This is a genomic window from Labrenzia sp. 5N (assembly GCF_012395805.1).
GTDB classification, from domain to species: domain Bacteria; phylum Pseudomonadota; class Alphaproteobacteria; order Rhizobiales; family Stappiaceae; genus Roseibium; species Roseibium algicola.
Genome location: NZ_JAAZTM010000004.1, coordinates 509,987 through 567,657, shown reverse-complemented (window position 1 = coordinate 567,657; position 57,671 = coordinate 509,987). Strand labels below are relative to the sequence as shown.

Genomic DNA, 57,671 nt, shown 5'->3' with positions numbered 1-57,671 from the left:
GTCAGGCTGACGCGGCCCGGCACTTCACGGATGATGTCGGGCTCATGTGCCATCAGCAGCACGGGCGCATCGTCCGTGACCTGGGCAAGCGTGCCGGTCAGGTCATCCAAACCTTTCCAGCGGTGCCGTTTGATCTTGCGGTGCGGCCTCAGCGCCAACTGGTCGTCGATGCCGGCAAGCCAGAAAGCCTGGCCGCCTTTCTCGAACCGTTGAGCCCGGTTCTGGTAAAGGGGAATGCCGGCGTTCAGCAACGCCTGACCATATCTGGTCGGTCCACCGCCGGTCAGCTGTGCGTCCGCGTCGTCCCACCAGTCGTGATTGCCGAGAATGGCGTGGGTTCCGAGCGGGGCCGACAGATCACCGAAGAGATCAGCCCAGGCCTGTGGCGGGATCGGGTCGTATTGCCATTTGTGGCTGGCCACATAGTCGCCCAGCATCAGGATGATGTCGGGCTTCAGCGCGTTGGTCTGCCGGACGATGGAGCGAACCCGCTCCAGCCCCATCCAGGGATCGCAGACATGCGGGTCGGCTATCAGCGCAGCTTTCAGGTTCAGCCCACTGGGCCATCGTGGAGGCGTCAGGTGATAATGCTTCAGGCTGAGCCGAAAAGGCTCAACGCCAATCGCGTAGGCAGGAGCGGAAACGGCACCCAGCATTGCGATGCCACAGGTTTGCAGGAAACGGCGTCTGGAAATCATGAGACTGTATCAACCGGTTCTTCAGGACAGTCTCGAGTGAACCGGGCTATTGAGGCGTCGATACGGCCCGATAAAGGCAGGTTTCAGCAGATTTCGTGCAGACGGTACTCAGCTGAAAAAAAGCCCGCTGCGGAGCAGCGGGTCTTGGTCTGGAGCTTGTTTAGCGGTGAGGGTTACTCCGACACGGCTTCGCCGGTGGTCGGCTGAATAACGGTCTCGCTTACGATTGCATCGCTGAGATCGTTGGTGGCGATGGCCACATCCGAGTCGGTGTCCGGGAGGACGGGCGTTTCCGCCACTGTCATCTGTTTGGACTGGGCTGTCTTGTTCCAGCTGCATGCAGCGGCCGGTGCAATTGCAATCGCGGTTACGGCAAGGGCCGCAATGCCGGTGCTCAATAGGCGCATGTTACATCTCCGTCCGTTGGCCTGCGCTACACTTGCGCAGTCTTACGTAGGGTAAGGGAAAACGGAGGTCTGACAAGGAAAAAGCGAAAGGCGATTGTCGTCGCACTGCCCCTGGCCGGCTACTCGCGCTGGAGATTGTAGGTGGTCTCGGTTCGCGGTTCGGACAGATCGTTGACGACGTTGATCACGTGAACATCCAGAAGCTCGCCAAAGGTCCGCAATGTCAGTTGCTTGCTGCTCAAGAACCCGATCAACAGCACCTGGATGGCACCATCCGAGCGCATTTCCCCTTTGGTCCAGCCCCACTTGCAGTCACGCGGGATGCAGGAGGTGAACGCGCGTACGCGTACATGCACCGCTTCATTCTCGCAGCGACTTTCCACCTCGACGCGCGAGATCTCCTTCGGTTTGGCATTCTCATTGACCCAGACGCCGTCTTCGGGAAGTGGACAGTAGACGCGCTGCGCCAGCGAGGGCGCTGCCGACAGTAGAAGAAGACCGGCTGCGAGTAGTATCAGACGCATTCGTTATCTCCCGGCGAAACAGGCTGTTTCAGCAACCTAACCGTTTGTGGCGGAAGCGGCTACAACGGAGTTGGAACTAACATGGGAATCGATCGAAATTCCCCGCAAACAACAGAGACTTATCATGCAATCACTCGAAACGCGGCGGTTTCGTCTACGCTTGCCGGAAGAACCGGACTTCCCAGTCTACAAGGCGTTCTACGAGAACGGCGAGGCCTCGCACTTCTATGGTGGACCGTTGCGCGCGGACTCTGCCTGGCGCGTGTTGGCAAGCCACCTCGGCCACTGGCAACTGCGCGGCTATGGCATGTGGGTTATCGAACCGAAAACGGGGGCAGATATCATCGGTGGTTGCGGCTTCGTTTGGCCCGAAGGCTGGCCAAGACGGGAGCTGACCTGGTGGCTGATGCCCCAGGCACGCGGCACCGGTGCAGCCGTGGAAGTCTCGCAGGCGGCAATCCGCCATGCTTACGAAGTGTATGGCTGGCCACTGGTTGAAACGCATATGAAGGATGACAACGAGGCAGCAAGGGGACTGGTGCGCAAACTTGGCGGCGAGCCGATTGCGCGCGAGATGTTTCCTGACGGCAAGGAACGGACAGTCTACGGATTTCCGAAACCTGAGGGATCCTAACGGCGCGGATGAGCCTTGTCGTAGGCGGACAGGAGATGAGCGCTGTCGATTTCCGTATAGATCTGTGTTGAGGCAAGGCTGGCGTGGCCAAGCAGTTCCTGGATAGTTCTGAGATCACCGCCGCCAGCCAGCAGATGTGTGGCAAAGGAATGGCGCAGGGCATGCGGGGTCGCGCTGTCCGGCAGGCCCAATGCACCGCGCAGGCGTGCCATGGCCAGCTGGATCATGCGCGGGTTCAGCGGACCGCCGCGGGCACCGAGAAACAGGGGGCCATCGGGCGAAATCGCATAAGGGCAAAGTTTCAGATAGTGCTCCACCGCCTGGCAGACCGCCGGCAGGATCGGGACAATCCGTTCCTTGCCGCCTTTGCCGACGACACGAAGTGTCTTCGTCCCGGTTTTGGGGGCCATGGCACCGGTCAGCGACAACGCTTCCGAAATCCGCAGGCCGCAGCCGTAGAGCAGGGTCAGGACAGCGGCGTTGCGGGCTTCCAGCCACGGCTCGCGTTCCATCGCCAGGTCACCGCTGGTCACGTCGATGGCGTCCTTGGAGGAGACGGGTTTCGGCAGGGACCGGGCCTGCCGTGGTGGCCGCACGGCGGAAGACGCCGCAGCGTTCACTTCGCCCCGCCGCTCCAGGTACCTGAGGAAGGACCGGATCCCGGCAAGGCCGCGGGCGAGCGATCGGCTCTGGGCGCCGTCACGGCGGCGGCTTGCCAGGAAGCCTCGAAAGTCGGCCGGGCGGAGCGCCGCAATTTCCTTGAGGTCGGGTGCCCCGCCCAGATGGTTGGTCAGGAACCGCAGGAACTGGCGCAGGTCGCGTTCGTAGGCAAGCAGGGTCTTGTCGGAAAGGCGTCGCTCATCGGACAGGTGGTCAAGCCACTGGTCGATGCGGCGGTTGAGTTCCGGCCGGGCGGTGACGAGCAGCGATTCGGATTTGAAGGATGCGGCACACATGGTGCCAATGTGATGCCGGATCCCCAACGGTTCCGTTAACATCGCGCCACATGGCGGCTATTTTTCGTCAAACCGGCCGACAGGTGGTCCCACTCTCACCAGGAGGTGAACAGGACCGTCGAGATCTCCGAGCCTGATCGACTTGTCCCGCAACACGAGGCAAAAGGAATTGGAGCGTCCTGTTACCTTGGCAGGCACTGGAAACGGCAAACAAAAACGGCCCGGAAATCCGGGCCGTTCGTTCGTCTTAAAGGTCGGTGATCAGAGAATGCTCTGGCCGGTCTTGGCCCAATCGGCCAGGAAAGCTTCAAGGCCCTTGTCGGTCAGCGGATGCTTGACCAGTGCCTTCAGCGTTGCCGGCGGTACCGTCGCGACGTCGGCGCCGATGATGGCGCAATCCTTCACGTGGTTCGGCGTGCGGATCGACGCAGCCAGAATTTCCGTGTCGAAGCCGTAGTTGTCGTAGATCACGCGGATTTCGCGGATCAGCTCAAGCCCGTCGGCATGAATATCATCCAGACGGCCGATGAATGGCGAAATGTAGGTTGCACCGGCCTTGGCTGCGAGCAGGGCCTGGTTGGCCGAGAAGCACAGGGTGACGTTGGTCTTGGTGCCTTCTTCGGTCAGCTGCTTGCACGCCTTCAGGCCATCGAACGTCAGCGGCAGCTTGATGACCACGTTGTTTGCGATCGCGCCAAGGACGTGCGCTTCCTTCATGATCGTGTCGAAATCGGTTGCGGCCACTTCGGCGGAAACATCGCCCTCGGTGATGGCGCAGATTTCTGCGATGACTTCCTTGAAGTCCCTACCGGACTTTGCGATCAGCGAGGGGTTGGTGGTGACACCGTCAAGGAGGCCGGTTGCTTCCAGTTCCTTGATTTCAGCCGTGTCGGCCGTATCGACGAAGAATTTCATCTGTCTTTACTCCCTGTAGGGCTACCGGAGCGTCGCCGGAAACCTGGTCCCGGCTAGCGGGACAAAACGATTGCGTGGTCAGCTGGGCTCTCTTTACCCTAGGATGATGACAAGAAGAACCCCTGATTCTCTGGTGGACGAAATTTTTGCGGTACGTACCTCAAGAATGGCGAGGCTTGATCCCGGCGACCGGACGGGCAATGTCACGCCAGGGTTCGGGCCGTGCCTGGCGCATGGTTTCGCCGCCGTTCCCGGAGCGATGAGGACCTGACACCCAGTGCTGTTCGACGATCCAGACTTCCAGGAAACCATTGCCAGCGTGCTGGTGCCGGTCGCGGTTGCGGGGGCCTATACCTACAAGGTGCCGCCCGGCCAGTCCGTGGTTCCGGGCACCATCGTCAAGGTACCGCTCGGCCCGCGCGAGGTGATTGGCGCTGTCTGGGATATCGAGCCGGACGCGGCCATCAATCCAAAGAAACTGAAGACCATTTCCCATGTCTACGACAAGACGCCGCCGCTTGATGATGATCTGCGCCGGTTCGTCGACTGGGTAGCGAACTGGACACTTGGCGCACCGGGGATGGTGCTGCGCATGGTGTTGCGGTCCGAAGAAGCGCTGGAGCCGGAGGCACCCGTTCCCGGTGTCCGCCGTATCGAAGGTGCCGAGCCGGATCGTCTGACGCCTGCACGCGGGCGCGTTCTGGCGACCATGGAAGACGGCTTTGCCTGGACGAAAAGCGGCCTTGCCCACGCTGCCGGCGTGTCCGCTTCCGTCATCGACGGCCTGCTTCAGCAAGATGTCCTGGAAACCGTCCTTATGCCGTCGGCTCCTCCGCCGCCGAAACCGCAACTGGATTATGCGCAAAAACCGCTGACCCCGGCGCAGCAGGCCGCGGCAGACGGCCTGACGGCCTGTTTCGGCAAGGGTGGGGCCGTTGCCCTGATCGACGGTGTCACCGGCTCGGGCAAGACGGAAGTCTATTTCGAGGCGATTGCCGAAGCCTTGCGCCGGGGAAAGCAGGCGCTGGTGCTGCTGCCTGAAATCGCACTCACCGAACAGTTCCTGCGGCGCTTCGAACAACGCTTCGGGGTCTATCCGGCCGAATGGCATTCGCAGATCACGGTCAAGAACCGGTCGCGGGTCTGGCGCGGGGTGGCCTCCGGTGATGTGCGGGTGGTGATAGGGGCCCGCTCCTCGCTGTTTCTGCCGTTCAAGGAACTGGGCCTGATCATTGTGGACGAAGAACACGATGCGGCCTTCAAGCAGGATGACCGGGTGCCCTATAGCGCACGCGACATGGCTGTTGTCCGCGGCCATCTCTCCGGCTTCCCAGTTGTTCTGGCGTCGGCCACCCCATCCGTGGAAAGCATCGTCAACGCAGAGGTCGGCCGCTACAAGCTGTTCGAGCTGCCCGAACGGGCATCCGGTGCTGCCCTGCCGGACCTCATGGCCATCGATATGCGCCAGGACGGGCCGGAACGGGGACGCTGGCTGGCACCTGGCCTGGTCCACGGCATCGCCGGCACCTTCGCCGAAGGGGGGCAGTCGCTACTGTTTCTCAATCGGCGCGGTTATGCACCGCTGACCCTTTGCCGTACCTGCGGCCACAGGTTCCAATGCGCTCATTGCAGCGCCTGGCTGGTGGAGCATCGTTTTCAGAAAAAACTCGTTTGCCACCACTGCGGCCATCAGGAGCCGGTCCCCAAGGCCTGTCCGTCCTGCCAGTCGGTAGACAGTCTGGTTGCCTGCGGTCCCGGCGTGGAAAGAATCGCCGAGGAAGTGACCGAGCTCTTTCCGCAGGCCCGTGTGCTCGTGCTTTCGTCGGATATTGCCGGCGGGCCGGATCGGCTGAAGCGCGAAATGAAGATTGTCGAGGAAGGCGGAGCCGACATCGTCATCGGCACGCAGCTGGTCGCCAAGGGACATAACTTCCCGCTGATGAAACTGGTTGGCGTGGTGGATGCGGACCTTGGCCTTGCCCATGGCGATCCGAGAGCTGCGGAAAAAACCTTCCAGCTGCTCGCCCAGGTGACAGGCCGTGCGGGCCGCGTGACCGGCGGCGGCAAGGGTTTCCTGCAGACCTACAATGCCGATCACCCCGTCATCAAGGCGCTGCTTTCAAGCGACAAGAAGGCGTTCTACCAGGCCGAGATCGAGGCAAGGCGGGCAGCAGGTCTGCCGCCGTTCGGGCGTCTTGCCGCCGTCATCGTCTCCGGACCAGACAGAGGATTTGCGGAAGGCTTCTCAAGGGCCCTTGCCCGTGCCGCACCGCCGGATCAGGCCGTCACGCTCCTTGGGCCGGCGGAAGCCGCCCTTGCCATGGTGCGCGGACGCTATCGTTTCCGCCTGCTGGCAATGGCCCCCCGCCAGTACGATCTGCAAGCGTATCTGCGGCATTGGCTGAGCATCGGCCCGAAGCCCACGAAAGGGCTGCGCCTGCAAGTGGACATTGACCCGCAGCATTTTCTCTAGGTGGTTTTTGCATCCATAGGGAAAAGCGCCTGCCGTTCATACGAGTCATACGAGTTCGGCGTGGGAGAATCGGGTGGAACTGCATGGTCATTGTTTGCAATTGTGGCAACGCTGCTGACGGCAATAATCCCGCTGTCCGCGCGACTGCGGCAAAAACGCCCTCCTGGCTTGCCCCTTTCAGCCCTGCGCAAAGGCCTTTTCGCCTGCTCTGCAGAAAACCGTCTAAAGGTTTATGACGGTGCGGAGACGTTGATCTGAAACGTTTTTTATCGACCTTTGACAAAAAACACCGAGGAATCGGCAATAACAGTCTTTAGGCGAAGTTGCACACTGAGAAACCCTGTGCTAATTGAGGCGCGGCTTTGGGGGCAGCGGTTTAACCGTCATACCTTCTGACCTTGAAATCATTCATTTTTTCAATGCTTTGCGAGCGCTGGCCGTTTCGTGGGCATGAAAAACGTCAGAGAGCACGGACCTGGTGACTGACAACGTATCTCTCGTATCCGGCGTGGCACAGCGTTATGCGTCCGCCCTTCTCGACCTCGCCGAAGGCGAAGGTGTAACGGCTGACGTGGAGCGGGATCTGACAGCTTTCGAAGGCATGCTTGCCGAAAGCGAAGATCTCGTCCGTCTCGTGAAAAGCCCGGTATTCAGTGTGGAGGAGCAGCTTGCAGCGCTTACCGCACTTCTCGACAAGGCAGGCATCAAAGGCCTGGCTGCTAATTTCGTGAAGCTGGCAGCCCGTAACCGGCGCCTCTTCGTTCTTCCCGGCATGATCAAGGCATTCCGCACCCTGCTTGCGCAAAAGCGTGGTGAGGAAACGGCTGAGGTAACCTCCGCAGCTGCCCTTTCCGACGATCATGTCGCTGCCCTGAAAGAAGCTCTCTCGGCTTCCACGGGCAAATCTGTAAACATCGTGGCAAAGGTTGATCCTGCCCTGATCGGTGGCCTCGTGGTCAAGGTCGGCTCCCGCATGATCGACACATCGCTGCGTACCAAGCTCAATTCACTCAAGTTCGCGATGAAAGAGGTCGGCTGATGGATATTCGGGCCGCGGAAATCTCCGCAATCCTCAAGGACCAGATCAAGAGCTTTGGCCAGGAAGCCGAAGTTTCTGAAGTCGGTCAGGTGCTCTCCGTCGGTGACGGTATCGCCCGTGTTTATGGTCTGGACAAAGTTCAGGCTGGTGAAATGGTCGAATTCCCGGGTGGTATCAAGGGCATGGCCCTGAACCTGGAAACCGACAACGTTGGTGTCGTTATCTTCGGCTCCGACCGTGACATTAAAGAAGGCGACACCGTCAAGCGGACCGGCGCCATCGTGGAAGTGCCGGTCGGCAAGGGCCTCCTGGGCCGCGTTGTTGATCCGCTCGGCAACCCGATCGACGGCAAAGGCCCGATCGAGGCAACCGAAAAGCGCCGCGTGGACGTCAAGGCGCCAGGCATTCTGCCGCGCAAGTCCGTGCATGAGCCGATGTCTACCGGCCTGAAAGCCATCGACGCCCTGATCCCGGTTGGCCGTGGTCAGCGCGAGCTGGTCATTGGTGACCGTCAGACCGGCAAGACCGCGATCATTCTCGACACCTTCCTGAACCAGAAGCCGCTGCATGCTTCTGACGACGAAGACGCCAAGCTGTACTGCATCTACGTTGCTGTCGGCCAGAAGCGCTCCACCGTCGCTCAGTTCGTGAAGACCCTGGAAGACGCCGGCGCGCTGGAATACTCCATCGTCGTCGCCGCTACCGCTTCCGACGCTGCTCCGCTGCAGTTCCTGGCACCGTTTGCCGGCTGCGCGATGGGCGAGTTCTTCCGTGACAACTCCATGCACGCCGTGATCGGCTACGACGATCTGACCAAGCAGGCTGTGGCCTACCGTCAGATGTCCCTGCTGCTCCGTCGTCCGCCGGGACGTGAAGCTTTCCCGGGTGACGTTTTCTACCTGCACTCCCGTCTGCTGGAACGTGCTGCGAAGCTGAACGAAGACCATGGCAAGGGCTCTCTGACCGCACTGCCGGTTATTGAAACCCAAGGCAACGACGTGTCCGCGTTTATTCCGACCAACGTGATCTCGATCACCGACGGTCAGATCTTCCTGGAAACGGATCTGTTCTACCAGGGTATCCGCCCGGCCGTGAACGTTGGTCTGTCGGTGTCCCGCGTGGGTTCCTCCGCTCAGATCAAGGCGATGAAACAGGTTGCCGGCCCGATTAAGGGTGAACTGGCTCAGTACCGCGAAATGGCGGCCTTTGCACAGTTCGGCTCCGACCTCGACGCCACGACCCAGCGCCTCCTGAACCGTGGTGCACGTCTGACCGAACTTCTGAAGCAGCCGCAGTTCTCGCCGCTGAAGACCGAAGAACAGGTTGCAGTCATCTATGCCGGCGTGAACGGCTACCTGGATGCAATCCCGGTCAACCGCGTGAAGGACTTCGAAGAAGGCCTGCTTCTGTTCCTTCGTGGCGAGCACAAAGCGCTGCTCGACGCCATCTGGGAGAAGAAGGCACTCGACGACGAGCTGACTGGCAAGCTGAAAGCTGCCATCGACGCGTTCGCCAAGAACTTCGCTTAAGACCACGCCGGGATAAGGAGCAGGGGCGGCCATGCCGAGCCTGAAGGACTTACGAAACCGCATCGCTTCCGTTAAGGCGACGCAGAAAATCACCAAGGCCATGCAAATGGTGGCCGCGGCGAAGCTGCGTCGTGCTCAGGAAGCTGCGGAGGCCGCTCGCCCCTATGCGGAACGCATGGGTGCGGTGCTGGCCAACCTCGCGGTGGCCTTCGAGGGGCGCGACGACGCTCCGAAGCTCATGTCCGGCACCGGCAATGACCAGGTTCATCTCCTGCTCGTTGCCACGGCCGAACGTGGGCTGTGTGGGGGCTTCAACACCAACATTGCAAAGCTTGCGCGTGAAAAAGCGCGCAGCCTGCTGAAGCAGGGCAAGACGGTCAAGATCATCTGTGTCGGCAAGAAGGGCTACGACGCTCTGAAGCGCGAGCTCGGCCAGCACATAATCAAGACCATCGACCTGCGCAGTGTTAAGAACGTTGGCTTCAACAACGCGGACGACATCGGCCGCGAAGTGCTCTCCATGTACGACAATGGCGAGTTCGACGTTTGCACGCTGTTCTATTCGACTTTCAAATCCGTGATCGCGCAGGAACCGACTGCAACTCAGCTGATCCCGGCCCATTTCGAGGCTGGCAGCACTGATGCAGGCGCAGGTGCCAACGCGGTTTACGAATATGAACCGGAAGAGACAGAGATCCTTGCGGATCTGCTGCCGCGCAACATCTCCGTTCAGATTTTCCGGGCACTTCTGGAAAATGCTGCGTCTGAACAGGGTGCACGTATGTCCGCAATGGACAACGCGACCCGCAACGCCGGCGAGATGATCGACAAACTGACGATCAACTACAACCGCCAGCGCCAGGCTCAGATTACGACGGAACTGATTGAAATTATCTCGGGCGCGGAAGCGCTCTAACGGGATCGAGACGAGGATTAGGGATATGGCTGACAAAAAGGTCGGACGGATCACCCAGGTCATCGGCGCCGTTGTCGACGTCAAGTTCGATGACCACCTGCCGCTGATCCTGAACGCTCTTGAAGTTGACAACCAGGGCACGCGTCTTGTGCTTGAAGTTGCTCAGCACCTTGGCGAAAACACGGTACGTACCATCGCGATGGACTCCACCGAGGGTCTGGTGCGCGGTCAGGAAGTGGTCGACACCGATGCACCGATCGTGGTGCCGGTTGGCGACGGCACCCTGGGCCGTATCATGAACGTGATCGGCGAGCCGGTCGACGAAGCCGGTGAGATCCCGCACGAAAGCAAGCGTGCGATCCACCAGGACGCTCCGGAGTTCATCGAACAGTCCACCGAAGCTGAAATCCTTGTGACGGGCATCAAGGTCGTTGACCTTCTGGCTCCGTACGCAAAGGGCGGTAAGATCGGCCTGTTCGGCGGCGCCGGCGTGGGCAAGACCGTTCTCATCATGGAACTGATCAACAACGTCGCCAAGGCGCACGGCGGTTACTCCGTGTTCGCAGGTGTTGGCGAGCGTACTCGTGAAGGTAACGACCTTTACTGGGAAATGATCGAATCCGGCGTGAACAAGGAAGGCGGCGGAGAAGGCTCCAAGGCTGCTCTGGTTTACGGCCAGATGAACGAGCCCCCGGGAGCCCGTGCACGTGTTGCTCTGACCGGTCTGACCGTTGCAGAACACTTCCGTGACCAGGGCCAGGACGTGCTGTTCTTCGTGGACAACATCTTCCGCTTCACCCAGGCAGGTTCCGAAGTGTCCGCACTTCTCGGCCGTATCCCGTCCGCTGTGGGCTACCAGCCGACGCTGGCCACCGACATGGGCGGCATGCAGGAGCGCATCACCACCACGAACAAGGGCTCGATCACGTCCGTGCAGGCCGTGTACGTTCCGGCCGATGACTTGACCGACCCGGCACCGGCTTCGACCTTTGCTCACTTGGACGCAACGACGGTTCTTAACCGTTCGATCGCTGAAAAAGGCATCTACCCGGCTGTGGATCCGCTGGATTCCACTTCCCGTATGCTTGATGCCCGCATCATCGGTGAAGAGCACTACGAAACGGCTCGTGCGGTTCAGGTTACTCTGCAGCGCTACAAGGCTCTGCAGGACATCATCGCCATCCTGGGCATGGACGAACTGTCTGAAGAAGACAAACTCACCGTTGCCCGCGCACGTAAGATCGAGCGCTTCCTGTCCCAGCCGTTCTTCGTGGCTGAAGTCTTCACTGGTTCTCCGGGCAAGCTGGTTGCTCTCGAAGACACCATCAAGGGCTTCAAGGGTCTGGTTGAAGGCGAATACGACCACCTGCCGGAAGCTGCTTTCTACATGGTTGGCTCCATCGATGAAGCCATCGAGAAAGCACAGCGCCTGGCTGCTGAAGCCGCTTGATCGGCGAATTGACCGGACGCCCGTTATCGGGCGTCCGTCTTCTTCATGCTTGATGGCTTGCCATCAGAATTAGACTGACAAGGAAGACGCCAAATGGCTGAACTTTTCCAGTTTGAGTTGGTCTCGCCGGAGCGCCAGCTCCTCTCCGAACAGGTCGCAGAGGTCGTTGTACCGGGCGCCGAAGGCGAGTTTGGCGTTCTGAAGAACCATGCCCCGTTCATCTCCACCATCCTGCCGGGCATCCTGAAGGTGCGCAGCAGCGAAAATGGTGGCTGGGACGAATATTTCGTCCGCGGTGGTTTTGCCGATGTTGCAGCAGGCGGTCTCACCGTTCTGGCCGAACAGGCCGTTCCGTTTGGCGAGATCAGCCGTGAGCAGCTCGACCAGGCAATCCAGGATGCGCAGGAAGATGTTTCCGACGCCAAGGACGATGCCTCGCGGCAGAAAGCCGAAATGACACTGGCTCAGCTCAAGGACGTCGCAGAAGCCCTCACCAAGGCCTGATACGACCCCCTCAAGCTTCATTCAATGACGCGGTCCGGCAACGGGCCGCGTTTTTTGTTCTTGGGGGAAGCGATCGGTCAAGTATGCAAGAGGCACGGTTCTGACGTGTCTGGCAGGCTACCTCTCAAACAGTCGGCTCTCGATCAGAAAGCCGAACGTCAGGCCCGAGCAAACCGCGCGACGTCTTCTTCTTCGAAGAACTTGAACCCGTTACGCCCGTTATGCTTGACTTCGTATAGCGCCATATCGGCGCGCTTTATCACTGGACGAGGATCCAGTTCCGTGCCCGTTATCGGAGAAATTCCGACGCTGACGCCAACCGAAATAATGTGATCCTGGACAGCGAACGGTGCCCCGATCTTGCGGACGATACGATCGGCGATCTCGGCCGTACTGGCGTTGCCGGAACCGGTTCCGGTCAGGATGATCCCGAATTCGTCGCCACCAAGACGAGCGACCAGATCTGAGGACCGGACACACTCGCGCAGTCGCTGTGCGACTGTTTTAAGAAGTTCGTCACCGACATCATGACCGAAGCTGTCATTCACCGGTTTGAATTTGTCGAGATCAAGCAGCATCAGGTCGCCTGCAATGCCATTGGCCGATGCCGCATTCAGGGCTTCGTCCAGCTTTGCATTGAATAGCGTTCGGTTGGCGAGCCCGGTCAAGGTGTCATGGTGAGCGGCAAACTGGATCTTTTCTGCCGCCAGTTCACGGGACGTGACATCTTCATGCGTACCGATCCAGCCGCCCGCCGGCAAGGGCGCATGGACCGCGCTGACAATCCTGCCGTTGGGATGTTTGAACTTGGAACGGACCACTTCTCCTGCCGACAAGCGGATCATCAGATCCATGACGTGTTCCTGAACGTCGCCTTCGAATTCGCCGCGATCCTTCTCGGCCTGGATCAACTCGATGAGGCTGACACCCTCGTAAACATCGCCCTCAGGTTTGTTGAAGATTTCGATGTACTGCCGGTTCCACAATGACAGTCGGCCACGCGCATCGAAGACGCTGACCCCCTGGCGCATATTGGCGAGAATGGCTTCGAGTTCCTGCGAGCGATGCCGTGCCAGCCGTTCGTTCGCGGCAAGTTGTTCTTCCAGGTTCTTGCGGTCGGTGATGTCGTAAAAATTATGGATGAGACCACCTGACGGCAGTGGCGTGCTCCGGGTTTCGATGTAGGTGCCGTTCGCGGCACGTCGTTCGAACACCTGTGATTTTTTCAGGTCGTACTTCCGATACCGCTCCAGAGCGAGAGCCTCTGGGTCGCCGGGGCCATAGTCACCTCTTCGAGCGTTGAAGAGAAAGAAGTCGTAAAGATAAGGCCGATCTTCAATCAACTCATCAGAATATTCGAGAAGGTCGCGGAACTGCTGATTGCTCGACGCGAGCCGGAGCGTTTCATCGTAGTGAACGATCCCGCCCGGAAAGTTGTCGAAGATGCTTTGCAGCGTGTCGGCCTGCTGCTTGGTCTCGGTAATGTCCGTCAGGGAGACGACGACACCGTCCAGATCGAACTCCTGATCGTCGTCGATTGGCATGGCGCTCAGGCGAAGCCACTTCCTAGGCCGCCCGTTGGTGGGGGAGAGACGGGCGATGACGTCCCTCAGTGATCCCGGGTCACGCGCAGCAAGCTCCAGCGGTGCATCGCACGGACCCTTGTCTTCAAGGTCACAGCGAAGGCCAAAATCAATGTCGGTTACGTTCAACCCGACCAGCTCCCTGCCGGTCACGCCCAAGAGGTCGATCGCAGCAGGATTGGCTGACTGGATCTCGCCGGTATGTGTCAGCAGAAGAATACCTTCGCTGAGAGACTCGAGCGTTGTCCTTTGGACGGCCTCGGAATACCGTAAGATGTTCTCTGCCCGTTTGCGCTCCGAAATATCAAAGAAACTGGTGATAAGGCCGCCGCTCGGCAGAGGGATACCACGGACTTCGAGATGTGTCCCATCGGGGCTGACGCGCTCGTAAATATGCGGTTTGGGATCATTGAAATACCTGAACCGTTCTTCCAGAAGCTTGTCCGGGTCTCCCGGACCGTAGTCTCCCCGCTTTGCCAGATATGTCGCCACTTCCAGCAACGGCGCCTTGCGATCAATAAATTCCTGCGGCAATTGCAGAAGGCGCTGAAAATCCTTGTTGCAGACCGCAAGCTGTCTGTCGGGGTCATAATAGACGAGACCACCCGGCAGGTTGTCGAAAATGGCTTGCAAAGCGATGAGCTGCCGCTTGGTCGCGGTGACGTCGGTCAGGGAAAGGACAACGCCGTCGAGGCCATACGCATTGTCGTCGCCAATCGATTTCGCATTCAGCCGCAGCCAGACGGACTGGTCGGTCCCGCGGCGGGTCACGTTTGCAACGACGTTACAAACCTTGTCCGGATTGACCGCTGCCTGTTGCAGGGGATTGCAGCCGGAAACGTGGCCGTCTTCTTCGCATTCGATATCGAGGTCGAGATCCTGAAGCTTTTGACCTTTCATTTCCCCGACGGTGTAGCCGAGCAATGCAGCTGCTGCAGGATTGAAGGACTGGATCTGTCCGGCTCTGTTGACGAGGAGAATCCCTTCGCTCAGGGATTCCAGGGTGGTGCGATGGACCGCTTCGGAATGAAGCACGGCCTGTTCGGATTGCTTGCGTTCGGTAATGTCCTGGAAGGCACCGATCAAACGGGTCGCGCGACCATCTTCGATGATGGGCCTGCCCGCGGTGCGAACCCAGATCTCACGCCCCTTGGCGGTCACGAACGGGAGTTCAAGATCCCAGGCAACGCCTTCCTTGACACTTTTGATGACGGCATCCGAGATCTGGCGACGGCAATCCGGTGCGTAGAAGGAAAGCGCCATATCGACAGTTGGAACGAAGTCGTCATCCACTTCATGGATTTCGCAGGTTTTTTCCGTCCAGGTTACCGTGTCGGTATCAATATCCACTTCCCAGCCGCCAACACCGGAAACGGCCGTGATCTCTTCCAGCAGATCGCTCTTGCGCATCGCAAGCCGTTGCTGTTCTTCGGCCGCCCGAAGGGCAGATTGCGTATCACTCTGGGCGCGATGAGACTTCATCAGACCGAGGACGATCGATCCCATACGCTGCAGTTGGCGGAGCTGTGTTTCGCTTGGTTGCCGTGGTTTGGTGTCGACGACGCAGAGTGTCCCAAGGATGTGCGTGCCATCCAGGCACAACGGCAAACCTGCATAAAAGCGTGTGTAGGGTGGACCGGCAACGAGGCTCGTATCGCGGAAGCGGGGGTCTTCAAGGGCGTTGGGAACGACCATCAACTCACGCGAGAGGATCGCCTGATCGCAAAAAGTGCCTTTTCTTGGCGTGCCGTCGACGTCTATGCCGATCTTGGCCTTGAACCAGAGGTCATCCTTCCCGACGATGGAAATGAAGGCCATCGGGGCATCGAAGATCGTGGCAAGGGTCTCCACGAGATCGTCATATTCCGGCAGGCGTTCAGAATTGAGAATCTGAAGGGTCGCCAGTGCGTCCAGGCGGTCCTGTTCGCTGTCTCCCTGCACAGGGGTCATGATGCACTGTGCCTCTCTGCCGAAAGCGTCACTATCTCGGTTTTAGTTTGTTTACTCTTAGGTATAGAACTAAAACAAAGTATTAACTTTGCGAGATTGAATTAAATTGTCCATAAAGGCAGGGTTGTTTTGCGCGGTGAGGGTGATTGTATTTTAACGAAGAATCGCCTCTAGGTAATATTCAGTAAGAATATTTGCTTAGATCGAAAAAATCGCATGAAATCTTCTGTTCACGCAGAGGTTGCTCGATGTTGACATGCCTTTCGTCCAGCCTTGCAGGCTTGAAATCCAGCACGGGAAAATCCGGGCAATAAAAAACCCGGCCTGAGGGCCGGGTTTCGAGGTACGTGGTGTTCCACGGAATGTCTGCTTTTTTAGTTCAAGCAGCTTGTATTCTTATGCCGCGCGGCGGAAGGACAGGCTCATGCCACCACCGGAACGGTTGCGGCGGCGCTCTTCCGGCGGGATGTAGACGATGGCGCTATGTTCGGTGCAATAGGAGACACCTGCTTCGACGCGCGTGCTGCACGGGAAGATGTAGTTACCAGAATCACCTTCTGCCCATTTGCAGCAGCCCGGGCGCGGGAGAGACAAGTCAGCCATGACGTTTTCCTTCGTTCTTCTTTTAACCAAGCGACAAAAGCGCTCGAGCATCCTCGGGAGGGAGGATCCGAACAGCTTTCGACAGGAATCGGATGTAAGCGGCGCCCGGGACGTCATCCGTTGTCCAACCCAATTGGGTGCCCTTCAGCAAGCGCAGGCATTACATAAGCGGCATGTCACAAAATTGCAATAGAATAGCTGGCAATTCCGGCCTGCACTCAGTGCATACCGGGTTAATGTAATGTTATCGTTTGGCTTTATTGCTTCGGCTTACTTTACCAGGCCAAAGGTTTAGCCTTTTGGCTCAGGCAACTTGCCTCCAGCCTGCCGAAGCGCATCGGGTGTATCAAGATCCAGTCTTGCGGCGGATCCGATCTCGACTTCGGCCACGAACCCGGGGTTTTCGCCAATGATGTGACGCGCTCCAACGTCGCCGCTCAAGGATTTCAGGGCTTCGAAGAAGCGTCGGTCCCACAAAACCGGATTGCCCCGTTTCCCATCCGCCGTTGCGGTGACGATCAGACTGTTGTCGTTTTCGCGGTAAGTGCCGATCAGCCTCTTCAGAACATCGCTGCCGATACGTGGCATGTCGCCCAGAAGAACGATCACCGCATCGGTATCTGCGGCGAGAGCATTCATGCCTGTGCGGATAGACCCGGCCATGCCGTCTGCAAAATCCGGGTTGTGCACCAGCGTAACGTCCAGATCTTCCACCTGTGCGCCGACTTCTTCAGCCAGATGCCCGGTTACCAGAACGGTCTGTGACAGACCGGCGCCGGCGGCAGCTTCCGCGGCATGCCGGATCAGGGTCTTGTCGTCCAGCGTCGCAAGCAGCTTGTTCGGACCGCCCATGCGGGATGACTTGCCTGCGCCAAGGATCAGCGCCGCGATCCTGGCAGCTTCGCCCTTGCGTTTGCCTTCGCGGGGCTGCGGCCGTGTCCCGATTTCCATCAAGAGGCCTCCAACACCCATTGCGGTAATGTCGTCGGGGAGTACTTCCAGTCCGGCAAGCAGGCGGTCCAGAACCCAGTCGAAACCGTTCTCCTTCGGGCTTCGGGCGCAGCCCGGTGCGCCCAGCACGGGAATGCCGTCGAGACTTCCGAGCATCAGCAGGTTGCCGGGGTCCACCGGCATGCCCAGGTGGTGCACCGTCCCGCCGGCAAGATCCAGACCCGCAGGCAGCACGTCCTGCCTGTCGACAACGGCAGAAGCCCCGAACAGGATCAGTAAATCAGCGCCTTCTTCCTTCAGCGACCGCAAGGCTTCGGCGACGGCCTCCCTGCTGTGGGCGACCCTGTGCTCGTTCAGGACGGTTGATCCGCTCGGCAACAGCCTGTCTTCCAGCACGCGGCGGGTCTTGTCCATGGTCGAGGGCTTGAGATGCGGCAGTTGCGTTGCGACAAGGCCAACCTTGCGCGGACTGAAGCCGGCAACGCGGACTGCACCCCTGAGAGCGTTTGCGGCGGCTCCCAGTTGTTCTTCTGGAACGGCAAAGGAAATGATCTTCGCGGTTGCAACCATTCGGTCGGCCAGAACCTTGCTGTAGTTCGGCAGGGTCGCAAAGGTGATGGCCGGATCAATCCGGTTGGCCGCGGTAACCGCATCCGCATCGACCACCAGGACGCCGTTGGTGGCGGCATAGAGGTTCATGCGCCCCGTAAAGGCGGTGTCGGTCTCAAGACCCGCACCTGCAGCAGCCGTGGCGAGCTGCTCGGCCGCGGCATCCTCTCCGGTGTCGCCGGGTTCTATCCGGGCAACCATGAGGCTGTCGATACCGGCGGCGGCAATCTCGGCGCAGTCTTGTCCCGTCAGGCGGCGGCCTTTTTTCAGCACACGCTTCGGCAGGGCTGTCCGGTGCGCGAGAATACAGCCTTCGGCATCTTCCGGCGGACAAGGGCCGAATATCATGCGGCAGCTCCCGGAGCGGTCCGTAACGCCTTGATGATGGCGCCCAGCACGGCCACCGCAATTTCCTCCGGCGAAGCTGCTCCGATATCGAGACCGATCGGAGCATCGATCCGGTCAAACAGCTCAGGTGCCAGGCCGGCTTCGGTAAAGCGTTCCAGACGTTTGCCGTGGGTCTTGCGGCTGCCGAGCGCCCCGACATAGAAACATCCGGTCTTCAGCGCTTCCATCAGGGGGTAGTCGTCGATCTTCGGATCATGAGTGACAGCGGCAACGGCCGTGAAGGCATCAAGGGGCGCATCCTTCAAGACCTCTTCAGGCCAGTCCGCCTTGAGTGTGCTTCCGGGAAAGCGGTCTTCGGTGGCAAAGGCCGTGCGCGGATCAATGACGGTCACATCAAGCCCCGCAATCTCCGCCATCGGAACAAGCGCCTGGCTGATGTGCACTGCGCCGATGATGACCAGGCGCGGCGCAGGCAAGGATACGTTCAGGAAGACTTCGCCACTTTCTGCGGTGATCATGCCGGATTTACCTGAGCGGAAACGCCTTGCAAGTTCCTCAGCCAGGGGATCGCCGGAAAAATCGTCGGATTTGCGGACGAGGCGTTGCCGCCCGTCCACCATGTCGGTCACCAGGATCGCCGCACGGCGCGCGGTACGGTCCTTGTTGAGGTCACTTAGCAGGGAAAAGTCCATGGTCTATGCGCGGTCCGTTGCCAGTTTCAGTCCAAGTCCCACCAGAAGAGATCCTCCAAGCCAGCGTGTGAGGCTCTGGAACTTCGATGTCCTGGTCAACCGCTTTTTCACTTGGCTTGCAAAAAGAACGGTGACGATATCTGCCGAGGTGAAAGCGAAGTTGACGAACGTTCCCAGGATCAGGAACTGCGCCCAGATTGGCAGGCTTGCGTCAGGGGTGACGAACTGCGGCAGGAAGGCGATGAAGAAGATGGCGACCTTGGGATTGAGAACCTCCACCAGCACGCTGTCTGCAAAGGCTCGCTTTTCGGATTTTTGGGGCAGATTGGGTGTCGGTCCGGCCACAACGCGGGTCCGGATCATCTGGATGCCGAGAAAGATCAGGTAAAGCCCGCCAACCAGCTTCAGCGCAAAATAGAGTGTCGGCACGACACTGAAGATCGCCGACAGGCCAAAGGCTGCGGCAAAGACATGCACATAACAGCCCAGGTGAATACCCGCGGCAGCCATGAAACCGGCCCGCTGTCCGCGGGCGATCGTCTGTGCGGCGGTATAAAGCAGGGCCGGGCCAGGCATATAGGCAAAAAGAGCCGTGGCGGCGACGAAGGCAAGCAGGGTTTCCGTGGTCATCGAAATCAGGTCCGGGATCAGGTGACGGGTTCGACGTAGACGCGAATGCGGCCGCCGCACGAAAGGCCTACACGCCAGGCTGTCTCATCGGCAACGCCAAATTCCAGCGTGGTCGGCTTGCCGGTCTCGATGACGTCGATTGCCTCGGACACCACCGCCCCTTCGACACAGCCGCCGGAGACGGAGCCTTCGAAGTTGCCTTCGGCATCAATGACAAGATGGGACCCGACCGGTCGTGGCGCGGAACCCCAGGTCTCGACCACGGTCGCCAGTGCAACGGAACGTCCCACACTGCGCCAGCTTTCGGCGGTCTTCAAAACGTCGGGAATGGAAGTCGTCTCTGTGGCCGTCATGAGGTCGCCCCTTCTAGGTAGGACCTTCAATATAGATCTTTCTGAATTTGATGAAAGAGAGCAGGCGAGGGAAAGCAAGCGCAGCATCACCCTGTGCTCCTCGCGCCGCCGCCGGACTTTCTCAGCGATCATCCATCCGGCGGGACGTCGTGATCGGGAAGTGCAAGAGCGTTGTCTACCCACGAAAAAACGGCTCCTCGAGGGAGAGGAGCCGTTCAGGTTTTGCGGGGTATTATTGTCGGGCTTATTCGGCAGCCATACGCACGGCGGGAGCGGCATTCAGCACGGCACCGTCGACATGGGCTTCAAAGGTCGCGAAGTTCTTGACGAACATTTGCACCAGCTTGGCGGCCTGAACGTCATAGGCATCCTTGTCCGTCCAGGTTTCGCGCGGGGTCAGGATCGTATCGTCGACACCTTCGACGGAAACCGGCACATCGAACCCGAAGTTCGCATCGGTGCGGAACTCGGCGTCCTTCAGGCTGCCGTTCAGTGCGGAAGTGAGCAGCGTACGGGTGGCCTTGATCGGCATGCGCTGCCCGGTACCGTATGCACCGCCGGTCCAGCCGGTGTTGACCAGCCAGCAATCCACATTGTGCTTGGCAATGAGGTCCTTCAACAGGTTGCCGTATTCGGACGGATGCCGCGGCAGGAACGGCGCACCGAAGCAGGTCGAGAAGGTCGCCTGCGGCTCGGTAACACCCTTTTCGGTGCCGGCCACCTTGGCGGTGTACCCGGACAGGAAGTGATACATTGCCTGGGCTGGTGTCAGACGCGCGATCGGCGGCATGACGCCGAAGGCATCGGCCGTCAGCATGATGATGGTCTTCGGCATCGGCGCGCAGCCGGTGTCGCTGGCATTGGAGATGAAGTGGATCGGGTAGGCAGCGCGGGTGTTCTCGGTTTTCGAACCGTCGTCGAAATCCGGCACCCGGTTCTCGTCCAGAACCACATTTTCCAGAACAGTGCCGAAGCGCTGGGTGGTGGAGTAGATCTCCGGCTCGGCTTCCGCGGAAAGCTTGATGGTCTTGGCGTAGCAGCCACCTTCGAAGTTGAAGACGCCGCTTTCACCCCAGCCGTGTTCGTCGTCGCCGATCAGCGTGCGGGACGGGTCGGCGGAGAGCGTGGTCTTGCCGGTGCCGGACAGGCCGAAGAACACTGCGGTATCGCCTGCATCACCCAAGTTCGCCGAGCAGTGCATGGACATGACGCCCTTTGCCGGCAGCAGGTGGTTCAGCATGGTGAATACGGACTTCTTCATTTCGCCTGCATAGGAGGTTCCGCCGATCAGGACGATCTTGCGGGTCAGGTCGCAGGCGATCACGGTCTCTGTCCGGCAGCCGTAGCGTTCCGGATCCGCCTTGAAGCTTGGCAGATCGATGATTGTCATGTCCGGCGCAAAGCCTTCCAGCTCGGAACTCTCGGGCCGGAGAAGGAGGTTGCGGATGAACAGCGAATGCCAGGCATATTCCGTGTAGACGCGCACTGGCAGGCGATGGGTCTTGTCAGCGCCGCCGTAAAGGTCCTGTGCGAACAGCTCCATGCCCTCTGCGTGGGCGAGGAAATCGGACAGCAGAAGGTCGAAATTGGCTTTCGACATCTGGGCGTTGTTGTCCCACCACACGGTGTCGCGGGTCTCGTCGTCCAGAACCACGAACTTGTCTTTCGGCGAGCGGCCGGTGTGAACGCCGGTTTCAGCAACAATCGCGCCGCCGGCAGCTAGCTGCGCTTCGCCGCGGGAGAGGGAATATTCATAAAGAGCAGGCTCGTTCTGGTTCCAATAGAGCGCTTTCAGGCCTTTGAAGCCGAAAGTTTCGCAACCAATTGAGGGATTCCTGACACCTACTTCTTGCATGTTCCCGCAGTCCTCGTGATGGGGGCTAGTTTTGTCACGGCCGGAGAAAGTTAAGAAAAGCTAAATCTGGCTGTGAGGGCTGCGAACGTAGTGGAATGACTAAACGGCAGCAAGACTACCAAAGGTGCTATGTAATTGTTTAATCGATTAAAAATCACCATTAAATTGCCAATGATTAATTTGGACATCGAACTAAAATTCGAAACTTTCGGAATGTTCGAAATGTTGATTGAATCGAAAGAAAGTGCGTTCATTTCGCACTTGTAGTAGAGACTCGACTGAGCCCCGCCACCAATGTACGAGACTTGACGTTAAGTTGGTCTCTTGAAATCTTTTACAGTGATCCCCACCAATGCAGCCGGCTGGGCGGTCTTTGTGTCATGCAAGCATATCCGGAGGCGGATTGCCTTAATTTATGCGCATTTAGCAGGCCAAAGGCTGTGTGTTACATTAATGCCGATGCGCGCCATCGGTGCGTTGCCGGAAATGGAAAAACAAAGCATGCCGACAATTGCCCTGGTCGATGACGACCGCAACATTTTGACTTCGGTCTCTATCGCATTGGAAGCGGAAGGCTATCGCGTTCAAACCTACACCGACGGTACATCGGCGCTCGACGGCCTGCAGAGCGACCCGCCGGAACTCGCGATTTTCGATATCAAGATGCCACGTATGGACGGCATGGAACTGCTGCGCCGCCTGCGCCAGAACTCCGATCTGCCGGTAATCTTCCTGACCTCCAAGGATGACGAGATCGACGAACTCTTCGGCCTGAAGATGGGCGCCGACGATTTCATCCGCAAACCCTTTTCGCAGCGGCTTCTGGTCGAGCGTGTGCGCGCGGTGCTGCGCCGGGCGCAACCGCGTGACGCATCCACGCCGCGCGACGATGCCGACAAACTGCTGGAACGTGGCCAGCTTGTGATGGACCAGGAGCGTCACACCTGCACCTGGAACGGCAAACCTGTCACGCTGACCGTGACCGAATTCCTGATCCTGTCCGCGCTCGCGCAGCGGCCCGGTGTCGTCAAGAGCCGTAACGCGCTCATGGACGCGGCCTATGACGATCAGGTCTATGTGGATGACCGCACCATCGATAGCCACATCAAGCGGCTGCGCAAGAAGTTCAAGGTTGTTGATGACGACTTCGACATGATCGAAACCCTCTACGGCGTCGGGTATCGTTTCCGGGAAGTCTGATACGGACCGGTAGAGCGACTGTCCCGGTAAAACCTGGAAACGATCTGCTTTTGGCTGTTCAGTCGGTTTCGATTGAACAGCCTTTGATCTAATGTGAGCCTGAATGGCGGTGGAAAGCGAGAGCGCGGAAGAGATTGGTGCCTCTGAACCTCAGAACGGTTCGGATCGCTCCCGTCTGCGCCGGCTTGGCAACAAGCGGATCCGTCGCCGTCTGCTCAGCCAGTTGGGCCGTATCTTCGGAACCTATGTTCTCTCGTCGCTGACGCGCCGGATCATCGCCATCAACCTCGTGGGTCTGCTGGCACTGGTGATCGGTATCCTGTACCTCAACCAGTTTCGCGCGGGTCTGATCGATGCACGGGTGCAGAGCCTTCTGACCCAGGGCGAAATCATTGCCGGCGCCATTGCCGCTTCCGCCACCGTCGATACGGGCACGATCACCGTCGACCCCGAACGCCTGTTGCAGTTGCAGGCGGGCGAAAGCATCACCCCGACCCAGGAAGATCTCGACAGTCTCGACTTTCCGATCAACCCGGAACGGGTCGGTCCCGTGCTGCGCCGCCTGATTTCGCCGACCAAGACCCGGGCGCGGATCTATGATCCGGAAGGCATTCTCATCCTCGACAGCCGCCACCTTTATACCAGCGCCCAGATCCTGCGCTTCGATCTGCCGCCTCCGACGGCGGAGGAGGAAGGCTTCTGGGATTCGACCTGGCAATGGGTCAAGCGCTGGCTGCGCCAGGGTGACCTGCCGATCTATCAGGACGTAGGCGGCGGTGATGGCCGCGCCTATCCGGAAGTGGAGGCGGCGCTTGCCGGATCCCCAGCCAGCGTGACGCGGATCTCGCAACGGGGCGAGCTGATCGTTTCCGTGGCCGTGCCGATACAGCGGTTCCGTGCGGTCCTTGGGGCCTTGCTCCTGTCGACACAGGGCGGTGACATCGACGCCATCGTGCGGGCCGAACGTATCGCCATCATTCGCGTGTTCCTGTTTGCCGCCACAGTGACCATCCTTCTGTCGATCCTGCTGGCCGGGACGATTGCCGGCCCGGTCAGGCGCCTAGCGGCTGCCGCAGACCGGGTGCGGCGAGGCTCGACCTCTCGCGAGGAGATACCGGACTTTTCGGATCGGCAGGACGAGATCGGCCATCTGGCGCGTTCGTTCCGGGAAATGACCCACGCGCTCTACAACAAGATCGATGCGATCGAGCAGTTTGCCGCCGATGTCGCGCACGAATTGAAGAACCCGCTGACATCGCTGCGCAGCGCCGTGGAAACCCTGCCCCTGGCCAAGTCCAAGAATTCGCAGGACCGGTTGATGGAAGTGATCCAGCATGACGTGCGCCGCCTCGATCGTCTGATCAGCGACATCTCCGATGCTTCCCGCCTTGATGCGGAACTGGCCCGGATCCAGGCCGAGCCGATCGACCTGGCCGAACTGCTGCGCAACATGGCCGATGCCGCCAACCAGCGGTCCGGAGCGGAGGAGGCAAGTGTCAAGCTGGCCGTTGCAGATGCTCAGGGCAGCAAGCCTTATCAGATGCAAGGCCATGATATTCGTCTCGGACAGGTCGTCAGCAACCTTCTGGACAACGCCAGGTCCTTCTCGCCCGCCGGCGGAACGGTTCGGGTGGATCTCAGCCGGGACGGCCGGATGATCAAGATCATCGTGGATGATGACGGTCCCGGCATCCGTGCTGAAAACACCGAACGCATTTTTGAACGCTTCTATACCGACAGGCCGGAAGGCGAAGGCTTCGGCAACAATTCCGGTCTGGGTCTGTCGATCTCCCGGCAGATCATCGAAGCCCATGGCGGGACCATAGTTGCCACCAACCGGCTGGTGCCCGGTCGGGACGGCAAGCAGAAGATTGCAGGTGCTCGTTTCACCATCTATCTGCCGGCAGGGCGGAGCAAGTGACGCCTCCGGCGGTTCATGCCAACTGCGTGGTGGTGGGCACTGCCGGCCTTCTGATCCGGGGTGGTGCCGGAAGTGGCAAGACAACCCTTTCGGATATTCTCATCGAGGCGGCACGGGCCAAAGGCAATCTCGGCCTTCTGGTGGCTGACGACTACACGCATGTTGCTGCAGCCGATGGACGGCTCGAGGCGCATGCGCCGCGGACGATAGAAGGCCGCATGGAAGTACGCGGCTTCGGTGTTGTCGAAACGCGTTTTCTGCCGCATGCGCAAGTGCATCTGTTGGTCGAACTGAAGCAGGCCGACGCCATCGAGAGGATGCCAGAGCAGGCTCTTGCGACAACCTGCCTTGAAGGCGTGCATTTACCGGTGGTTATGTGCCCGCAAAACGACCCTGAGCACAGCCTGCGCCTGATCCGTTGGGCGTTACGGCACCTTTTCCCCAAAGGTCCGGATTATATTTGAGGCAGCAGGGGCGTTTTTTGCTTGCAACTGACGAAGCGGTTGAAGAGAGTGCATCAGACTGATAAACGCCCGGCTCTTTCCGGATCTCTTTTGGGATCCTGAGCTTAACGCACTCGATAATCAGGCTAACTGACGCATGATCGGACTTGTACTTGTTACGCACGGGCGCCTTGCTGAGGAATTCAAAGCGGCGCTGGAACATGTTGTCGGTCCACAGGAACAGGTTGAAACCATCTCCATTGGTCCGGATGACGACATGGAGCAGCGGCGCCAGGACATTCTGGCCGCTGTGGAAGCTGCCAATTCCGGCAAGGGTGTGGTGCTTCTGACGGACATGTTCGGTGGCACACCTTCCAACCTCGCAATTTCCGTGATGGACAGCAAATCCGTTGAAGTGGTGGCCGGTGTCAATCTGCCGATGCTGATCAAGCTTGCCAGCGTGCGCGCAGATCGCGAGCTGGCCGATGCTGTCGACGAAGCCCGTCAGGCCGGCCAGAAATACATCTCGGTTGCCAGCCAGGTGCTGTCGGGACAGAACTAAAACAACAATGACAGCGCAGACCGTGTTGGAAAAAGACCTGACAATCGTCAACCGCCGTGGCCTGCATGCCAGGGCTTCCGCAAAGCTGGTGAAGCTGGTGGAGACGTTTGACGCAGACGTCCAGGTTTCCAAGGACGGCCAGACCGTCGGCGGAACGTCGATCATGGGTCTAATGATGCTCGCCGCCAGCCCGGGCTGCTTTATCACTGTCAGCGTCACCGGCTCTGATGCGGGAGACGCCATGGCGGCGATTGCCGAACTCGTCGAAAGCGGCTTTGGCGAAGAAGATTGATTTTGACATTTCGTGCCGCCACCCTGCGGTGCACATTCCTGCTGCGGTCGATCGAGTGAATTCCGGGCATCGGCCACACCCTTCCAAACCGAACCGGGGGCCGACATGGCGAGCCACACTCAGGACCGACTGATTTCCGCCGCGCGCACTGCACTTACCCATGTCCATGAGGCGTTGGAACTTCAATTCGCGTTCGAACTCTGGGACGGATCCCGGGTACCTGCCGATGCACCGGCAGACGGTCTGCGGCTTGCTCTTTCCGAAACGGCGCTGACGCGTCTTCTTCGCCGTCCCGGCATCAAGACGCTGATCGATCTCTATGCAAATGGCGACGTCGACCCGCGCGGTGGCAGCATTTTCGACTTTGCCGAAAAGCGGCCGACACTCAAAAGCCGGGAAATTCGCAAACGCCTCAACAAGACCCTGCTTCTGAAAACCGGATTTTCGCTCTGGCGCGGTTCTGGTCGCAAGGCTGAAGCCAACCCGGACGGGCTTGATGCCGGTCAGTCAGCGGACCGAAGCTCCGGCAGCCGCAAGGACGACATCGCGTTCCATTACGACGTTTCCAACGACTTCTATCGGCTCTTTCTCGACCCGGAGATGGTCTACACCTGCGCCTATTTCTCCGACTGGTCGAACGATCTGGCAACGGCGCAGAAAGACAAGCTCGACATGATCTGCCGCAAGCTGCGGCTGAAGCCGGGCGACCGGATGCTCGATATCGGTTGCGGCTGGGGCGCCCTGATTTGCCACGCCGCCGAACATTATGGCGTGACAGCCGTTGGGGTCACACTGGCGGAAGAACAGCTGAAGCTTGCCGAGGAGCGGATCAAGGCGCGTGGCCTTGAAGACAAGGTCTCGGTCAAGCTGATCGACTATCGCGACATGGACGGCAAGTTCGACAAGATTTCCTCCATCGGCATGTTCGAGGCGGTTGGGCTGGACAATTACGACAATTACTTCCAGAGCGTGCACCGCCTGCTGAAACCGCGGGGTGTCTACCTGCACCATGCGATCACCCGCCGCGGAAAAAAGGATCTGAAGGCGTTCCGCCGCAAGAAGCCGGAATACCAGGCGCTGGTACGCTACATCTTCCCGGGAGGGGAGGTCGACCACATTGGCTGGACGCTGACCAATCTGGAAGCGCACGGCTTTGAGGTTCACGACGTCGAAGCCTGGCGCGAGCACTATGCCCGCACGACACGGCTGTGGGCGGAAAACCTGATGAAGGTAAAGGAGGCGGCTGTCGCGGAAATAGGCGAGCACAAATATCGTCTGTGGCTGGCCTATCTCATTGGCGTCTCGCTTGGCTTCGAACGCGGCTCCATCGGCATCTTCCAGACGGTCGCGACGCGTCGCACCAAGGGTCCGTCAGGCATGCCGCCATCACGCGCGGATCTCTACCGGACGTGATTGGGATATATGATATAAAGAATTCTTTATATCTTTATTGCGTGATGACCCTGCTGGCGCTATAACCCCTTCCAACGATTTCCGGAGCCTTCCGGATTTCGGCTGTCGCCCGCCCCTGGTGCCGTTTTGGCACTGGTTCACGAGATGGCGGCGACACTCAAGGGGCCTTGCGCCTGAAGCTGGCTCAAAACAGCAGGACTTATTCATGACCGACTACATCGTTAAAGACATCGGGCTCGCAGACTGGGGCCGCACCGAAATCGAGATCGCCGAGCACGAAATGCCGGGCCTGATGGCCTGCCGCGCCGAATTCGGTGACTCCAAGCCGCTCAAGGGCGCCCGCATTGCCGGTTCCCTGCACATGACCATTCAGACCGCCGTTCTGATCGAAACGCTGGTTGCACTGGGTGCGGAAGTCCGTTGGGCGTCCTGCAACATCTATTCCACGCAGGATCAGGCAGCCGCTGCGATTGCAGCTGCAGGCATTCCGGTTTTCGCAACCAAGGGCGAAACCCTGGAAGAATACTGGGATTATGCCGACAAGATCTTCGACTTCCCCGAAGGTGCGAACATGATCCTGGACGATGGCGGCGACGCCACGCTCTACATCCTGCTCGGTGCACGGGTCGAAGCCGGTGAAACCGGTCTGATCGATAACCCGAAGTCGGACGAGGAAGTGTGCCTGTTCGCGCAGATCAAGAAGCGCATGGCCGCCAACCCGGGCTGGTTCACCAAGCAGAAAGAGCTGATCCAGGGCGTTTCGGAAGAAACCACCACTGGCGTTCTGCGTCTTTATGAAATGCAGAAGAAGGGCGACCTGCCGTTCCCGGCGATCAACGTCAACGACAGCGTCACCAAGTCCAAGTTCGACAACCGTTATGGCTGCCGTGAGTCCCTGGTCGACGGTATCCGCCGCGGCACCGACGTGATGATGTCCGGCAAGGTTGCCGTTGTCTGTGGTTACGGCGACGTCGGCAAAGGCTCCGCACAGTCCCTGGCTGGTGCCGGTGCCCGCGTGATCGTCACCGAAATCGACCCGATCTGCGCCCTGCAGGCTTCCATGGACGGTTTCGAGGTCAAGACCATTGAACAGGCTCTTCCGGAAGGCGATATCTATGTCACCGCGACCGGCAACAAGGACATCATCACCTTCGACCACATGCGTGGCATGAAGGACATGGCGATCGTCTGTAACATCGGCCACTTCGACAACGAGATCCAGGTTGCTGCCCTCAAGAACACCAAGTGCCGCCCGGTCAAGGACCAGGTCGACATGTATGTGTTCCCGGATGGCAAGCGCATGATCCTGCTCTCGCAGGGCCGTCTGGTGAACCTCGGCAATGCCACCGGCCACCCGAGCTTCGTCATGTCCGCAAGCTTCACCAACCAGGTTCTGGCGCAGATCGAACTCTTCACCAAGGGCGATCAGTACAAGAACGAAGTCTACGTGCTGCCGAAGCATCTGGACGAGAAGGTTGCCCGCCTTCACCTGGAGAAGCTGGGCGTCACGTTAACCGAATTGTCGGACGAGCAATCTCAATATCTGGGGATTAATAAGGCTGGTCCGTTCAAGTCGGAGCACTACAAATACTGATTCCGGCGAGGCGGCCCACTAGATGTGGTGATCGCCTCGATTCGGGTCTGTGAACAAAAAAATGCAGGACCCTTTAATTTTAAGGGTCCTGTTAACTTTTCAATAACGGACTCTTCTGCGTGATTCTCAAAAAGGTTATGGTTTAGGCGAATCAAAGGCCACGAGGCGGATGTCTTTGATTTGCTCCCAGAAACCGGGAGCTGCGGCCCGCAAGAACAGGGCAAGGCGGCACAAGGGGATCACAATATGCCGATAAGCGGCAGGAACGACGCGCGGCCACGCGCGGCGTGGCGAGATTGGAGTCTGAAATCGGTGAAGCTCGGCGGAACGGCGCTGGCAGGCTGGAGCCTGTCTTGCGGTTCAGCGGCAGCCGACATGCTCGCCGACACGACTGCTGCCATTTCCCCCGATAACATGATTCTTTTTGGTGCGTTAGGCGGAATGTGCGCCTTTGCCGTCACCGCATCTGTCGCTCTCGTGCGTCATCGCAAACAATCCGGATTGCTGACCGACGCGCTGGAAAAGGAAAAGAGCGATCTCAAATTCCGGGTCGACCGCCTGGAGGCGATGCTCAATACCGACGAGCAACGCGTCATCGTCTGGACCGGTAACGGCGCCATGCCGCAGATCTGGGGCATTCTTCCCGAAAAATCTGGCGTGCCGCGGCCCCCGGCGCAACTGCTTGCGTTTGGCAGCTGGCTGACGGCGAAATGCGCCGGCGACCTGGAACGTCATCTGGACATGCTGTTCCGCACCGGCGAAGCCTTCACCACCACCTTGAAGACCCGCACCGGAACCTATGTGGAAGCGCTGGGGCGCACCACCGGCGGTGCTGTGGTCCTGCGTCTGCGCGATCTGACCGGCGAACGTCAGATGCAGGCGGAACTTGCTGCCCGCAATGCCAAGATCTCCGGCGAACTGCATATGCTGCACGCGCTGCTGGATGCGATGCCGGCACCGGCCTGGCAGCGCGATGCGGAAGGAAATCTCATCTGGGCCAACCAGGCCTATGCAGAAGCGGTCGACATGACCGACGCTGATCTTGCGATCAAGGAAGGGGCAACCTTCCTCGACGCTGCTGCGCGCACCGCCATGGCCGTCCAGCGTAACGAAGACGGCTGTTTCAACGCACGTATTCCCATCGTCGCCTCCGGTGAACGCCGGGTGTTCGAAGTGACCGATGTCAATGCCAATGTCGGCGGAGCCGGCATTGCCGTGGACATCAGCGAACTGGAACAGGCCCAGAAGGAACTCGGCCGCGCCGAGGACTTCCACGGCCGCACGCTGGACCAGCTGGCAGCTGCGGTTGCCATCTACAGCGCCGATCGCAAACTACAATTCTACAACGCGGCTTTCCGCCAGTTGTGGGATCTCGATCCCGCTTTCCTGGAAAGCCGGCCGGAAGACAGCGCGGTTCTGGATGCCTTGCGCGCGGCGCGCAAGATCCCGGAACAGGCGGACTATCGTGTCTGGCGCAACAAGATGATGGAGAGCTACCAGTCTCTGGAAGCTCGCGAAAGCTGGTGGCATCTTCCCGATGGCCGCACCCTGCGCGTCATTGCCAATCCGCATCCGCAAGGCGGCGTCACCTATATCTATGAAAACGTCACCGAGCAGCTCGATCTGGAAAGCCGTTACAACGCGCTGACCCGCGTCCAGGGGGAAACCCTCGACAATCTGTCGGAAGCCGTTGCCGTGTTCGGGTCAGACGGGCGCCTGCGCCTTTGGAACCCGGCTTTCGGTCGTATCTGGGGTCTGGAAGAGGATCAGCTTTCAGAACTGCCGCACGTCAAGGAAGTCGTCTCCGCCTGTACACTCAATGAAACCGAGCGCGATGCCTGGGAACAGCTTGCGGGCAATGTAACGGGACTTCTCGACAACCGCACCCAGAAGGTCAGCCGTCTGGAACGCCACAACGGCGATGTCGTCGACTATGCCACTGTTCCGCTGCCCGACGGCGGTACGCTGGTGACCTTTGTCGACGTAACGGACAGCGTCAACGTCGAGCGGGCGCTTCTGGAAAAGAACGAGGCACTGGAACAGGCCGACCAGATCAAGAACGCCTTCATCCAGCATGTTTCCTACGAGCTGCGCTCGCCGCTGACCAACATCATCGGCTTCGCCCAGTTGCTGGCAGATCCGAAATTCGGAGAGCTCTCCGACAAGCAGAGCGAATATGCGGACTACATCCAGTCGTCCTCCTCGGCGTTGCTTGCCATCATCAACGACATTCTGGATCTGGCAACGTTGGATGCGGGCATCATGGAACTGGACCTGGGTGAAGTTGACGTCGCGCCGACTGTTGCGGCCGCCGTCGAAGGCCTGAAGGACCGGATCGCCGAAGCACGCATCAACCTGCGGACCCATGTGCCGGGTGATGTCGGCATGATGGTTGCCGACGAAAAACGCCTGCGTCAGGTCCTGTTCAACCTCATCTCCAATGCCGTGCGCTATTCCGAGCCCGACGGCGTGGTCGATGTCAGCTGCAGCCGCGAAGACGACAAGGTGACCTTCGTCGTTCAGGATCATGGCTATGGCATTCCCGCTGAAATCCTCACCCAGGTCTTCAACCGCTTTGTCGGGCATGACACAGGATCGCGCCGTCAGGGCGCAGGCCTCGGCCTTGCCATCGTCAAGAGCTTTGTCGAACTGCATGGCGGCACGGTCGACATTCAGTCCGCCGAAGGCAAGGGCACGACGGTGACCTGCGTTTTCCCCGCACGGCCCGAACTGGCGGACCAGGCGGCGGCCGAGTAGGACGCCGGATGGCAGATCACCAGCTGCAAGCCCTGTCGGGCGCCTTTCAGACAATCGAAATTGCCGACGAACAGGGCACGCGGCGACTTGCCAACGACATCGCGATGGTCCTGAAGCCCGGCGATGTCATTTGCCTGTCGGGCGATCTGGGCGCCGGGAAGTCCACGTTCACCAGGGCACTGATCCGGGCCTTTGCAGGTGAGCCGGAGCTGGAAGTGCCGAGCCCGACCTTCACGCTCGTGCAGACCTACGATTTGCCGCGTTTCGACCTGTCCCACTTCGATCTTTACCGGCTTGAAGAGCCCGAAGAACTGGAAGAGCTCGGGCTGGATGACCTCCTGGAAACGGGCGCCGCGCTGATCGAATGGCCGGAGAAGGCGAACGAGCTGCTGCCCGGCAATGCCCTCTGGATCCAGATCACCCAGCCGACTGACAGCGATGACCATCGCCGGTTCAGCCTCTATTCGGACGCCCCTCACTGGCAGAACCGGATCGGGCAATCGCTGGCAACGCGGTCCTTTCTGGGGACCGCTGGTCTGCCGGACGCAGAGCGCCGTTTCCTGGCAGGTGATGCCTCCCTGCGAACGTTCGAGACGGTTGCAACAGGGTCTTCGACAGCTGTTCTGATGCGCTGGCCTTTCCAGGGGGACGCGGTGCCGGAAGCTGTCCGCGCCTACATGGAAAAGGTGCATCTGGCGCGTGACTGCCGGGCGATTGTCGCGGTGGGAACGGAACTCAGGAACCATGGTCTTCGCGCGCCCGATCTTATGGCGAGCGACCTGGAAAACGGACTGATCCTCTCGTCCGATCTTGGCCGGGATACCATCGTGGTAGACGGCAGACCGGTGCGCGAAAGATATTTTGCCGCCGTCGATGTCCTGGCGAAGATGCATGGTGAGGCCTGGCCAAAAACGGTCTCGCTCGCCGATGGTGGGCTGTATCAGGTCCCCGACTATTCAGCGGACGCGCTTGTTGCCGAAGCGGCGCTGTTTCTGGACTGGTATGTCCCGAAGGTTTCCGGAAAGCCGACCGACGAGAGCACGCGCTCGGAATTCGAACGGCTATGGCGCGAAGCACTTGAAGACATAAGCGAGGCCCAGACAGGTTGGGTGCTGCGCGATTTTCATTCGCCGAACCTCCTTTGGCAGGCGGGTGCTGAAGGAACCGACAGGATCGGCTTGATCGATTTCCAGGACACGGTCTATGGCCCGGTTGCCTATGATGTTGCTTCCCTGCTGCTGGACGCCCGCACGGACATGGACGAAGCTCTGGAAACGGCGCTCTACGATGCTTATCTCTCGGCAAGAAAAATGCAGTCCGCAGAGTTCGATGAAGTTGGTTTTTCGAAAGCCTACGCGGTCATGGCGGCGCAGCGGATCTCCAAGATCCTCGGCATCTTCGTCCGTCTGGCCGAGCGCGATGGTAAGCCGGCTTACTTGAGCCATTTGCCGCGCATGCTAGGCTATCTCGACCGGGTGCTTGACAGGCCGTTCCTGTCGGATTTGAAAGACTGGTACGCACGCTACCGGCACTGAACGCGCCGCGTTCAACTGGTCGCACATTTGAGACAGATGATGACAGACAAGCGGTTTCGCCCTTCCAAAGCTATGATCCTGGCCGCAGGCCTCGGCAAGCGCATGCGCCCGCTGACGGCAACGACGCCCAAGCCCCTGATCGAGGTCAACGGTCAGGCCCTGATCGACCATGGCATGGACCGGCTCGCAGCAGCCGGCGTGAAGACCTGTGTGGTCAACGTGCATTACCTTGCCGATCTGGTGGAGGTTCATGTCCGCCGCCGCCCTGATATGGAAATCCTGATTTCCGACGAACGCGATCAGCTTCTGGAAACCGGGGGCGGTATCAAGAAAGCGCTGCCGCTATTGGGCGAAGAGCCATTCTTCCAGCTCAACGCCGATACCTGCTACTGGATCGAAGGCGTCAAACCCAACCTGGAACACATGATCGAAGCCTGGGACGAGAGCCGCATGGACGCCCTGCTTCTGGTTGCCGAAACCGTGAAAGCGGTCGGTTATTCCGGCCGTGGTGATTTCGACATGGCAAAGGACGGCGCGTTGACCCGGCGGCAGGAAAAGGGCGTGACGCCCTTTGCCTATGCAGGTGCAACCATTTTGCACCCGCGCCTGTTCGAAGATGCCCCGGACGGGCCGTTCTCCATGAACAAGCTTTTCGACAGGGCGATTGAAGCCGGGCGTCTCTACGGCGTTCAGATGGAAGGCCTGTGGCTGCATATCGGAACGCCGGAGGCCATTCGTGCCGCCGAATATGCCGTTCGTGAGAGTGCCGCCTGAGGATGGCCCGCAGCGCGCGCCTCTGGTCTGTCCCGCCGTCCGTCCCTTTCCTGAAAACGCTGGTCGACACACTGGTCGACGGCAGCCTGATCCCTGGCTTTCGCCCGCTGGACGATCCACTGCTGCTGCCGTCGGTCACGCTGTATCTGCCGACGCGCCGCGCCGCGCGCCTGCTGCCGGAGCTTTTCCAGCAGCGGTTTGGTGGCCGGCCGGTTCTCCTGCCTGCCATCCGCCCGGTGGGCGATGCCGACGAGGATGCGCAGAGCCTGACCGCCAATGCGGATCTGGAACCTCTGCCGCCGGCAATGCCCCTTCTGGAACGTCATCTTGCGATGACGCGGCTGGTGAAGGCCTGGAAAGGCATGCTGCGCCGGGAAGCGCTCAGTCTCAGGTCCGACGAACCTCTCGGCCTTCCGGCGTCGACGGCCGATGCAGCCTGGTTGGCGGCAGACCTGCTGACGCTGATGGACGAGGTCGAGACGGAAGAAGCCGACTGGACGGAACTGTCCGGTCTGGTGCCGGAGGACCATGCCCGGTACTGGCAGATCACGCTCGATTTCCTGCAGATCGTGCGGGAGGCCTGGCCCGCGCATCTGGCCGAACTGAAAATGATGGACCCGAAGGCCCGCCGCTCGGCCCTTATCCGGCGCGAGGCCGAGCGCCTGGAACGGACACCTCCTCGTGGCCCGGTCATTGTTGCGGGTGTCACCGGCTCGGTTCCGGCCACCGCCGAATTGCTGAAGGTTGTCTCCCGGCTTGAAACCGGCGTCGTCGTGCTGCCTGGGCTGGACCGTTATCTGGACAGCCGCTCCTGGGCGGTATTGGGAGAAAAGACGGGCAAGGCCTCGACCCGCAAGGGTGTGATGCAGAAAGACGCGGCAACCCTGCCTTCACATCCGCAGTATTCGCTGAAGCAGTTGCTTGATCGGCTGGGTGCTGGGCGGGAAGAGGTCGTAACACTCGGGCCGGACCCGGACCGGGGGCTCCTGCTGCGTGAGGAACTTGTCTCCGAAGCTCTGCGTCCCGCCGATACCTCCGATGGCTGGACAGCCTATCTGGACGCCCGTCCAGAAACGGACAGGGCGGAGGCATTGGATGGTGTCTCGATCATGACTGCCCGCAACGAGGCGGATGAAGCCTTGAGTGTGGCGATTGCCTTGCGCGAAGCGATCGAGCGGCAGGAAAGTGCGGCCCTCATTTCGCCGGACCGCATGTTGACGCGCCGGGTTGCGGCAGAGCTTGCCCGCTGGAACATACAGGTGGACGACAGTGCCGGCCGCCCGCTCGACCAGACCGCACCGGCCATTCTGGCGATCCTGGCTGCGAAACTCGCCCTTGGTGGCTGCGAGCCGATCGATCTTCTGGCGCTGCTGAAGCATCCGCTGACACGGTTGGGCCTGCCGGTGAAGGACATCCGGTCTGCCGCCCGCGCGCTGGAGCGTGGCGTGGTTCGCGGACCGCGTGCTCGGCCGGGAACGGCAGGTTTGCAGCTGGCTGTCGAGGCGAGCCGGGAAGATGCGGACAAGGCACATACGCCACGCTGGAAAAAGATCCACGAAGAAGACTGGGATGTGATTGCAAACCTGGTCGACCGTCTGGCGAACGCACTGAAACCGCTGGAAGAACTTGCCGCAGAAGGCGGCACGATCCTTCTGACCGACCTCGCACGGCGTCATGTCGATGTGATCGAGGCGATCTCGATCGATCACGAAGGTTCGGTGGCAGAACTTTACGCCGGTGAGGCGGGCGAGGCGCTGGCCCAGTTCCTGACCGGTCTTCTGGAAGCAAGCTCCAGCGGACTGGAAATTCCCGCCGGCGAATGGCCGTCGGTACTACCCGCGCTGATGTCCGGTCAGGCCGTACGGCGCAGGTTGCCGGGCGACCAGCGGGTGCAGATCCTCGGCCCCATGGAAGCACGGCTTCAGGCATTTGATTTCGCGATCCTGGGTGGCCTCAATGAGGGCGTCTGGCCTCAACGCACGCGCAATGATCCGTGGCTGAACCGGCCGATGAAGCGCGACATGGGGCTGGAACCCCCGGAGCGCCGGCTCGGTGCGGCCGCACATGACTTTGCGCAAGGCATGGGTGCACGGCGGGTCCTTCTGTCGCGTGCCGCACGCTCCGACGGCGCTCCCACTGTCGCATCGCGCTGGCTGCAACGCCTGACCACGCTTGCCGGGCCTGACCTGACGAAGAAACTGGAAGCGCAAGGGGCGGTATATTCCGCCCTTGCAGCACAGCTCGACCGGCCTGAAGGCGCGGTGCGGCCCGCGTCCCGGCCTCACCCTCGTCCGCCCTTGGCAGCGCGCCCGAAATCGCTCTCCATCACCGAAATCGAACGCCTGATCCGCGATCCCTACGCGATCTTTGCCCGTCACGTGCTCGAGCTGCAGCCGGTCGACCCGATCGGCGGCGAACCCGGTGCGGCCGACAAGGGCAACCTCATTCACGATGCACTGGCCGATTTCCTGCTGACCTGGACCGGCGCATTCGACGACAGTGCAGTAAAGGCCCTGACAGAGATCGGCGAGGAGCTGTTTGAGCCTCTTGATGCGTTTCCGGCGATCCGGGCGCTCTGGTGGCCGCGTTTCCAGAAGATCGCGGCTGGCTTCGTTGCCTACGAAGCGAGGCGGTCGCAACACGTCAGTCAGCGGTTCCTGGAAATCGGGGGCGGTGTCGAATTGAAGTTGCCCGGCTTCGATTTCCGCCTGCGCGGCCGGGCAGACCGGATCGACCTTCTAAGTGGCGGCGGGCTGTCCGTGGTCGATTACAAGACAGGGCAGGTGCCCTCGCAAAAGCAGGTCGACGCGCTCCTGTCGCCGCAATTGCCGCTGGAGGCCGCGATGGTCCGGCGGTTCGGGTTCAAGGATGTGCCGGCTGACGCGCCCATATCCGAGCTTTTGTATCTGCAGCTGAAGGGCGGCAGCGAACCTGTGATCGAAGCGCCGCGAAACCCGAAGGACACGCCGCTGGAAGATCTGGTGGAAGACGCCTGGACGCGGCTGGAACAATTGATCGCCCACTATGTCAGGGAAGACATTGGTTACCTGTCCCGTGCCCGCGTCATGCGCGAACGTCAGATGGGCGGTGACTATGATCATCTTGCCAGAACGCAGGAATGGGCACTTGGATCGGAGGAGCCTTCATGAGCTTTCAGATCCCTGAAGTGACCAGGCAACGGCAGGACCTTGCCTCCCGCCCACGGGCCTCGGCCTGGGTGAGTGCCAATGCCGGATCGGGCAAGACCTTCGTTCTGTCCCGCAGGGTGGTGCGACTGCTGCTGGATGGCACCGATCCCTCTCGTATTCTTGCGCTGACCTTCACCAAGGCCGCCGCTGCCGAAATGGCGACCCGCGTTTTCAAGATCCTCGGCGAATGGGTCACCAAGGATGATGCCGCACTCGCGGCCGAATTGCAGGATATTGAAGGCCGCAAACCAGATGCCGCGCGCCTGGCGATGGCGCGTCGCCTCTTTGCCCGGGCACTGGAAACACCGGGCGGGTTGAAGATCCAGACCATTCACGGTTTCTGCGAATCCCTGCTGCACCAGTTTCCGCTGGAAGCAAACGTCGCGGGCCATTTTGCCGTACTCGACGACCGGGTGGCGGCGGAACTCATGGCGGCCTCGCGCGCGACCGTGCTTCATGTTGCCGAAACCGAGCCGGAAAGCGCCTTTGGCAGGGCGCTGGCATCTGTCATTGATCTGATGAGCGATGGCGGCGCCCAGAAGGCGCTGGACGAGTTGATCCAGAGCCGTGACGCTTTCCGCCGCTGGACGGTTGATGCCGGCGATCTGGAAACCGCGCTTGCCGAGCTTGCCGGTCTTCTGGAAACCGACCCGGTTCTGAGGCTGGCGGATTTCGACGAGCAGTTTCGGTCCGCATGCCCGTTTGATCTGAACACCTGTCTTGCCTATGCCGAGGCACTGCGAACCGGCACCAAGACCGATCAGGCGCGTGCGGACGATCTGGTTACCGCCGCGAGGCTCACGGACATAACCGCTTTCCGCGAGGCCTGGCAGGCGATTTTCCTGACAGCCAAGCTCGAGCCGCGAAAGTCGCTCGCCACCAAGAAGGTCGCTGAAACGTTTCCCCAGATGCTCGAGGCACTGGAGGCGGAACAACAACGCCTGTTGGAATTGCTGGACCAGCGCCGGAAGGTAGCGACCTATGAGGGAACCACAGCCCTGCTGCGTCTCGCCGACGCGGTGATCGGTCATTATGAGCGCGCCAAGACCGCCCGCGGGTATCTCGATTTCGAGGATCTGGTGGTCAAGACGGCAACACTGCTGCAGAAGTCGGACGCCGCGCTCTGGGTGCAATACAAGCTCGACCAGGGGCTCGACCATATCCTCGTTGACGAGGCCCAGGACACCAGCCCGCGCCAATGGGAAGTGGTGACTTCGCTAGCCTCTGAATTTTTCGCCGGGACCGGAGCAAGGGACCGGGTGCGCACGCTGTTTGCGGTGGGCGACGAAAAACAGTCGATCTACTCGTTCCAGGGCGCTGTTCCGGCCTATTTCGATGCCATGCGCCGGGCCTTTTCCGGAAAGGCCGAGGCGGCCGAGCTTGAGTTTCATTCCGTCAATCTGCAGCTCTCCTTCCGCTCCACGCCGGATGTTCTTGGAGCGGTCGACAAGGTGTTTCACGACGAAAGTGCCCACAAGGGCCTGTCGCAGGACGTGAAAGCGCCGGTCCATGAAGCCATCCGGCGCGATCCGGGGATCGTTGATCTGTGGCCACTGGAAGCCGAGGCGGAGATCGAGGAGCCGGACGACTGGCGCCAGCCGATCGACCACGTCGGTTCGGGCAGCCCGATGCTGAAGGTGGCCAGGCGTATTGCTGCCGAAATTGCCCAGTGGATGCGCGATGGCACGGCAAATCCCGGCGACGTGATGATCCTCGTGCGCAAGCGCGGGCCTTTTGTCGAAGCGCTCAACCGGGAACTGAAGGAGCTGGACATCCCGGCTGCCGGCAGTGACCGCCTTGTTCTGACGGACCATATCGCTGTTCAGGATCTTGCTGCTCTCGGCAGGTTCCTGTTGCTGCCGGAAGACGACCTGTCGCTTGCCTGCGTGCTGAAGAGCCCGCTGTTCGACCTGACGGACGACGACCTGCTGGAGGTTGCCCGGGAAACGCCGGAAAAGGTGCGCCCCGGAACGCTGTGGCAGATGCTGGTGAAACGGTCGGACAGTTCGGACAAATGGAAGGCCGTGCGCGCAAGGCTGGAAGACTGGCGCGCACGCGCCGACTTCGTGCCGCCTTACGAATTCTATGCCCGGCTGCTGGGGGCTGATGGTGGCCGGAAAGCTTTTCGCGCTCGCCTCGGCGTGGAAGTCGATGACGTTCTGGACGAGTTCCTGGCGCTCACCATTGCCTATGAGCAATCCGGCACGCCGGGCCTGGAAGGGTTCCTTGCCTGGATGGCAGCGGCACCGACCGAGATCAAGCGTGAGTTGACCAATACCAAGGGCATGGTCCGCATCATGACCGTGCATGGTTCCAAGGGGCTGGAAGCGCGGATCGTCGTTCTGGTCGATCCGGGGGCAGCACCTGTCAGCGCAATCCACGATCCGGCCTTCCTGCCGCGCAAGCGTCTGGAAAACGATCTTCTGCCACCGGCGCTGGTCTGGCTGCCGCCCAAGGCGGACCGGACGCCCTGGCACGACGCGGCAGTGGAAGCCCTGCGGGACGCGCAGGAGGAAGAATACCGGCGCCTGTTGTATGTGGCTCTGACCCGCGCCGAAGACCGGCTGATCGTCTGCGGCTGGGAACCGAAACGCGGTGCCCACGAGAACTGCTGGTATTCGATGGTCTCGCGGGCGTTGAAGCCCGAGGCGCGTGAACTGACAGCACCGGATGGATCCGTCTCCGCCTGGCGCTGGCAGAAGGATGGCGTCATCGCCGAGCCCGGGGCAGGCGCGGCGTCGCATACCTCCGCAGAGCCGCGCAGCGAAGAACCGCCGTTGCCGGACTGGCTCTCCAGTCCCGTCCGTCCGCTTGCCAGGAAGAAACGCCTTCAGCCCTCACGGGCATTCGAGGCGATGGAGGAAAAGGAAGGCATCGAACCGGTGCCTGCGGTGTCTCGCCTGCAGGCGGGCAGGGATCTTGCGTCCTGGCCCCTGGAACGCGGTCGCCTGATCCACCGGCTTCTGGAGCTGTTGCCGGACTTGGCTGAAGACGCCCGCGTGGCAGCTTCGGAAGCCTACCTCAAGCAGGCCCTCAAGCCGGAATTTGCCGAGCGCATGCCTCACCTTCTGCGCGAAGTGGCTGCGATTCTCGAGATGCCGGAATTCGAGACGTTGTTTTGCGGTCATGCCCGAGCCGAAGTTCCGCTGGTCGGGACGATTCGGGCAAGCGACGGCACGGAAGTCGAGATATCCGGACAGATCGACCGGCTGGTGGTTGAGGATAACCGGGTGGTGATTGTGGATTACAAGACCAATTTCCATCCGCCGGCATCAGTTGCCGAAATCCCGCTCGAGTACCGCGCACAGCTTTGTGTTTACAGGGAAATGCTGAAGCAGATTTATCCGGACAGGGAGATTTCCGCCCAGCTTCTGTGGACCGCGGTGCCGAGCCTGATGGAAATCCCCGAAAAGGTGCTGGAAGAAACCTTCGCCGGACTGCGTCCTGACGGCACATCGGCTTGACGGCAGGCCCTCGGCTTCCTACGTTCTTGCCAACTGACGCGCTTACATCGGGTAGGCGCGATCCTGAGACCTACGAGATCTAGTTATGGCTACCACACAAGTTACCGACTCTTCGTTTGAAGCCGAAGTCCTGAAATCCGACGGCCCGGTCGTGGTCGACTTCTGGGCCGAATGGTGCGGTCCGTGTAAGATGATCGCTCCGGCTCTTGAAGAAATCTCCGAAGAGATGAACGGCCAGGTGAAGATCACCAAGCTCAACATCGACGAGAACCAGGACATGGCGATGAAATACGGCGTTCGGTCCATTCCGATGCTGATCCTGTTCAAGGACGGCGAGCCGATGGCAACCCAGATCGGTGCAGCGCCGAAGGGCAAACTCTCCGACTGGATCAAGAGCGCCCTTTAATTCCGAAATATATCTGCGGCTGACCGGCTGCGATTCATATGAGCGCATCCGGCGGGTAAGCGAAAGCCTATCCGCCGATGCTCTTTGAAAAAACGCCAACCGGTCGTATAAGCACCCGCAAACAGTCTGAGCAAACGGATCATTCATGAGCGACGAAAACAAAACCCCGGAAGAGCAGCCGGCAGAAGCAACGCCGGAAACCGCAGCAGTGGAACAGCCGGAAGCTGTCGAGGCGGCCGGTGTCGATCCGATCGAAGTTCTGAAAGCCGAAAACGCGGATCTGAAGGATCGCGCGCTTCGCGTCATGGCGGAAATGGAAAACCTGCGCCGCCGCACGGAAAAGGAAGTCAAGGACGCCCGCCAGTACGCCGTGTCAGGTTTTGCCCGTGACATGCTGACGGTTTCCGACAACCTGCGCCGCGCACTTGAGGCGTTGCCGGAAGATGACCGCAAGAACGCCGATGCGGGGGTTGCTTCGCTGATCGAAGGCGTCGAGATGATCGAGCGCGATCTGCTCAACCAGCTTGAAAAGAATGGCGTCAAGAAACTGGACCCGGAAGGCCAGAAGTTCGACCCGAACTTCCACCAGGCCATGTTCGAGGTGCCGAACACCGCAGTGCCGAACAACACGGTTGTACAGGTCATGCAGGCCGGCTACGTCATTGGCGACCGCGTGCTGCGCCCGGCCATGGTCGGCGTTTCCAAGGGTGGCCCGAAGGATGTTGCGGCGTCGGCTGAAGCCGGACAGACGGTCGACAAGAACGCCTGAGCTCAACCGACCCCAGAGCTTTGAAGGGGCTGCTCCGCATCCAGCGGAGTGGCCCCTTTTCTTTGGGGCAACCCTTTCGTCAACACAGCTGACCGGAGCCAGTCCTGCCGTCGATGCGACGCGAGAGGACGACAGTCTGGAACGATCGGTGTTTTTCCAGAAAGCGGTCTGGTCGGACTTCCCTAAACCCTTGAGCGAGATATGCAGGCCTTCAGACGTAGGGCCGAGCGCCGGCGTGGCATGCTACGGGATGACAAAGACCCGGACCTCAGGTACTGCCTTCGGAAAGAAAGTGGCCATGGGGGACGGAATGCTGCTGCAAATGCTGGACTATCTCGGGGTGGCGGTATTCGCCATTACCGGCGGCATCGTCGCTTCGCGCAAGCAGCTGGATATCGTTGCCCTGCTGTTCTTTGCCACGCTGACGGGGATCGGTGGTGGTACCCTGCGTGACCTTTTGCTGGGTGTACCGGTCTTCTGGGTGGAGAACGAATGGTATCTTCTGGTGTGCTTCGTCGTCAGCGCGCTGGTCTGGTATTTTGCCGAGTGGATCGAAAAGCTCAGCAAACCCTTGAGATGGGCCGATGCTATCGGTATTGCGGCCTATTCTGTCATGGGAGCTGCCAAGGCCCTGACTGTCGGTGACACGATCCTGGTGGCGATCCTGATGGGTGTCTCGACGGCAACTTTCGGCGGCATCCTGCGGGACACCATCGCCCGTGAACCTTCCTCCATCGTGAAGCCGGAAATCTATGTCGGTGCGGCTTTTGCCGGTGCGGGTGGATTTGTTGTGCTGGTGCAATTGGGTGCGCCGCAAATCCTTGCCGCGATCCTTGCCGCAAGCTGTGCGCTGATCTTGCGCGGCGGAGCGATCCTGCGTGGCTGGACCTTGCCCGGACACCGTTTTGGAACAGGTTCAGATCCCAGCTAAGCCGGGATGGCTTTCCGTTCCGTGGCCTCAGCGGACAGTCCAGGAACGACAAAAGCCGGCCCACGGGGAACCGGCTTCACGATTATCGTATAATGGGTTTGGCGCGATCGGCCGAACGTGCCAAACCCTTGGAGGCAGCCGGTCTCGCCCGTAGGGTCGAACGGCCAGAGTGCCATCAAGGCACTAGTAGACAAGCCCCGAGCAGGCTGACACATAGTACATCAGCCCAATTGCGATTGCCGGAAGGCTTGCCGAATAGGCAAGCGTCGTCAGCATGATTTGCTCCTTCAAGATACCAACGAGAAACCCATGGCGGCCAAGCCGTCATCCGGGCGACCCTTCTCGGGCGCTCGCTTTCATGGATTCCCCCTGCTGTTCCGGGATATGGTGTGCGCAGGCACGAGTTCCAGAGGTCACGTCCTCAAAAAAACGTGTGCAGCCAGTGCGTAGTCTGCGAGCCCGGTGCGCGGGGCCGGCAAAAACAGCGTGCGCTGGCCGTAGTAACGCCGGCCGGCTTTCGTGCCCTGTGTGAGGTCCTTCAGGTCGGCAGCCCATTCAAGATCCGGCCGCGGCGGTTCGCTCAGGTCGGTGGTGAACAGCCGTGCTTCCTGCAGCAGTTCTGTCGGCAATTGTGCTTCCGGATCCAGCACATCTACGTGACAGCCCGCAGGAGGATCCAGGTAGGTGAGGGCGTGATGGGTGCCTGTTTCGTTTTCCGGACCGGCAATGCAGATCATGTCCGCGCCTTCTTGCGCGGCATAGATCTCGTTCGTGATGCCGACATTGACCCCCTTGAGCGCGGGCAAGGCGGCGATCCTTTTCTGGATTTCCGGCGACACGCCGGCCAGAAGGATCGACGTCAGGTTGCGCACGGCCGCATAACCGCACACAAGCCGGGGCAATCTCGGGTCGTCGCCGATGATCAGCAGGCGGGACGTGTCTTCGCGGGACAGGTAACTTGCCCCGAGCGCATGGAGACCAGCCGTGCGCCAGACTGTAAGGCGCATGCCATCCAGAAGGGCGATCGGTTGTCCGCCGGAACCGGAAAACAATAGGTAGAGACTTGAGGACAGGCCCGTTTGTTCGGGTAGATCCAGCGCCAGGGAGCAGCCGATATAGCCGCGCTTGACGTCGCCTTGTTGGGTAAAGTCAGTCCAGGCCGGCTGTACGGTGAGCGCGCCTTGCTGCTGATTCAGCCGGCCGATGGGCAAGGGGGAAGCCTTGGGCGCGACTGTGCTGGAGCGATAGGCTCGGCGCAGCGTTTCAAGAACGGCCCTGTCTTCCAGGCAGGCATCGATCTCGTCGCTGGAGATAATACGCATGGTAATGTCGGCCGGTCAGGCGGCGTTGCGGTTGCCCGGTCCTGCCAGTCCCTTGAGATTGGATGCCGGCTGACCTGCGGTGTTCATTTCCCGCAGCTGGTCGGCTTCCTTGTGCCATTTCGCGGCTTCCCGGCGCTTCACGCGTGCTTCCTTGCGCCAGCGGCCCTGTTTGGCCCATGCGCCAAGTCCACCGACGATGATGCCGACGCCCAGACTTGCGAAGATAATCCAGAACAGCGGAATGTCCGGGATCGTCAGGCGCGGGTCCTGCGGGTCGAGGGGATTGAGCGACAGGGAGACCGTGTGCCGGTTCGCCACCGACAACGGGATCAGGACAACCGCGATAACGAACAAGATCACGTTCTTGAGGAAACGGGTCACTGGGTTCTCCCGGTTTTGGCCAGATCAGAAGTCGATTTTAAATGGCGTGCCGTGGCAAACGCAATCAGTCGTCGCCGTGGTCCACACCATCGTTCAACCGTATACGCATTTCCTTGCCGGTTTTGAAGAAGGGCACGAACTTTTCGTCCACTTCCACCTTTTGACCGGTTCGCGGATTGCGGCCGACGCGAGCGGGGCGGTTCTTGACGGAAAACGCGCCGAAGCCGCGCAACTCCACTCGGTCGCCGCGCATGAGCGCTTCGGTAACCTCATCCAAGATGGCGTTGACGATGTTCTCAACGTCCCGCTGATAGAGATGCGGATTTTGTTCGGCGATATGCTGAACCAGCTCAGATTTGATCATGAAGTGCCCCCTCGCTTACGGATTATTGTCTGCCGCGTCAGAAGCCTGCCAAACGGATACGAGCCCGTCAAGCGTAAGCCCTCGTGGAATCAGCCCCTTAGCTTCACTAACCGGCTCCAGAAGGGCCGATCCGATGCCTTTTCCGAACTCTCGCGAGACCCGGGAGGAAAACGGCAGCTCTTCCAGATTTTCGTTGGCGCTCCAGGTGACGACTGGAAGATCTTTCGGAACGCCCTTCTCGCTTACGAGCCAGTCGATTGCGACATCTTCGCCGCCAATGGCATCGATCAGCTTTTCCGTCTGGGCATCGTGGCCCGTCAGAATGCGGCCGTCTGCAAGTTCCTTGGCCCTGGGCATGTCGAGAGATCGCCGCTCGGCGACCAGTGAAACGAACCAGTCGTAGGAATTGTCGACGAGCTTTTGCAGCATGGCGCGTGCCTCGGGGCTCGTCTGGGAATAGAAGTCGGGCTCGGCCTTCAGCGGAGCACTCTTGACCGCATCCATTTCCACGCCGACCGTTTCCATCAGTTTGCTGATATTGCCGAACTGGAACAGCACGCCGATGGAGCCGGTGATGGAATTGTATCTCGCGACGATGTGATCGGAAGCAAGGGCGATCATGTAGCCCGCAGAGGTTCCGATGGTGCGGATTTCGGCGACCACCGGCTTCTTTTCGGAAAGCTTGCGCAGCGCTTCATACAGCGCTTCGCCGCCGGTTGTGCTGCCACCTGGAGAGTTGATGGAGATCACCACGCCCTTGACCGCATCGGACTTGCCGATCTTCTCGATCATCTGCAGGGTCTTGCGGCTTTCGAGGATGACGCCTTCGATCGGGATGCGCGCGATATGCGCCGTCCGCTTGGACAATTCCGAAGCCCCGGAGACGTAGATAAGCCCCCCGATCAGTGCCGCGGCGATGACGACAAAAGTCGCGATCCGCCAGAAGGTCACTTTGCGTCTGAGGCGCCGTCTGTCTACCAGCGCGTCAACATCTACCGACATGAATACGATGTCCCCGACAAGAGCTTATGAAAACCAATAACATACATAGGGTGACCGTTGTAAGAAATGCAATCGGCTTCTCTCAGTTTCACATCAGATTGCGGCGGTTTCTGGCAAGCCGTCGCAGTTTCGTGTGTTCATGAGGCTTAATCGCCCAGAGGTTGAGGTCCGGTACGGCCATGGAAGGCGGTCAGGGAAGAGCGGATCCGGCGCAGGTTTTCGCTTGTAGTGGCGGCCCGGACCTGCGCGACAGTCATGGCGATGGCGTCGACAATCACCAGGTGCGCATATCGCGAGGCGGTGGGCTTGAAGATGTCCGGGTCCTCGGGAAGATCGACCAGGATGGGGATCTTGGAAATCATTGCAAGGCGGGAGCCTTTCGGTGCGATCGCGATCGTGGTGGCCCCATATCCGCCGGCAATCTCGGCCGCGCTGACCAGTTCATCCGCTTCGCCACTGGCGGAGACACACAGCAGAACGTCGTCGGGCCCGAGCGTCGCCGCGCGCATCTGCAGAAGGTAGCTGTCGTGCAGGGCGACAGACGGGATGCCAAGGCGGAAAAAGCGGCTCGCCGCTTCACCGGCCACCATCGTCGACCCACCGCCGATCCCGGCGGTGAGAAGCTGCCGGCATTTGGCGATCTTTTCGACGGCCCGCTCGATAACGGCCGGATCGACCTGCTGCCGCATGACATTGGCGGTCGCATAAAGCGCGCCCAGAACGCGGTCGATCGCCGTTTCGCTGGCAACTTGCTCGGTGGTCGATGGCGCGGAAATATACTGCAGGCTGACGGCCAGGTTTTGCGCCAGACGCAGCTTGAATTCCCGGAAACCGTCACAGCCGAGTGTCCTGCAAAAGCGAACGACGGTCGGTGTGCTGACGCCGCAGGCTTTTGCCAGTTCGGCGATCGTCATGTCCGAAATCGCGGACAGATGCTTTTGCACGTAGTCCGCAACCTTTTGTTCCCGCGCCGGAAACTGGCCGGCGTGATCGCGGAGTGCGGAAATGAGATCGATAGCGGCATGGCCGTTTGTATTGTCGCCGGTCGGGGTTCGGATCTTTGCCTGCACACATGTCTCCCTGGTTGCGGGATTTGTAATTTGATTACACAAAATCGTCAATCAGCGCCTGATCATAGCCTCATTTTCGCGAGAAATGTAATTTAAAAACAAAATACGCTTGACGAAACGCAATTTCTGCTCTGAAAATGTAATTAAGGTACATTTCGGTGGAGGGATTATGCGCGAGTGGGCTGCCAGAACCAGTGCCAGGCTGAATACGGGCGTCGAGGCTGTAATAGCCTTGCTGATGGCACTGCTTGTGCTTGATGTCTGGCTCGGCGTGGTTGATCGCTACTTCTTTCATTGGCAGTTGCCCTGGCCGGAGATCCTTGCGCGCTACCTGATGATCTGGGCAGCCATGCTGGCCGTCTCGTCCGGCATCGCCAGACGGGACCATATCGGACTGACGGCCGCCATCATGCGCGTGCCGGTGTCGTTGCGCCGCATTGTGCTGATGGCGATTGATCTCTGCGTCCTGGCGCTGTTTCTCTACGTGCTGTGGTACGGGCTCGGTTTCGCGCAAAGCGGCGCCAAGCGGCAGGCCATGATCTTCGGTATCAGTCTGCAGCCGTTCTATGCGGCAATCCCGGCTGCCGCAGCCCTTGCCTCGATCCAGACCGTTCTGGCGATGATCCGGGACAACGGCACCCATCTCGACAATCCTCCGTTTGCGGAGGCCGCAGCATGATCGTTGCCGCTGTCTTCATCGGATTTGTCCTGCTCGGCATGCCTATCGGCTTTGCCATTGGCGCGGCCGGCGTCATCGGCCTCATTCATATGGGCGGTGACCAGTTCCTGGCCATCGGGCCGAGCCGTATCTTCAACGGGTTGAACATCTTCCCCTTTCTGGCGATGCCGTTCTTCATTCTGGCCGGCGAAATCATGAACCAGACGGGTATTACCGACCGGTTGGTGAAGCTGGCCCAGGTGCTGGTCGGCCATTTCCGGGGTGGGCTGGCCCATACAAATATGCTCGCCTCCGTTTTCTTTGCGGGGCTAACGGGTTCGGCAACGGCGGATGCGGCGGCCTTCGGGCGCACATTGGTGCCCGCCATGGTCAAGGAAGGCTACAAGCGCGATTACGCGTGCGCCGTAACGGCGGCCGGTTCGATCATCGGACCGACCATCCCGCCGTCCGGTCTGATGGTTGTCTACGGCTCGCTCATGGGCGTTTCCATTGGTGGGTTGTTCGCCGCAGGTATTCTGCCGGGTCTCGTCATCTGCGGTGTCTGCATGGCCGTCATTACCCTTGGTGCGGCCCGCAACAGCCTGCCCAAGGCGGAGCGCCGGGCCAACCTGAAGGAAATCTGGCAGGTCTTCGTTTCCTCAATTACCGCACTGCTGATGCCGGTGATCATCCTGGGAGGTATTCTCGGCGGCGTCGTCACGCCGACGGAAGCTGCTTCCATTGCAGTCGCCTATGCACTCTTCATCGGTGCATTCGTCTACCGCACGCTGACCTTGCCCGCATTTTACCAGATGCTCGTGCGCACAGCGCGCATCACCGGCGTGATCTTCGTCATCATCGCCTTTGCCGGCATCCTCGGCTGGTGGATGAGCTTTGAAAAAATCCCCCAGATGCTGGCCGAGACCATCCTGGGTCTGGCCGACAACCGCTATGCGGTCATCGCCATCATCATCGGACTTCTGCTGATCGTCGGCATGGTCATGGATATCACCGCCATCCTGATCATCCTGGCACCGGTTCTTGTTCCGCTCACCGCTCAGGTGGGTCTGGAGCCGATCCATGCGGGGATCATCTTCGTTCTGGCACTCAACATCTCGCTGATGACGCCGCCTGTCGGCGCGTGCCTGTTCGTTCTCTCATCGGTCACCGGTGAGAAACTGGAACGGATTGCCATCAAGCTGGGGCCGTTCCTGGTCGCAGAGGTGGCTGTGCTGTTCCTGTTCGCCTTCTGGGAAAGCGCGGCGATGATGCTGCCGCGTGCTCTCGGGTTTGCCCAATAACAAAAAAACAACCTGACAGAGGAATGGAGAAAATCATGAAGAAGTTCGCAAAGGGACTGGCGGTCGGGCTGACCGCTGCGCTTATGGCCGGCAGCGCGCTGGCAGATGGAAAGGTGTTGAAGTTCGGACACGACAACAAGACCGATCCATTTGAAAATCCGGCTCATGCCTGCACCGCGGTGTTCTCCAACATCGTCAACGCAGACACCAACGGTGCCGTCGAAGTGGAGGTCTTCGGTTCCAACCAGCTCGGTTCGGCTGCCGAGCATGTGCAGCATGTGCGCGACGGCATCATCCAGGCAACACTGACGTCCACCGGCGCGCTGGCCAGCTACTACCCACGCATCGACGTTTTGAACCTGCCGTTCGCCTTCGCCGACAACGCCGCCACCTACGCGGTTTTCGACGGTGATTTCGGCAAGGCTCTGGCTGCCGATATCGAAGAAGCCCTTGGAGATGTTGTGGTGCTCGGTTTCCCGGACACGGGCGGGTTCTTCGCTGTTACCAATTCCAAGCACCCGATCGCGTCGCTCGACGATTTTGACGGCATCCGCATCCGCACCATGACGCTGCCGTCTCATCAGACCATCATTCAGGCGCTTGGCGCGCAGGCCTATCCGCTATCCTGGGGCGAGGTCTATTCCGGCCTGCAGACCGGCGTCATCGACGGTCAGATGAACCCGGTGCCGATCATTTCCTTCGCGAACTTCTCTGAAGTTCAGAAGTACATGACGCTGACCAACCACCTGTTCTCGCCCTACACGTTCATGGTCAACCGGGACTTCTTCGAAGGATTGAGCGAAGAGCAGCAGAAGACCCTGCGCTATGCCGCGGAAAGCTGCGTAACCGCCAGCCGTGGCCTGTCGCGCATCATCGAAGCCTCCGACAGGGGACTGGCGGGCCTGATGGACAAGATGGAAGTGACCGCTCTTACCGCCGACCAGCGCGCGTCCATGGCTGCAGCGGCCCAGCCGGCTTTCGAAACGCACGTGGCTGAAAACCTCGACCCGAAAGCCAACGAACTGCTTGGCCTGTTCAAGACCGAGGTCCAGAAAGCCAACGACAGCGTCTATATGGACTGAAGCATGGTCTGACATTTTCGCGCGCCGGCTTGCAGCGCCGGTGCGTGAAAAAAGAAGCCCCGCGGCGAACCGCGGGGCTTTTGTCTTTTCAGCGTGCAGACCTCATCAGGGAGCCGAAATCGGCTTCTGACTTTGCCACCGCCAGCTAAACCGGAACCGGTGGGCCTCAGTTGATCCCTGTCAGCTGGATCTCGAACGTCAGCACCTTGCCGGCCAACGGGTGGTTGGCGTCCAGAATGACTTCGTTTTCGGAAATCTCGATCACGGTCACGGTCATCATCTGGCCGTTCTCTGTCTGCGCCTGCAGCTGCATGCCGACTTCCAGCGGGATGTTGGCCGGAATGTTGGTCCGCGGAACAGCTTGGCGTGCGGCCGGATTGTGGGGACCGTAGGCGCTGTCGGGCTCGATGCGGACCGTCTTCTCGTCGCCAACCTTCATGCCGGGAATGGCCTGGTCGAGACCCGGAATGATCTGGCCGGATCCAACGGTGAATTCCAGCGGGTCGCGTCCTTCGGAGCTGTCGAAGACGGAGCCGTCGTCCAGCGTGCCCTTATAATGAAGACGAACCGTGTCGCCGCTTTTGGCTTCGGTCATGGAGCGTTTCGCAATTCTGTCTGTTGGGTGAGTTTTGAGGCCGCGTTTCGTTGGCGGGTGCTCGTCGTGAAACCAAGCCTAAAGGACGGGCAGCAAAAGTAAAGTCTGCCGGATCGTCAGCTTCTGGATAGTTTCGCGGACAAATCATGGCTGAAATGGTGCAGCCACGGCGCCGATCGTTTCAAACGATGGTCCCGGCGCCGTGGTTCTACTTTGTCGGATGGCGATTGCGCCGCTATTTCTTGCCGAAATTCGCACCTAGCCGCATCTGGATATAGTCATGCGCCGTCATCGGCTCATACTTGCCTTCCGGCCCTGCAAGCACCGTATCCATGTTGGCCTGGGCGAAATAGGCCATGGAGTAGCGAGGACCGAGATATTCCTCCGGCTTCGGCATCCGCACCCGGTGAAGGTTTGACAGAAGCTTGTCGTCCGACCAGCGCATCAGCATGTCGCCGATGTTGCAGGTGATAACGCCTTCCAGCGGGGGCACGTCGGTCCAGGCAATCGCCCGGCCCTGGCTGTCCTTGCCCGGGCAAAGCTGCAGCCCGCCCTGGCCTGCCTTCTGGTGCAGCAGTGTCAGGCAGTCGAAGTCGGTGTGAGCGCCGGCCCGCCAGAACTTGAAGTCCTCTGGCTTGGCATCTTCCATGCCCAGATAATGGATCAGCCGGAGGGTCGACTGGTATTCCGGTGTCAGCGGATCGTGCCCTTCGGTGAAGAAGTCCGGAGGAAACTTCAGCTTGTCGGCGAAGCAGGACAGAACCTTCATCGCCAGTGCCCAGTTGTGCCGCTCGAATGCCAGCATGGTCGCCTTGAAGCCGGACAGTTCTTCGCCGGTCGGCCAGAGACCTGTCATGCGCGGCAGGGTGATCTGGTAGCTTTCCTTCTGGTCGGCTGTACCGGTTGAAGGGCGGACCTGCGCCTTGAACTCCCAGCCTGCATTGGTTCCGGGCCGAAGCGGATATTGTTCTTTCGTCTCTGCCGGCAGGTCGAAGAAGCCGGCCGACAGTCGAAAAGCCTCGTCGATCAGTTCCTGCGGGATGCCGTGGTTGCTCAGCTGGAAAAAGCCGATGTCCGTCGCGGCAGCCCACAGATCCTCGGTGATCTCTGCCTTGCGCGAAAAGAAATCCGACATGTCGACCTGGGGAATTGACCGGTCGACCGTCTCACCGACGCCGCCGAAGCCTTTTTCCTTTTCCAGTTCAACGAGACCATAAGATGCAGAGGTGCTCATATTTCCGTTCTCCTTGAGAAAGAGGTCCGGGAGCAATGACCCGTGCTCATGGGCACTGACAGCTTCTACTCCACATAAGAATGTGCCTGCCCGACGCAGGCGATTTGCCATCAGGCCTGGGCGGCGCGGGCCCGGTGAGGCGCCGTCATTTCCTTTCTGCGTTCGATCAGTTGCCGGGTAATACGCCTTGCGTCCGAGCCGAGCCCGGCCAGGTCCAGTCCGGGGATGGAACCGTCCCGGACGATCTGCCACCCGCCGACAAAGCTGTGGCGCAGGCTTGCGGCACCCGTCAGCACGGGAGCAAGAGCCGGATCGTGAAGACCCATGTTGCGAGGGGCCGAAATGTCGAAAACGGCAATGTCGGCGATCATGCCGGGACGCAGCACGCCGATCTCCTCAAAGCCGAGCACATTGGCACCGCCTTCGGTTGCCCAGTTGAGGAGGCTTTCGGCTTGCAATGCCTGCACGCCCTTTGTCGCTCGGTGCAGCGCGAAGGCACTGTAGAGGGCAGCGCCCATGTCGGCGGCCTCGTTCGCCCCTGCGCCATCTACCGCCAGCGAAACTCGGCCGCCGAGGTCATGCAGGGCGTCAGCTGGAGCAATGCCTGAGCCAAGCCTTGCATTTGCTTGCGGACAGTGCGCCATTCCGGTTCCGGTTTCCGCGAGCATGCGCACCTCGTCCCGGTCGCATTCCACCAGATGGGCAAACCAGACATCCGGCCCGAGCCACTGCTGCTCGGCAAGCCAATCAACCGGTCGCTTGCCGTATTTCGCCAGGGTGAAGTCCACGTAGGTCCGGTTTTCCGAAAGATGCGAATGAAGGCGCAGGCCCTTGCCGCGGGCAAAGCGGGCGATGTCGGCAAGCTCTCCCGCATCGACGTTGAACGTCGGCGTGGTCGGTGCGACGGCTACCCGCATGCTGGAACCTGGGGAGGGGTCATGCCAGCGGTTTGCAGTCCGCTCGATGCTTGCCAGAAATTTGTCCAGTGGCTCGCTTGGTGACGGCGGCAGGCTCGGATCGGGAAAAGACCGGCCTTTCGTTCCACCACCCCGGGCCAGGACGAAACGGATGCCAAGCGCTTCCGCCTCTTCAAAAAGCACGTCCGCCGGATCGTAGTCATAATGGTCGGAATAGACGTAGTGATGATCGCAGACCGTTGTCGTTCCGGTGAGAAGCAGTTCTGCCAGTCCGATCCTGGCCGATACGCGAAGGGTTTCCTCGTCGATCAGCGGCCAGTAGCTGTAGGGAACGTTCATGAGCCAGTCGTCAAGTGGCGCATTCATGCCTTCCGGCACGGCCTTCAGGACAGACTGGAATAGATGGTGATGGGTATTCACCAGTCCCGGTGTGACCACGCATCCGCTCGCATCGACAATCCGTTCGCCTTGCCGGGGTTGCAGGTGGCCGATTTCCGCAATCCTGCCGTCGTGAACGCGGATTGCACCGCTGAGGCGGTCTCCTTCCCGGTTGCCGGTGAGGCCGTAGTCAATGTTGTTGATCAGGAAGCTTGTCATTTCTGTCCCTTCGGCAGCGACCAGGGAAAGAAGATCCGCTGTGCGAGGCTGACCAACTGGAACAGGACAAGAGACATCACGACGAGGATGACAAGCCCGGCCCAGGCCTGGGGCAGTTTGAACATCGACGTGGAGAACTGGATGAAGTAGCCGATGCCTTTTTCGGCGGCGACGAATTCGGACACGACAGCGCCGATGACCGAAAGCGTGATCGAAATCTTCATGCCCGAGAAGATGTAAGGCGTCGCATAGGGCAGGCGGATCTGCGTGATCTCTCGGAAGGACGGCGCGCGCAGCGACCTGGACAATTCGATCAGTTCAGGCGGCGTGGCGGCCAGACCTGTCGTCATGGAAACGACCAGCGGAAAGAACGAGATCATGAAGGTGATGACGACGCGTGGAGCATCACCGGTGCCCAGCACCACGATGATGATCGGGGCAACGGCGACGACGGGGACAGACTGGATGACCACCAGCAACGGGTAGAACGCACCGGAGAGCAGACGCGACTTTGCCAGACCGACGGCAATCGGAAGCGAGATGACAAACGAAACGGCATAGCCGATGAGGGCGACCCGAAGCGTTGCCCAGATATGCTCCATCCAGCGTCCGGCTGTAACGCTCTCAAATCCGCCCAGAATGCGGGAAGGGGCGGGCAGCACGAAAGAGGGAACGGAAAACAGCTGTGTCCCGGCCTCCCAGACAATCAGGATCAGGACAAAGGTGATCAGGGGAAGTACGACAGGCATCCGGAGCAGCTTTTCGGAAACCGGCAAAGGCCGCTCCAGACGCTCGGGCTTTGGGGTGGTCTTCGCCACGGCGGAGTCCTGTGTTTCGCTGACAGTCATCAGGCGGCCTCCTTTCTGATCAGCAGCGAGCGGAGTTCGGCCGAGAAATCCTGCAACTCCGGCGTTCTCAGCGCGCTTTCGTCTCTCGGACGGGCAGTCGGCACCTGCAGGTCCGCGATGATGCGGCCGGGGCGCTCGCTGAGCACAAGGATCCTGTCGGCCAGCAGCGCGGCTTCCGGAATCGAGTGGGTGATGAAAAGGACTGTCTTCGGACTTGCCTGCCACAACCGAAGAAGTTCAAAGCCCATGGCATCGCGGGTCAGTGCATCAAGCGCTGAAAACGGTTCGTCCATCAGAAGAATGTCCGGATTGAGAAACAGAGCCCGGGCAATGCCGACCCGTTGCTGCATGCCGCCGGAAAGCTCCGACGGCAGCCGCTTTTCAAATCCTTTCAGGCCGACGGTCTCGATGATGGTGCGGGCCTGTTCGCGGTCCTCCGTCGTCACCCGTCCGTATTTGTGGCGAACCGGAAAGACGACGTTGTCCTCTACGTTCGCCCAGGGCAGCAATGTCGGCTTCTGGAAGACGATGCCGACATCGTCCCTCGGCATCGTCACCTCTTTGCCGAAGACACTCACCGTTCCCTTTGAAGGTTTCATCAGTCCGGCGGTCAGCCTCAGCAAGGTTGATTTTCCGCATCCGGATGGACCGAGCACTGCTACAAACTCATGCTGAGCAATGGTCACGGTGACCCCGTCCAGGGCGGTGACGGATCCCGAGCCGGTCAGAAATGTCTGACCGACCGAGGAAAAGCTGATCGCATTGTTGGTGAGTGCCACTTGAGGGTTACTCCGCTGTCGGCAGGAACGCGCGGTTGACAGCGTCTTCAGGTTTCAGAGATGCAGGGTCCAGATCCTGCGCCGCTGCAACGCGGGTCCATGTCGCCGCCAACCTGTCGGCATCGATTGTGCCGAGCGGGAATTTTTCAGTGACATCGTTGAAGGCAAGCTTGGACGCATCCAGCCAGGATCCCTTGACGTCTTCCGCCGAAAGCTCCGGCACCTGTGCAGAAACTGCCGCGGCTGCCTTGTCCGGGTTTTCATAGGCAAATTCGAGGGACTTCTTGAAGGCCGCAACGAAGCGCTTGGCGACGTCCGGGCGCTCCTCAAGGAACGTGTCACCCGCAACTAGCGATGCGGAATAAAGCTCAAGACCTGCGTCAGCCCAGGGCAGCACGACCAGTTCCTTGCCGGCCTCCGCCGCCTGGCCGGAATAGCGCGAGACGTCGGTCAGCCAGGCGATGATCGCGTCCGACTGGCCGGTCATCAGCAGCGGGCCCAACGCGCCGGGGTCGGATTTGGTCAGGGTGATATCTTCTTCCGACAGTCCGTTGTCGGCCAGAACCAGCGGCAGGAACACGTTGGAAGAGGTGAAAGGCGAGGTCGCGATCTTCTTGCCTTTGACATCCTTGATCGAGGCGATGCCGCTGTCCTTGGTGGTGTAGAAGGCGTGCGGTCCCATGTTGAAGATGGTCATGACCGCGGTCACCGGCACGCCTTCGGTCGCCTTGGCTGCCATCAGGGCGCCCATGCCCGCGGAACCGATGTCCGATGCCCCCGTGGCGATCTTGGTGATGGCCTCGGAAGACCCGCGCCCCGGTTCGATCTTGATTTCGAGACCGGCTTCTTCGCAGAAGCCTTCCTGAATGCAGACATAGATCGGCGCCTTGTCACCGCCGGGCAACCAGTCGAGCTGATAGGTCACGAGATCGGCCGCAGCCGCCGGAAACGACCCAACCATTGCCGCCATGGCAACAACCAACGACTTACCGTCAAACATGCGCATCGGCACACCCTTTCGCTGTACTTTCTCTGGAAGGTTTTCGAGTGGCGGGAGCGTTTTGTTGTCTTCGGCCGGCATTCTCATCTCCTGGTCTTGGATGCGGGCGCGTTCGTGCCGGGCATCGTCGATCAACTGAAAGATGAGCAATGTCGGAACCGTTGGGCTCCACCGCTTCTACTCGACCTCTACGGGAAACCGGTGCGCGATTTTTGTCAAGAAAGCCTCAAGATGAAACCGCGAGAATAGTGATCAAGAGGCCAATATTTCAGCAGTTGCCTTTTAAATCGCCAGTCTTTTGATCTGTTTCTGTTCAACGTGACTGACTGTTTGCAAAGTCTTGCGGGGTGAGCGTGTTCATGCTCCCTTCAGGGGGAAGAAATCAAAGGAGCCTTGCGTGACCGATACTCATGACGACAAAGATATCGCGCTGTTGCGCCGGGCATTCGAAATCGCGCGGCAGGCGCGGGAAACGGGCGATCATCCATTTGGCTGCCTGCTGGCAGGCCCGGACGGAGAGGTTCTGATGGAGCAGGGTAACGGTTATTCCGCTGAAGGGCAGGACATGACCGCACACGCTGAAAGGCTGCTGGCGACACGGGCAAGCAAGCGCTGGCGCCCGGATTTTCTGGAAAGCTGCACCATGTACACGTCGGCAGAGCCGTGCGCCATGTGCTCCGGCGCTGTCTACTGGGCGGGCATTGGTCGGGTCGTCTTTGGCCAGACCGAAAAGTCCCTGAAGGAACAGACGGGCGATCACGAGGAAAATCCGACACTCGATCTGCCCTGCAGGACGGTGTTTGCGGCGGGGCAACGCAAGGTGGAGGTTGTCGGTCCGCTTCTGGAAGAGGAAGCGGCCGGCCTGCAGGCGGATTTCTGGGTAGGGAAATAGTCACCGCTTGTTGCGGTCTTGATGCTGAACCTTCGCAGGCCAGTCAGTCTTTTTCCGCAGCCTTTGAACCGGAACGCAGTGGCGCGCGGCTGAGGTCGTTGACCGCCTCTGTTGCCTTTTGCAAGAGACGCATGAAATCGTCAGCCTCTTGGCGGTCGAGCCCGCTGAGCATCACCTGTTGCGCCTTTTCCACCGCAGGGCCAAGCCGCGACAGCGCATCGGTTCCGGCGTCCGTCATGTGAAGCACCTTCGCGCGCCTGTCCTTTTCGCTCACGGCGCGTGACAGGAAGCCCTTCTGCACCAGCCGGTCGACAACGCCGGCTATCGTGGTCCGGTCATAGGCAATCAGGCCTGCCAGCGTTATCTGGTCGATGCCCGGGTTTTCCGCCACCCGGACCAGCGCTGCGAATTGCACCGGCGTCATGTCGAATCCGACGGCATCCACTTCCGTATGAAACACTGCCACTGCGATCTGCTGCAAACGGCGGATCAGGTGTCCGGGCATCTGTTCAAGGTTTCGCATCGCCGCCTCCAGGGAGCTCAAAAAAGGAAGTATGCTGATTATATTTGACAGCATGCTGATAATCAGTATGCTCTCTAATTAATCCGTTGTCGATGTTTGTTTGGACATCGCGGCGGAATTGTCAAACGTGAAAGACCCGCAATGCGGCAAGGAAGTCCGGGCTTGAACACCGGCAGCTTTCGCGTGGCCCCATCATGCTGGCACCGGCCTTTCCCAGACGGAAGGCCGGTTGCCAAAC

50 protein-coding genes (1 of these 50 cut by a window edge) are annotated in these 57,671 nt (G+C 60.1%); 26 read left to right on the top strand and 24 right to left on the bottom strand.

Annotation, left to right across the window (positions count from 1 at the left end):
* The 3 genes from HEP89_RS05695 to HEP89_RS05685 all read right to left on the bottom strand — a co-directional run.
* A protein-coding gene (locus HEP89_RS05695; RefSeq protein WP_168691517.1) for a metallophosphoesterase crosses the window boundary here: on the bottom strand, positions 1-698 show its 5' portion. 256 nt of this gene lie to the left of the window's left edge; only the first 698 of its 954 coding nucleotides appear in the window; it begins with the start codon at positions 696-698; its stop codon lies beyond the left edge, outside the window.
* A gap of 173 nt (positions 699-871) precedes the next feature.
* On the bottom strand, positions 872-1,105 hold the full coding sequence (locus HEP89_RS05690) for a hypothetical protein (RefSeq protein ID WP_168691516.1): 234 nt from the start codon (positions 1,103-1,105) through the stop codon (positions 872-874).
* A 119-nt stretch (positions 1,106-1,224) separates the two neighbouring features.
* A complete protein-coding gene (locus HEP89_RS05685) occupies positions 1,225-1,629 on the bottom strand; it encodes a serine/threonine protein kinase (protein ID WP_168691515.1) in 405 nt (134 codons plus the stop codon).
* A gap of 124 nt (positions 1,630-1,753) precedes the next feature.
* On the opposite strand from HEP89_RS05685, the gene HEP89_RS05680 reads away from it, so the two are divergent.
* Positions 1,754-2,263, top strand: coding sequence for a GNAT family N-acetyltransferase (locus HEP89_RS05680; protein WP_168691514.1), 510 nt, complete (start codon positions 1,754-1,756; stop codon positions 2,261-2,263).
* Here HEP89_RS05680 and HEP89_RS05675 read toward each other — a convergent pair.
* Positions 2,260-3,219, bottom strand: a complete 960-nt coding sequence (locus tag HEP89_RS05675) for a tyrosine recombinase XerC (protein WP_152511806.1) — start codon at positions 3,217-3,219, stop codon at positions 2,260-2,262. The two genes, HEP89_RS05680 and HEP89_RS05675, sit on opposite strands and share 4 nt — an antisense overlap.
* A 261-nt stretch (positions 3,220-3,480) precedes the next feature.
* Positions 3,481-4,134 (bottom strand): fructose-6-phosphate aldolase, encoded by a 654-nt coding sequence (gene fsa, locus HEP89_RS05670; RefSeq protein ID WP_022999000.1) that lies wholly within the window; start codon positions 4,132-4,134, stop codon positions 3,481-3,483.
* Positions 4,135-4,411: 277 nt separating this feature from the next.
* On the opposite strand from fsa, the gene HEP89_RS05665 reads away from it, so the two are divergent.
* The 6 genes from HEP89_RS05665 to HEP89_RS05640 all read left to right on the top strand — a co-directional run bounded on the left by HEP89_RS05665 (position 4,412) and on the right by HEP89_RS05640 (position 12,045).
* Positions 4,412-6,607 (top strand): primosomal protein N', encoded by a 2,196-nt coding sequence (locus tag HEP89_RS05665; protein ID WP_168691513.1) that lies wholly within the window; start codon positions 4,412-4,414, stop codon positions 6,605-6,607.
* 478 nt (positions 6,608-7,085) lie between these two features.
* A complete protein-coding gene (locus HEP89_RS05660) occupies positions 7,086-7,646 on the top strand; it encodes a F0F1 ATP synthase subunit delta (RefSeq protein ID WP_022998997.1) in 561 nt (186 codons plus the stop codon).
* Positions 7,646-9,175 (top strand): F0F1 ATP synthase subunit alpha, encoded by a 1,530-nt coding sequence (gene atpA / locus HEP89_RS05655; RefSeq protein ID WP_022998996.1) that lies wholly within the window; start codon positions 7,646-7,648, stop codon positions 9,173-9,175. Before HEP89_RS05660 ends, atpA begins: the two co-directional genes overlap by 1 nt.
* Before the next feature lie 31 nt (positions 9,176-9,206).
* Positions 9,207-10,091 carry a F0F1 ATP synthase subunit gamma gene (locus tag HEP89_RS05650; RefSeq protein ID WP_023014438.1) on the top strand — a complete coding sequence of 295 codons (885 nt, stop codon included), beginning with the start codon at positions 9,207-9,209 and terminating at the stop codon, positions 10,089-10,091.
* 16 nt (positions 10,092-10,107) lie between these two features.
* On the top strand, positions 10,108-11,541 hold the full coding sequence (gene atpD / locus HEP89_RS05645) for a F0F1 ATP synthase subunit beta (protein ID WP_173013971.1): 1,434 nt from the start codon (positions 10,108-10,110) through the stop codon (positions 11,539-11,541).
* Positions 11,542-11,634: 93 nt separating this feature from the next.
* On the top strand, positions 11,635-12,045 hold the full coding sequence (locus HEP89_RS05640) for a F0F1 ATP synthase subunit epsilon (RefSeq protein ID WP_168691512.1): 411 nt from the start codon (positions 11,635-11,637) through the stop codon (positions 12,043-12,045).
* A gap of 158 nt (positions 12,046-12,203) precedes the next feature.
* Here the strand turns inward: HEP89_RS05640 and HEP89_RS05635 are convergent, their stop codons facing one another.
* From HEP89_RS05635 to HEP89_RS05605, 7 genes are all read right to left on the bottom strand, one after another.
* Positions 12,204-15,578 (bottom strand): PAS-domain containing protein, encoded by a 3,375-nt coding sequence (locus tag HEP89_RS05635; RefSeq protein WP_168691511.1) that lies wholly within the window; start codon positions 15,576-15,578, stop codon positions 12,204-12,206.
* A gap of 396 nt (positions 15,579-15,974) precedes the next feature.
* The gene (locus HEP89_RS05630; protein ID WP_022998990.1) at positions 15,975-16,181 is read right to left on the bottom strand and encodes a hypothetical protein; all 207 of its coding nucleotides are present in this window, start codon (positions 16,179-16,181) and stop codon (positions 15,975-15,977) included.
* Between the two features lie 291 nt (positions 16,182-16,472).
* On the bottom strand, positions 16,473-18,089 hold the full coding sequence (locus HEP89_RS05625) for a molybdopterin-binding/glycosyltransferase family 2 protein (RefSeq protein ID WP_168691510.1): 1,617 nt from the start codon (positions 18,087-18,089) through the stop codon (positions 16,473-16,475).
* On the bottom strand, positions 18,086-18,781 hold the full coding sequence (locus tag HEP89_RS05620; RefSeq protein WP_168691509.1) for an XdhC family protein: 696 nt from the start codon (positions 18,779-18,781) through the stop codon (positions 18,086-18,088). The genes HEP89_RS05625 and HEP89_RS05620 overlap by 4 nt, the downstream gene beginning before the upstream one ends.
* A 3-nt stretch (positions 18,782-18,784) precedes the next feature.
* The gene (locus tag HEP89_RS05615; protein ID WP_055657213.1) at positions 18,785-19,411 is read right to left on the bottom strand and encodes a LysE family translocator; all 627 of its coding nucleotides are present in this window, start codon (positions 19,409-19,411) and stop codon (positions 18,785-18,787) included.
* Positions 19,412-19,428: 17 nt separating this feature from the next.
* The gene (locus tag HEP89_RS05610) at positions 19,429-19,764 is read right to left on the bottom strand and encodes an XdhC family protein (protein WP_168691508.1); all 336 of its coding nucleotides are present in this window, start codon (positions 19,762-19,764) and stop codon (positions 19,429-19,431) included.
* Between the two features lie 244 nt (positions 19,765-20,008).
* Complete coding sequence (locus HEP89_RS05605; protein ID WP_168691507.1) at positions 20,009-21,619, bottom strand: phosphoenolpyruvate carboxykinase; 1,611 nt, start codon at positions 21,617-21,619, stop codon at positions 20,009-20,011.
* 501 nt (positions 21,620-22,120) lie between these two features.
* Between HEP89_RS05605 and HEP89_RS05600 the strand changes: the two genes are divergently transcribed.
* From HEP89_RS05600 to HEP89_RS05530, 15 genes are all read left to right on the top strand, one after another.
* Complete coding sequence (locus tag HEP89_RS05600) at positions 22,121-22,819, top strand: response regulator transcription factor (RefSeq protein ID WP_031268674.1); 699 nt, start codon at positions 22,121-22,123, stop codon at positions 22,817-22,819.
* 103 nt (positions 22,820-22,922) lie between these two features.
* Positions 22,923-24,740, top strand: coding sequence for a sensor histidine kinase (locus tag HEP89_RS05595; protein WP_022998982.1), 1,818 nt, complete (start codon positions 22,923-22,925; stop codon positions 24,738-24,740).
* Positions 24,737-25,204, top strand: a complete 468-nt coding sequence (locus HEP89_RS05590) for an aldolase (RefSeq protein WP_075281671.1) — start codon at positions 24,737-24,739, stop codon at positions 25,202-25,204. Before HEP89_RS05595 ends, HEP89_RS05590 begins: the two co-directional genes overlap by 4 nt.
* A gap of 136 nt (positions 25,205-25,340) precedes the next feature.
* Positions 25,341-25,745: a PTS sugar transporter subunit IIA gene (locus tag HEP89_RS05585; protein WP_022998980.1), complete on the top strand. Its 405-nt coding sequence runs from the start codon at positions 25,341-25,343 to the stop codon at positions 25,743-25,745.
* Positions 25,746-25,752: 7 nt separating this feature from the next.
* Positions 25,753-26,037: an HPr family phosphocarrier protein gene (locus tag HEP89_RS05580; protein WP_022998979.1), complete on the top strand. Its 285-nt coding sequence runs from the start codon at positions 25,753-25,755 to the stop codon at positions 26,035-26,037.
* Between the two features lie 105 nt (positions 26,038-26,142).
* Positions 26,143-27,450 (top strand): cyclopropane-fatty-acyl-phospholipid synthase family protein, encoded by a 1,308-nt coding sequence (locus HEP89_RS05575; protein WP_197923146.1) that lies wholly within the window; start codon positions 26,143-26,145, stop codon positions 27,448-27,450.
* Positions 27,451-27,655: 205 nt separating this feature from the next.
* Complete coding sequence (gene ahcY, locus HEP89_RS05570) at positions 27,656-29,044, top strand: adenosylhomocysteinase (RefSeq protein ID WP_022998977.1); 1,389 nt, start codon at positions 27,656-27,658, stop codon at positions 29,042-29,044.
* 312 nt (positions 29,045-29,356) lie between these two features.
* Positions 29,357-31,801, top strand: a complete 2,445-nt coding sequence (locus HEP89_RS05565) for a PAS domain-containing sensor histidine kinase (protein ID WP_022998976.1) — start codon at positions 29,357-29,359, stop codon at positions 31,799-31,801.
* Between the two features lie 8 nt (positions 31,802-31,809).
* Positions 31,810-33,336 (top strand): tRNA (adenosine(37)-N6)-threonylcarbamoyltransferase complex ATPase subunit type 1 TsaE, encoded by a 1,527-nt coding sequence (gene tsaE / locus HEP89_RS05560; protein WP_168691506.1) that lies wholly within the window; start codon positions 31,810-31,812, stop codon positions 33,334-33,336.
* A 39-nt stretch (positions 33,337-33,375) separates the two neighbouring features.
* Positions 33,376-34,110 carry a nucleotidyltransferase family protein gene (locus HEP89_RS05555; protein WP_168691679.1) on the top strand — a complete coding sequence of 245 codons (735 nt, stop codon included), beginning with the start codon at positions 33,376-33,378 and terminating at the stop codon, positions 34,108-34,110.
* 2 nt (positions 34,111-34,112) lie between these two features.
* Positions 34,113-37,259: a double-strand break repair protein AddB gene (gene addB, locus HEP89_RS05550; RefSeq protein WP_168691505.1), complete on the top strand. Its 3,147-nt coding sequence runs from the start codon at positions 34,113-34,115 to the stop codon at positions 37,257-37,259.
* The gene (gene addA / locus HEP89_RS05545; RefSeq protein ID WP_209014460.1) at positions 37,256-40,762 is read left to right on the top strand and encodes a double-strand break repair helicase AddA; all 3,507 of its coding nucleotides are present in this window, start codon (positions 37,256-37,258) and stop codon (positions 40,760-40,762) included. Before addB ends, addA begins: the two co-directional genes overlap by 4 nt.
* Before the next feature lie 85 nt (positions 40,763-40,847).
* The gene (gene trxA, locus HEP89_RS05540; RefSeq protein ID WP_022998971.1) at positions 40,848-41,168 is read left to right on the top strand and encodes a thioredoxin; all 321 of its coding nucleotides are present in this window, start codon (positions 40,848-40,850) and stop codon (positions 41,166-41,168) included.
* Positions 41,169-41,313: 145 nt separating this feature from the next.
* Positions 41,314-41,937 carry a nucleotide exchange factor GrpE gene (grpE, locus tag HEP89_RS05535; protein WP_168691504.1) on the top strand — a complete coding sequence of 208 codons (624 nt, stop codon included), beginning with the start codon at positions 41,314-41,316 and terminating at the stop codon, positions 41,935-41,937.
* A gap of 310 nt (positions 41,938-42,247) precedes the next feature.
* Entirely contained in the window at positions 42,248-42,868 is a 621-nt protein-coding gene (locus tag HEP89_RS05530) for a trimeric intracellular cation channel family protein (protein ID WP_062490769.1), read from the top strand.
* 413 nt (positions 42,869-43,281) lie between these two features.
* On the opposite strand, the gene HEP89_RS05525 is transcribed toward HEP89_RS05530, so the two are convergent.
* The 5 genes from HEP89_RS05525 to HEP89_RS05505 form a co-directional block, all read right to left on the bottom strand.
* Positions 43,282-44,190, bottom strand: coding sequence for an ornithine cyclodeaminase (locus tag HEP89_RS05525; protein ID WP_077290979.1), 909 nt, complete (start codon positions 44,188-44,190; stop codon positions 43,282-43,284).
* Positions 44,191-44,205: 15 nt separating this feature from the next.
* Positions 44,206-44,571: a lipopolysaccharide assembly protein LapA domain-containing protein gene (locus HEP89_RS05520; RefSeq protein WP_022998966.1), complete on the bottom strand. Its 366-nt coding sequence runs from the start codon at positions 44,569-44,571 to the stop codon at positions 44,206-44,208.
* A 64-nt stretch (positions 44,572-44,635) separates the two neighbouring features.
* The gene (gene ihfB, locus HEP89_RS05515) at positions 44,636-44,935 is read right to left on the bottom strand and encodes an integration host factor subunit beta (RefSeq protein WP_006940254.1); all 300 of its coding nucleotides are present in this window, start codon (positions 44,933-44,935) and stop codon (positions 44,636-44,638) included.
* 15 nt (positions 44,936-44,950) lie between these two features.
* Positions 44,951-45,937, bottom strand: a complete 987-nt coding sequence (gene sppA, locus HEP89_RS05510; protein WP_062490767.1) for a signal peptide peptidase SppA — start codon at positions 45,935-45,937, stop codon at positions 44,951-44,953.
* A gap of 146 nt (positions 45,938-46,083) precedes the next feature.
* Positions 46,084-47,007 (bottom strand): MurR/RpiR family transcriptional regulator, encoded by a 924-nt coding sequence (locus HEP89_RS05505; RefSeq protein ID WP_062490766.1) that lies wholly within the window; start codon positions 47,005-47,007, stop codon positions 46,084-46,086.
* Between the two features lie 169 nt (positions 47,008-47,176).
* On the opposite strand from HEP89_RS05505, the gene HEP89_RS05500 reads away from it, so the two are divergent.
* From HEP89_RS05500 to HEP89_RS05490, 3 genes are read left to right on the top strand one after another with little or no spacing between them, the layout of a single operon-like run.
* Positions 47,177-47,686 (top strand): TRAP transporter small permease subunit, encoded by a 510-nt coding sequence (locus tag HEP89_RS05500; RefSeq protein ID WP_022998963.1) that lies wholly within the window; start codon positions 47,177-47,179, stop codon positions 47,684-47,686.
* Positions 47,683-48,966: a TRAP transporter large permease gene (locus tag HEP89_RS05495; protein ID WP_168691503.1), complete on the top strand. Its 1,284-nt coding sequence runs from the start codon at positions 47,683-47,685 to the stop codon at positions 48,964-48,966. Before HEP89_RS05500 ends, HEP89_RS05495 begins: the two co-directional genes overlap by 4 nt.
* A 35-nt stretch (positions 48,967-49,001) precedes the next feature.
* Complete coding sequence (locus tag HEP89_RS05490; RefSeq protein WP_031268661.1) at positions 49,002-50,048, top strand: DctP family TRAP transporter solute-binding subunit; 1,047 nt, start codon at positions 49,002-49,004, stop codon at positions 50,046-50,048.
* Between the two features lie 166 nt (positions 50,049-50,214).
* Here HEP89_RS05490 and HEP89_RS05485 read toward each other — a convergent pair whose 3' ends face one another.
* The 6 genes from HEP89_RS05485 to HEP89_RS05460 all read right to left on the bottom strand — a co-directional run bounded on the left by HEP89_RS05485 (position 50,215) and on the right by HEP89_RS05460 (position 55,988).
* Complete coding sequence (locus HEP89_RS05485; protein ID WP_022998960.1) at positions 50,215-50,643, bottom strand: peptidylprolyl isomerase; 429 nt, start codon at positions 50,641-50,643, stop codon at positions 50,215-50,217.
* A gap of 235 nt (positions 50,644-50,878) precedes the next feature.
* Entirely contained in the window at positions 50,879-51,877 is a 999-nt protein-coding gene (locus HEP89_RS05480) for a 2-oxoglutarate and iron-dependent oxygenase domain-containing protein (protein ID WP_152508662.1), read from the bottom strand.
* Positions 51,878-51,987: 110 nt separating this feature from the next.
* Complete coding sequence (locus HEP89_RS05475) at positions 51,988-53,391, bottom strand: amidohydrolase family protein (RefSeq protein ID WP_168691502.1); 1,404 nt, start codon at positions 53,389-53,391, stop codon at positions 51,988-51,990.
* The gene (locus HEP89_RS05470; RefSeq protein ID WP_197923144.1) at positions 53,388-54,239 is read right to left on the bottom strand and encodes an ABC transporter permease; all 852 of its coding nucleotides are present in this window, start codon (positions 54,237-54,239) and stop codon (positions 53,388-53,390) included. The genes HEP89_RS05475 and HEP89_RS05470 overlap by 4 nt, the downstream gene beginning before the upstream one ends.
* Positions 54,239-55,018 carry an ABC transporter ATP-binding protein gene (locus tag HEP89_RS05465; RefSeq protein ID WP_168691501.1) on the bottom strand — a complete coding sequence of 260 codons (780 nt, stop codon included), beginning with the start codon at positions 55,016-55,018 and terminating at the stop codon, positions 54,239-54,241. Before HEP89_RS05465 ends, HEP89_RS05470 begins: the two co-directional genes overlap by 1 nt.
* A gap of 7 nt (positions 55,019-55,025) precedes the next feature.
* The gene (locus HEP89_RS05460) at positions 55,026-55,988 is read right to left on the bottom strand and encodes an ABC transporter substrate-binding protein (protein WP_286201029.1); all 963 of its coding nucleotides are present in this window, start codon (positions 55,986-55,988) and stop codon (positions 55,026-55,028) included.
* A gap of 427 nt (positions 55,989-56,415) precedes the next feature.
* On the opposite strand from HEP89_RS05460, the gene HEP89_RS05455 reads away from it, so the two are divergent.
* Positions 56,416-56,910, top strand: coding sequence for a nucleoside deaminase (locus tag HEP89_RS05455; RefSeq protein WP_168691500.1), 495 nt, complete (start codon positions 56,416-56,418; stop codon positions 56,908-56,910).
* Positions 56,911-56,953: 43 nt separating this feature from the next.
* Here HEP89_RS05455 and HEP89_RS05450 read toward each other — a convergent pair whose 3' ends face one another.
* Positions 56,954-57,433: a MarR family transcriptional regulator gene (locus tag HEP89_RS05450; protein WP_023014439.1), complete on the bottom strand. Its 480-nt coding sequence runs from the start codon at positions 57,431-57,433 to the stop codon at positions 56,954-56,956.
* Positions 57,434-57,671: the final 238 nt, after the last annotated feature.

Excerpts from the sequence above, each read along its gene's own strand:
- HEP89_RS05690 (WP_168691516.1), bottom strand. The coding sequence starts at position 1,105 with ATGCGCCTATTGAGCACCGGCATTGCGGCCCTTGCCGTAACCGCGATT.
- HEP89_RS05685 (WP_168691515.1), bottom strand. The coding sequence starts at position 1,629 with ATGCGTCTGATACTACTCGCAGCCGGTCTTCTTCTACTGTCGGCAGCG.
- HEP89_RS05680 (WP_168691514.1), top strand. The coding sequence starts at position 1,754 with ATGCAATCACTCGAAACGCGGCGGTTTCGTCTACGCTTGCCGGAAGAA.
- HEP89_RS05675 (WP_152511806.1), bottom strand. The coding sequence starts at position 3,219 with ATGTGTGCCGCATCCTTCAAATCCGAATCGCTGCTCGTCACCGCCCGG.
- fsa (WP_022999000.1), bottom strand. The coding sequence starts at position 4,134 with ATGAAATTCTTCGTCGATACGGCCGACACGGCTGAAATCAAGGAACTG.
- atpA (WP_022998996.1), top strand. The coding sequence starts at position 7,646 with ATGGATATTCGGGCCGCGGAAATCTCCGCAATCCTCAAGGACCAGATC.
- HEP89_RS05650 (WP_023014438.1), top strand. The coding sequence starts at position 9,207 with ATGCCGAGCCTGAAGGACTTACGAAACCGCATCGCTTCCGTTAAGGCG.
- HEP89_RS05640 (WP_168691512.1), top strand. The coding sequence starts at position 11,635 with ATGGCTGAACTTTTCCAGTTTGAGTTGGTCTCGCCGGAGCGCCAGCTC.
- HEP89_RS05635 (WP_168691511.1), bottom strand. The coding sequence starts at position 15,578 with ATGACCCCTGTGCAGGGAGACAGCGAACAGGACCGCCTGGACGCACTG.
- HEP89_RS05630 (WP_022998990.1), bottom strand. The coding sequence starts at position 16,181 with ATGGCTGACTTGTCTCTCCCGCGCCCGGGCTGCTGCAAATGGGCAGAA.
- HEP89_RS05625 (WP_168691510.1), bottom strand. The coding sequence starts at position 18,089 with ATGATATTCGGCCCTTGTCCGCCGGAAGATGCCGAAGGCTGTATTCTC.
- HEP89_RS05620 (WP_168691509.1), bottom strand. The coding sequence starts at position 18,781 with ATGGACTTTTCCCTGCTAAGTGACCTCAACAAGGACCGTACCGCGCGC.
- HEP89_RS05615 (WP_055657213.1), bottom strand. The coding sequence starts at position 19,411 with ATGACCACGGAAACCCTGCTTGCCTTCGTCGCCGCCACGGCTCTTTTT.
- HEP89_RS05610 (WP_168691508.1), bottom strand. The coding sequence starts at position 19,764 with ATGACGGCCACAGAGACGACTTCCATTCCCGACGTTTTGAAGACCGCC.
- HEP89_RS05605 (WP_168691507.1), bottom strand. The coding sequence starts at position 21,619 with ATGCAAGAAGTAGGTGTCAGGAATCCCTCAATTGGTTGCGAAACTTTC.
- HEP89_RS05600 (WP_031268674.1), top strand. The coding sequence starts at position 22,121 with ATGCCGACAATTGCCCTGGTCGATGACGACCGCAACATTTTGACTTCG.
- HEP89_RS05595 (WP_022998982.1), top strand. The coding sequence starts at position 22,923 with ATGGCGGTGGAAAGCGAGAGCGCGGAAGAGATTGGTGCCTCTGAACCT.
- HEP89_RS05585 (WP_022998980.1), top strand. The coding sequence starts at position 25,341 with ATGATCGGACTTGTACTTGTTACGCACGGGCGCCTTGCTGAGGAATTC.
- HEP89_RS05580 (WP_022998979.1), top strand. The coding sequence starts at position 25,753 with ATGACAGCGCAGACCGTGTTGGAAAAAGACCTGACAATCGTCAACCGC.
- HEP89_RS05575 (WP_197923146.1), top strand. The coding sequence starts at position 26,143 with ATGGCGAGCCACACTCAGGACCGACTGATTTCCGCCGCGCGCACTGCA.
- ahcY (WP_022998977.1), top strand. The coding sequence starts at position 27,656 with ATGACCGACTACATCGTTAAAGACATCGGGCTCGCAGACTGGGGCCGC.
- tsaE (WP_168691506.1), top strand. The coding sequence starts at position 31,810 with ATGGCAGATCACCAGCTGCAAGCCCTGTCGGGCGCCTTTCAGACAATC.
- HEP89_RS05555 (WP_168691679.1), top strand. The coding sequence starts at position 33,376 with ATGACAGACAAGCGGTTTCGCCCTTCCAAAGCTATGATCCTGGCCGCA.
- addB (WP_168691505.1), top strand. The coding sequence starts at position 34,113 with ATGGCCCGCAGCGCGCGCCTCTGGTCTGTCCCGCCGTCCGTCCCTTTC.
- addA (WP_209014460.1), top strand. The coding sequence starts at position 37,256 with ATGAGCTTTCAGATCCCTGAAGTGACCAGGCAACGGCAGGACCTTGCC.
- trxA (WP_022998971.1), top strand. The coding sequence starts at position 40,848 with ATGGCTACCACACAAGTTACCGACTCTTCGTTTGAAGCCGAAGTCCTG.
- grpE (WP_168691504.1), top strand. The coding sequence starts at position 41,314 with ATGAGCGACGAAAACAAAACCCCGGAAGAGCAGCCGGCAGAAGCAACG.
- HEP89_RS05530 (WP_062490769.1), top strand. The coding sequence starts at position 42,248 with ATGCTGCTGCAAATGCTGGACTATCTCGGGGTGGCGGTATTCGCCATT.
- HEP89_RS05525 (WP_077290979.1), bottom strand. The coding sequence starts at position 44,190 with ATGCGTATTATCTCCAGCGACGAGATCGATGCCTGCCTGGAAGACAGG.
- ihfB (WP_006940254.1), bottom strand. The coding sequence starts at position 44,935 with ATGATCAAATCTGAGCTGGTTCAGCATATCGCCGAACAAAATCCGCAT.
- sppA (WP_062490767.1), bottom strand. The coding sequence starts at position 45,937 with ATGTCGGTAGATGTTGACGCGCTGGTAGACAGACGGCGCCTCAGACGC.
- HEP89_RS05500 (WP_022998963.1), top strand. The coding sequence starts at position 47,177 with ATGCGCGAGTGGGCTGCCAGAACCAGTGCCAGGCTGAATACGGGCGTC.
- HEP89_RS05495 (WP_168691503.1), top strand. The coding sequence starts at position 47,683 with ATGATCGTTGCCGCTGTCTTCATCGGATTTGTCCTGCTCGGCATGCCT.
- HEP89_RS05490 (WP_031268661.1), top strand. The coding sequence starts at position 49,002 with ATGAAGAAGTTCGCAAAGGGACTGGCGGTCGGGCTGACCGCTGCGCTT.
- HEP89_RS05485 (WP_022998960.1), bottom strand. The coding sequence starts at position 50,643 with ATGACCGAAGCCAAAAGCGGCGACACGGTTCGTCTTCATTATAAGGGC.
- HEP89_RS05480 (WP_152508662.1), bottom strand. The coding sequence starts at position 51,877 with ATGAGCACCTCTGCATCTTATGGTCTCGTTGAACTGGAAAAGGAAAAA.
- HEP89_RS05475 (WP_168691502.1), bottom strand. The coding sequence starts at position 53,391 with ATGACAAGCTTCCTGATCAACAACATTGACTACGGCCTCACCGGCAAC.
- HEP89_RS05470 (WP_197923144.1), bottom strand. The coding sequence starts at position 54,239 with ATGACTGTCAGCGAAACACAGGACTCCGCCGTGGCGAAGACCACCCCA.
- HEP89_RS05460 (WP_286201029.1), bottom strand. The coding sequence starts at position 55,988 with ATGGCGGCAATGGTTGGGTCGTTTCCGGCGGCTGCGGCCGATCTCGTG.
- HEP89_RS05450 (WP_023014439.1), bottom strand. The coding sequence starts at position 57,433 with ATGCGAAACCTTGAACAGATGCCCGGACACCTGATCCGCCGTTTGCAG.